Source organism: Herbaspirillum sp. RV1423, from assembly GCF_000577615.1.
In the GTDB taxonomy this organism is placed as follows: domain Bacteria; phylum Pseudomonadota; class Gammaproteobacteria; order Burkholderiales; family Burkholderiaceae_D; genus Herbaspirillum.
Map to the genome: position 1 here is coordinate 112,531 of NZ_CBXX010000010.1, position 41,226 is coordinate 153,756.

Below are 41,226 nucleotides of genomic sequence, written 5' to 3' on the forward strand. Positions count from 1 at the left end.
GGCAGGGCGTCGTCCTGTTTCAACGCTTCGAAATCGGTAGGATCAATGAAATTGGACATGGAAGGGAAATGTTCTGGATGGCAACTATAACGGTCTTTGATTTCTTTTATTCCAGTTCGATTTCGCGATGTTAGCAGCTATCGGATTGCTTCAGCCAGAAGTCTTGCGCAGCGCCGTCGTCAGACCTGCAGCGCACGCGCATCGCGGCGGCGATGCAGCGATGCACACCACAGCACGCCGCTCACCAGGCAGACGATCGCCAGCACTTCAAGCCGGCTCGGCCAGCGCCGGTCCCACAAGAAACCGTAGAGCAGCGCAAACAGGGTTTCGAAGATGATCATCTGCCCCGTCAGCGTCAGCGGCAACAGGCGGCTGGCACGGTTCCAGAACGCATTGCCGACCACCGACGCAAAAATCGCCACCGTCGCCGCGACCGCCCAGAAGCGCAGCCAGTCGGCGCCGTCATGTCCTGCCATGCCATGCGAGAACGCCGGAATCACCAGCAGCAGCGCCAGCGCGCCGGTGACGATGCCGGTCAGCAATGACCAATCGTGCGACGAGATATCGGGACGGCGCGCCAGCCAGCGGCTGTTGCGCACCGAATAGACCGACCATGACGCCAGCGCGCCGAAGGCGCACAGCAAGCCTGCCGCGCGCGTGGCCAGGTCGCTTGCGCCGGTCTCGGTCGACAAGGCATGCACGCCGACCAGGCCGACGCCGAACAGACACAAGGCCAGCGGCGGCATCAATGCCGACAGCTTCATCGCCCCCTCGTCGCGCGCGCCGACCAGCGTCACCACCACGGGCAGGAGGCCGATGATCAGCGATGTCGATGCACCGCCCGCCCATTGCACGGCGCTGGCGAGAAAAACGTAATACAGGATGTTGCCGAGCAGGCTCAGATACACCAATGCGCCCCATTCGGCGCGCCCCAGACGCGGCGCCACCGCACGCCAGCGCGCCGCCAGCAGCAACGCCGCCACGGCGCCGTACGCCAGGTAGCGCGCCGCCGACAATTGCAGCGCGCTGAAATTGCCCAGCACCTGCGGCGCCAGGAACACCAGTCCCCAGAACGCTCCCGCCGTCACGCCGTTGCCCACGCCCACCAGAATATTGCTTTTCATGTGCCACCTCGTTTCACCATGCCTGGGAGGATAGTGAAACGTCCGGCGCGCGTCTTGACTGCGTCTCGCAAAAAATGGGCCGAGGCTATTGATGTAAAACCAGGGCGCTATTACCGATGCTGGCGACGATAGGCTGCCGGCGTCATGCCGGTGGTGCGGCGCATCGCGCGCGTGAGAGCGCTCTGATCGGAATAACCGGCGCGCAAGGCCAGTTCGGCCAACGGCAGATCCGAACCGGCCAGCGCATCCTGCACGAAGCGCACGCGCAAGTCGGACAGCCACTCCTGCGGCGTGCGACCGAGTTCGGCCTTGAACAAGGCATGCAAGCGGCTGACGCTGAGATTGGCGACGCGCGCCATGCGGGCTGCGGTCCACGCCTGTCCCGGCGCCGCTTCGATACGCAGGAGCAAGGGCTGCAAACGCGACTGCCGCTGCGGCGACGCGGTCAATGCCGCAAGCAGCAGCGGCGAGCAGTGGCGGATGACGGATTCCGGCAAGGCATGTCCGGCCGCGCCGTCAACGCGGCTCAGGTCGATGAATTCGACCAGCCGCCGCACCGCAGCCGGAATCGGCAAGAAAGTCTGGATGCGCAGGCGTTCAGCGGCGTCGTCGCCGATGTCGGCAAGCTTACAGTCGAGAATCAGGAAACGATTGGGACCTTGCGCCGATTGCGCATGGCCTATGTCGGGCGCGACGAATGCGGCACGCGTGAGATCGAGCCTACTGCCGCGTCCGCCGACCTCGATCTCCATCTCGCCTTGCATGGGCAAGACGATCTGCACATGGTCATGATGATGCAGCGGGCCATCGGCGCCATAAGTGCGCAATGTCAGAAGTTGCGGTGTATCCATAGCATTATTTTACGCCGCCCGCACAGCCTCTTCCGGTTTGCGCAGGGCATGCGATGCGAGACGCTGTGACAATTTGCCGCACCTGTCGCAGCGAGGATTTTTTTATAATTCGGCTTCGCTCTTCCATCGCCCCCTCATGCAAAACCAAGCCAACAACCCGCGCCGACCGGCGTCCGGACTATCCAATCTGCAAGTCGCTGCAATCCTGCTCGTCGTCGGCGCGTGCCTGATCAGTGCGGCCTGGGTCTTTGCAAAAGACATCGGCCGCATCCCTCTTCCCGTTTCGCTCTGGGACATCTGCACAACGCCGGCGCCGACGCCGGACAAACCTGCATCTCAGCCACTGCCAACCGGCGATGGCCTAGGAAAGTAGCCATTTCTTTGCGACAACGCTTTGTCGCCATCGCGTTTTCCGGACATCCGATTGATTCCTTAACGACTGCCTATCCGGGATTCATCCGATTGGATGACAAATATCTCATCCAATTGAGCGAAATCCTTGTCAGCAGCAGCTACTGTCACCATGATGAGAGCAACAGATCAAGTACCTCACTTGATCGAGGATAAGAACTTGGCGTTTTTAAAGAGAGGTGTGATCAGCTCCGACATCATAGACCCCATCTAAGGCTTCAAAATTTCTGGAAGCATCCAAATACCTATCTTCCAGATCACCGCTCACAGCAATGCCCTTGCGCCCAAGGATTTTCTTCCAGGCCTTGAAGGCGCCTCGCGCCGGAATGGTTTCTGAAACAACGCTACTGAACAAAGCGGGTCCATCGGTCTCGGAGCGAATTTTCATATACCTATAAAACCTGTCGCTCTGCTTATCCTTGCTCTTGCTATGATCAAAATATGGTCTGTTCTTAATCTCATTCCGATTTCCTTGAAATTTTTTATAGGACTCATTCGATAGCTTATCAAGCGTAGGATTTTTCTTTGATGAACCAAAAAAGCTATTATTGTATTCAAAACCCAAGCCCTCAAATGGCGGAAATACCACTACATCACCATTTTTTATCTTTCCAATATCAAGAGGCCCCATTAAAACATCATCCATATCCGAATAGATTCCACCTTCGTGGTAAATCATTCGATAGCGCAACACATTTGTTGCCCCTGCATAGTTCAGATTATCCCTCTCAAGATAAAATTTATACTGGTCAAAATATTTTTCTGATTGGAATTTATTGAAAAAATTCTCTGACTTCAACTCAACTACTTTTAAACCATCATCAATAAGAGGTTTTAATATCGCCATTGTCTTTTCGTGTGCCACAGGATCAGAAATATCGAGATGCAGCCGCAGCTCAAACTTCGAAGATCCTGCCTGTACCAGGGTGCGCCGCAGCTTTTGAATATTGGCTTCACTTATCGCCCTATCTCCAATCCATATTTTATGAATCACTCTAGGCGGTTCTTGGGAATTGTAGAATCTAGGTACGGGATATTTGGGAATAGGAGGAACTTCTCTGCCAAGGCCAAATTGCTCAAGCGCGTCGGCGCGCATTTGTGTAGTGGCAGGCTTGAGAAGGCTATCCCCAGCCGTGTATTCTTTCCATATCTCAGGCGTTGAATCAATTGCTGGAGAAAACACGAACTCTTTCCCCCCAGACTTAATTCCGCCAAGCCCGTCGGCTTCAACCCATCGACATATTGTCAAATCAAATACCACATCAATAGGCTTGGATGCATCAGGCAATTTCAGTCGATAAAAATTTTCACCGTTGACATGAAGTGATGACAACTGCGATGAGCCTAAACCAATATCATGCCTGGGCGGCGCCCCACCCAGTAATTTTGGCTCCACCATCCTCCATTTCCCATTGACCCTCTGTATGGTCAGCGTGCTGGAACCACCTGGTGGAAGTATGGCAAAAGTCCGACCATCCACATTTTTAATTGTATTTATCCGAACAGCCATGTCATCGATGAAAACATACTGCTTCCCATTGATGGTGTAAACATCATCGATACTCTTGACCTGAGCATTGCCGGGAAAAATATTTGGATCATGAAATCCTTTTAGAGAATTTTCCCGGTCGCCAACGAACATTTCAGGATATCTAAGATCATCTGAAAGTTCCTGGATATCCTGCTGCGTAAGCTTCTTTGCCTCCAGTAATTTATCGTTATTGCTCTCTTGTTTTGAGAATGCCAAGAGATTGGTTTCTCCGTCATCTCGTGCCTCATTGAGTAATTTCTTTAACAAGTCATCTGCATCTCCTACGACATCTTCTGGAAGATCGATTTTGGCAAACATTTCATATAATTTATCTTCCGCTTCCTTATTCTGCGCTTTTAAAATAGTCAGAATTTTTGCACGCTTGCCAGCCTCATTCAATTCCGGGGAATTGTTAATTAATTTTATCTTCGTGCGAAGGTCGCCGACTAACTCGTCCACTACATGAGAACCTTGGCGTGCAGCCTCCTGAAGAGGTTCTGGAATCTCCAGCAAACGCTCTACAGGATCAGACATGATCCGGGTCATTCCTTGCTGCTTAACGAGATCCGGGTCAAGATGAATTACTTTCATCAGTACGTTGGTTTTATCTGCACCATGTTTAGCGACTAAATCATCATAGTCTTTCTTGGAGGCGACAAGTTTCCTGTTATCTTTATGTTTATTCATAGGAAAGCCACCCAACAGCAGTTCCAATCCCGACTCGATCGCAAGCACCAGGCCCTTCGTCCTATCTGCCGGCCTATCTTGCATCAGATATTGCCGCACCCCACCCCCAAGCCCGGGGGTAGCTGTAGAAACCCCAATACCCACCGATAGCCAAGGAGGGATTACCTTAAACAAAAGCAGAGTCAATATTCCAGCATACTGTGTTACGTCAGACACAATACGGGTTCTCACGTTGGATTCATACTCATCGTGAGAGAACATGGATACTTTTACGGCCGACTCGACGTAACGCTGAAACATATCAGCCATTCTCAAAAACGGATTATTCTTGATATCGCGGCTGCGAGCGCTTTTTTGATTTATTTCGTATATGTCAGACCGGACAAGCTTGGTCTCATACGTCCAGCCATCCTCGCTAACGTCACGCCAATGCATAGCGCCGGGCAATCTCTTTAAGTGATAGTCGGCGCCTCTTTTATGAGTGTAGAACCCGTCTCTGGTGAAGAAGAAGTACGAGTCATCTATCCGGTCTTCCGCTTTAAATCGCGCCAGAAAATTGTTCCTGGGTTCGGTATGTATTGTTATTGAATGGATATATTCCTTGAAGGACTGCATATTCTTGAATATATAAAATGCGCGATTTTTGTAATTTTTTTGCGGCATCATATATAGGACAACAACACTATCCGTTTTTCGATAGACAATAAGAGCATCTAAAACGTCATACTCGTAGACATCGAGCGTTTCTATGTGAAGCGATTTGTCATTTTTTGACTCAGGATCAAGAACGGCAGAAGCAAGATCGTAAGCTTCCGAACCCATGTTCTTGGCTTCGCGGAGCAGTCTGAGTGCATAGATCTCTTTCAATCTATGCGCATGCTCCTCTTTTTTACCTGCAAAAAAGAAATCCTCTATCGCTTTAAGAGCTTTCTTTTGAACATCCACTTTTCTAAATTCACGATAAAAATCAATGAACTTAATTCGCTTTCCCCTGGAATCCTGAATGCGATTTTTGGAGTCAAATATCGCTGGTGAATCGGCCCCCGTCCAGGTATATATGCCTACATTGAAATACGGGGCCAGGATACTAAAGTTGTTAAGCCTGTAAATGGTTTCGGCAATGCCGTTATCTCCTGATGGGAAATTCCCAATAGCCAGACGATCCATTCTGATCACGCTATAGACTTCTGATTTCTCATATAAATTATCTCCGTCGGCTTGACGTCGTTCCCCCTCTACTATTGAAAAAGGTGCTCCTAATTTTGAATCCGCCTTCGTATGCACATATCTTTCAAAAAATACGATGTATGTTTCACTTGCATTACCGCGGAAACCAAACTTTTGAAGAAGCAGATCCTCCATCGCTGTACTCGCAATCTCATTCACATCTGGAAGTGAAACCAGAAATTTCAGTGAAGCATCTGCTGCATTTCTCCACATTCCTGCCAAGGAAAGCTGCAGAGAATCCCCCACAAGATCGTTAATCCGTGAAAGAGTAAAATCGTCGTCCGGTTTTTGTTTTACTCCTATCTGTTCGAATAATTCTTGGTCCTCTTTCGTCAGCGAATCTGGAAGAACACCGAGCGTCGGCGGTTCCCAGGCACGCGCATCGTTGGTCTCCTGCCACCGGCCATACCCGGCCATTTGTGTTTTAATTCCGCCCTCAATCATTTCTACCAAGGCGGCATCGCCAGCGTAAAAAAGCGACACCTTGGACGATTTTCCTTTAAAACGAATAGCACCTACCGTTTGGTCTTTCAAACTTCCTTTATCGTCAATATTCGATTCATTTATTTTCGATTTTGCGTCAGCAATCAATTCAATTTCAGTCCCTGCCATTAATGGCAAAGTAATGTCCATCACCTCATAATTCCTGGGATTCTCTCCTTCCCATTTAGGAAAGATCAACGCGGCATCTTTTGGAGGAGATTTGACAATAACTGCTCCGGCATAATCGTTATCAGGTATCTTATAAGTCGCGCTATCGATGGATTCATTGATTTCTCCGCCCAGTGTTTCAAGGGCCCAGCATGCAGGAGAATCCACGCAAGCCGCAACCTCGGAAAAGCCAAAGCGCCCCCCTATCGCATACCGCTCAAACAACGGATCGGATGCCTCGTACTTTTTCACTTCTTCCGTCGTATCTTCCTCCGTTGCCGTGCCCGCAGCCAAAGGCGTCTTCGTAATCTGACGCTCCGCCGGAACCGGTTGCTCTTCCGGGCCAGTTGTGCCGGCAACGTCAAATTTCGGAAGTAAGTCTCTCAGAGTGAGTAGTGGCAGCGAAAGCACCAGTCATTCGCGATTTAGAGACACCACTCAATGGCGCTTGAATACACCAACCTATTGCTAGATGCTCACCTCGTTCGACGAAATTAGTAGTTCTTCATTTGTTAGCGCCACCAAGTGGAGATTTTGAAGCACCGCCTAGTGGCGAACTGCGCCATTTGGCCTGCGTATTGGGCCGATTTGAACGCGGATAGATAGTCGATACGCTGACCGTTTAACGATGTCTCGTGCCAGGAAGAACCTGAAGCTACCCCATCCGCTTTACTGACTCTAGGTTAAGGTATGACTCAATTCGACGTATCAACGCCTGAAGGCCAATAAGAGAACGCCACCAGCGACCATCGCAATACCCGACCAATCGCGCAGTGATGGCCGCTCTCCCAAGAATGTGAACGCGAAAACGGCTACCAAAACAAGGCTGAGTTTGTCCACCGGCGCCACCTTGGATGCGTCACCTATCTTGAGTGCCCGGAAATAACATACCCAAGACGCGCCAGTGGCCAGGCCGGACAAGCCAAGGAACAACCAGGTCTTAGACGAAAGCTCGAGAGGATTGGACCACTTGCCCGTATAAGCCACAAACACTGAGAGTACGATAATGATGATTGCCGTTCGGATCAAGGTGGCCAGATCGGAGTCGACGCCCTGAATACCAATTTTTGCAAAAATGGCCGTCAGCGCCGCAAAAATGGCAGACAGAACTGCCCAATAGAACCAGCCGTTTGGTATCGCCATACATATTCCTTAAAATGGTTTTGCGAGCGGGACGAGCACACATACACAAAGGCCGGAATGCATCACTTCGTTTGAGAACCCTAGTTGAATCTCAGCGCCGATCCTATCTGCGATTGTCTTGACGATGGAAAGGCCCAGACCTGATCCGACTTGATCACTCCCAATGGTGCGATAGAACGGATCAAATACTCTGTCACGTTCGATGACTTGAATACCCGGCCCTGAGTCTTGGATTTTTAGTATTGCGCGACCATCTTCCGTGGTCACCGATAGATCTACCTTGCCGCCATCCGGCGTGTAGCGAATCGCGTTGTCAACTAAATTTTTGACTACAGCAATTATGTCCAACTCGTTGCACCAGATTGAGGAGTCTTGCTCTCCTTCGATACCAATGTCGATATGCTTGGCATTTGCCAATGGTAGGAGGTCCTCCAAGACTTGGCGATAGATTTGTAGTATCGAAACCGACGACTTGGGCCGGTCGAGCGGAGCCTGAGCCGTGGCCAAAGTCAAAAGTTGTTCCTGTAGATTCCGGCCGCGCTCGATGCCTCGGCGTAGTGTTCTGAGACGTTCCCTTGCAAGGTCGGACATATCCGCTTGGGCCAGTCGCTCCGCTTGCAACGACAAGGCTGTCAACGGGGATCGGAGTTCATGAGCTGCATCCGCGACAAACCTGCGCTGTGCTTCCATCGATTGATCAACTCGGGAAAGCAGACGGTTAATCGCCACTACAAACGGGCGTACTTCAGTAGGAAGATAACTTTCCTCGATTGGATGCAATTCCTGTTCGGCGCGCTGGTCAATTTCGGCCGACAACGAAGCGATAGGCTTGAACATCTTACGCACCATGTCAGCCACGATTAAAAGCAGGATGGGCATCAAGATAAGAAATGGTAACAAGGTGCGCAATGCACTGTCGCGTGCAATTTCATCGCGAACGCCGGTTTCTTGCGCCACTGCAATTCGCTCGCCACTGAGCGTTGTTTTGACCAACACGCGGAACGGTTCGCCGGTGACTTCAAGTGTATGTAGGCCATCGGCTAATGTGATTGGTAGTGGCAGCGGTGCTCCCGTATCCGCATTCTTCGCCATTTTGCGGCCATCTACTAGATACTGAACGATGACACGTGATTCTTCGTCGCTGTCTTTGTCGCGGCCATCATCCCCAGGATGAGCAGGCGGGACGGATTGCCGATCAAACAGTACGGCAACTTGGCGTAGCGTGTCGTCTTGCAACTCGTGAGCTTCATCGAATGCGAATACGAAGGAGAAGATACCCGCGACCACTGCAATGACCAAAATGGTCAGCGATAGCGAAAATGACAGTTTGAGCTGTACTGATTCGTTCAATCGTCTTTTGAAACCATCCATCCAGCGCCCCTAACGTTCTTGATGACTTGGCTGCCTAGCTTGCGACGCAGTGCATGAATCAGGAATTCAACAGCGTTGCTCTCGACTTCTTCGCCCCATCCGTAGATACGGTCTTCCAAAGCACTGCGAGAAAGAATAGCGCCTGGGCGTACTAACAAGGCTTGCAACAAGGCGAACTCTCGATTGGAGAGTTGCAGAGGTTCACTGTTGTTGACCTCTACCTCTCGCGTTGCCTGATCGAGTGACACAACGCCATTGGTGAGTATAGGCGTTGCATTTCCTCCTTTGCGTCGCAGCACGGCCCGCATACGTGCCAGTAGTTCGGCCATCTCAAAGGGTTTTAGTAAATAATCATCGGCCCCGCCATCTAGGCCGCGCAGTCGATCATCTAGGCCATCGCGGGCAGTGATGATGAGCAGCGGGACCGGATTATCTTTGGCGCGAATGCTGGTCAGCACCTCCAGTCCATCCTTACCGGGAAGGCCTAGATCAAGCAGTACCAAATCATAGTGCTGACAACTTAGCGTTGTGAGCGCGGTTTGGCCGTTTTTTACCCAGTCCGCAGCGTAAGAAGCGTCTTTTAACGCCCCTTGAATAGCTTCACCGATCATAGCGTCATCTTCGACCAGCAATACTCGCATTCTTCCTCCTGCCGTTATTGCCGCATCCCCGGCTCTATATGCATTCGAACTGTCAAGGTAGCATTGAAGTAAGGATGCCATCTTTCAGTTTGATGTGATGATATATAGCAGCTAAAGCATGAATTCCCGCTAACCATATGATGAGATCGCCAAGAAACTTGTGTACGTCGCCCCAATCGGCAAGGCCGGAAAAATAAGAGTTTGCGATGAAAGACATGTCGTTAATCCGAAAACCTCCTAGCAACGTCAAAGGATGAGCCTCCGTTCCCAGAGCCAGTAGAGCAGAAAGCGGTAACGCAAAAAGTAAACACCACAACACAAAATGCATTAGTCGGGATAGAAGACGCATCCATGTCGCCATTTGAAACCTGGGGGCATCTGGACGTACTGCAACCCAAACCAAGCGTAGGGATGTTAGTGTAAAGACGGTGAGGCCTAAGGTCTCATGCCAAACGATGTCATTTCGTGTACCTGGGTCGATACCGTTATGCAGTAATCGACCAAAGTCACCAGGTCCCAAAACGAACGCTATGACAACAGTGATTGCCGTAATCCAATGAAAAGCTTTGCTTAATTTGTCGTATTGATCAGCATTATTTTTCTTCAAGTTGTCACTCCATTTAAAAGTTTCTAGCCGCTAAATATGCGCGACATTATCAATGCGCAGTTCTAGCTGCACGCTGCTTAAAGAGTAAGATAGCTGTGAGCATGAAAGCCAAAAGCGCCGCCGATGCTGAATAACGACTCAGCGCGAGCCCGCCAGCGCTCAGGGGCTTGTCTAGAAAGTCACCTACCACTGCACCGAGAGGACGGGTCAAAATGAATGCAGCCCAAAAAAGCAGGGTCCGCGACACATTTGTCCAATAGTAGGCCGCAACGACCAAAGCCAACAACGCGCCGAACACAATGGCGGCACCTGTGTAACCCAACCCGGCCGTATCCGCTGTCCAATCTCCAAGTGCTGTTCCCAAAGTCTGAGAAAACATGATTGTTACCCAATAGAACATCTCGGCTTTCGGTGAATTGACAGTATTTATCGAAATTGATCCAAGCGATCGATACCAAATAAACAGAGATCCGAACAACAAAACTGTAAGTAAGGTCGTACCTCCAGTGTATCCAATGCCAAGGGATCGGTCTGCAAAATCGGCCAGCGTTGTACCGACCGTGGTGGTTGCAATGATCGTCATCCAGTAAAGAAAGGGATGAAATGCCTTAGCCTTGATTTGTGCCAATACTGCTGCCAAAAAGATGATCGCGAAAATGGCTGTGCCAATCAAGTAGCCTAGATTCATGGACATCGAGACGGCATCGCCCCCAGTTTCGCCAAGTGTGGTGGCTGCAATTTTAATGACCCAAAAAACGAGGGTCACTTCAGGGACTTTGCTCAAGACTTTTTCTGCTGAATTATTCATATTGTTTCGTGTCCGCTAGTTAGAGGGTCGGCTGGAGAGCTTCGAAAGTACTAAATAGTTCGGTCATTGCCTTCTTGCAGTCAGTTTGGTTGGGTTCGCTTGCACGCAGTGCACTGAGGGCATGGTCAATGGACTTGTCGAGCACGTGCCAATCGTCTGCTGCTCGTGGTTTCAAGCCTGCCTCCGCCGAATCCCAGGCGACCTCCAAATCTTTAATCCGTGTTCTAGCGGCTGGCAGATCGCCCTTATCCACTATGGCGGCGACGCTTGCGGCGATATTCCGAAATGCGGACAAGTCTCCCAATTTGGACGTGGTCTTTGCCTCTGGCGCGGAAGTGCTCTGACTTGTTGGTAATGATGTCGAGTTTGCCATATTGGTGTCGGTGGATTTGGAGCAGCCAGCCGCAAGAGCCAAGAGGAAAATGGCTGATAGAGCGGCAACGGGGCGAGTCAGGAAATACAGATCACGCATAATTTATCCTTGAATATTTGGACGTTACTTGACGGCGGGCGCATTCATGCGACTGCCTAGGCTGAACTGCGCGACAGCGACCAGCATCACGATCACAGTCAGAAATAGAGCGCTGGTCCACATGGCGCCTATGCCGAGACCGCCATAGATCTTAGCCTGCGTCAAAAGATCTCCCAGTGAGGCCCCGAAGGGGCGTGTCAGGATGTAGCCGATCCAGAAGGTCAACACTGCGTTGCCGCCCATGCGCCATAGCGTATAGGTGATAGCGATCAGCGCTCCGAACGATACTGCTCCCCATGTAAAACCAAGGCCGAGTGCCTCCGTCGCTAAATCACCAGCCGCTGTGCCCAGTGCAAAGGTGCAGAGGATGGCAGACCAGTAAAACAGCTCCCTGCGTCGCGTAAAAATCTGATGGATAGACAAGGTGCGTTCCACCCAAAACCAAACTGCAAAAATCCCTGCTAGCGCCACAGCGAATGCCGATGTGCTGACATAGAGGCTTACCCCTAGTCCATCGGTTAGCAGGTCAGTAATTAGAGTGCCAACCACGCTGATCAGAACAACCGTGAGCCAGTAAATCCAGGGCGTATAGCGCCGTGTGCGCAACTGCATGAATAAGGCAACAGCCAATAACGTGCCCATCATTGCGCCAGTTACGCCTTGGCCGAAGCCTGCATTGACAGCTAGAAAGTCGGCTCCAGTTTCGCCGACAGTCGTGGATAGGATTTTTATGATCCAGAACGAGAGCGTCACTTCGGGGACTTTGTTGAGCCAGTTTGATGCGGCGGGTGTGGACAACGTATTCATAGAGTTGTCTCCTTCCAATGGATATAGGTTTTGACACAAGTATGATCAGTCAAACTTAGCTCAGTCATAGTTGTGGTCATTTGCGCACCCATCCTCTCTGAATAAAATTTCCAAATAGCTTTCGATGAACGCGGAGGGCCACGTTGTAAGTGGCGGGTAAATATAAATGCACCTCACGAAACGCAAGCCAGGCACTCAGCATGGAGACCAAGCCCGCACCAACCATGTCTAGAGGAAAGTGAACGCCAAGGTAGATTCGTGCCCATGCAATAGGTAGCCCCAGCAATGCAAGCGCTATTCCCGCTAGGCGCGGGCTACGATGCATCAAGAAACTAAACGCGACAGCCCACAGGAGCGTCAGGTGGTCGCTCGGGAAAGAGGAATCGGCAGCGTGGGGAATCAGCGTATGTCCAAGCCCGATCATGAAAGGGCGAGGATGTTGCCAGACCAGGCCGATGATCTGGTTGATAAGTAAGCCCGCTAGGCCGGAAGCAGTGGCTTCGAGTAAAACTTTCCGTGTACGCTCGCTGCCTCGCAGCCAACCGATCGCTATGATGACCGGTACCACCCAAATGGCGTACTGCGCGAAGACAGTGGCGATGGCCAGCAGGAGCGTACCCGGATGCTCGGGGGCATTAAGCCAAAGAAATAGTGTGTGATTGAAGTTTTCCATGGAGTCTCCGTGTCCTGATCACTCATCAGGAATGACCCGGACACACTGGTATATAGTCAGTCTTTCTTGTCGTGGTCGTCATCGCGATCCGCTTTGTCTTCAGAGGACGAAATAACAGTCCCCTTGTCGGGATCGACTTTGACATCGAAGACCTTGGGCCCGCTAACTACTTCCACGTCATAGACCCAGCCGTGCTTCGTGCTCTCGTACTCAGCGCGTGCAGCCTTACCGTTGGCATGCTGCTCGGCTATAGTGACAGCTTGAGAAAGCGGGATTTTTGCCTTGGTTATGGACAGCGCATCGTTTTCCATGCCGCCTTGGGTGGCATAGGCGGCAGTACCCGAAGCGGCGATGATGGCAGTTAGAATGGAAATTTTAATGTAACGATTCATTGTGCTTCTCCAAAAAGAACGCAGGAATTTGCGTAAAGGAGAGACTACGGAAACTTACTTAGCTGGTACTGAGCCGCTCCCAAATCGCTTAACGTGCCTTATTTTCCGTTTCCTGAGAGCCTCTGATACCGGCTGGCTATGGTCTGACGCCCGTTTGGCAGACGAGGCAGCTTGGCCTTGAGTTTCGTCAATGCACCTCTGCTGAGTCGTTAGGCCGCTGATGCTCATTGGTATGACCACAAATATTCCTAGCCCCCTGGAACACACGTGGCCATCAGAATGCTACTTTTGGAAAATTCGTTGGCGCTGGTCAAGCCACGCACCCAGGACAGGAAAAGACCACTGATTCCAAGACGGAGCCCCCTGTAAGCAACCGATACCAACGGACACCATTGAGAGTCCGTTGGCCTGCGACAATCGATCGTTAATCGTCGGAGCTGGCTTTCTTGCTCCTCGGCTTAGTCCTTGGCGCTCGCGCGCTTCGCATTGACTCGCCTTTGAGTTTAATCTCGTAAGATGTGTTGATCACTCGATCCATGACAGCGTCAGCAATTGTTTTGTTATCGAACGTTCCGTGCCACTCTTCCAGAGGCAATTGGCTGGTGAACAAGAGGGATCGCGCCCCCATACGGTTCTCGATAAGTTCGAGCAGATCGCTTTGTGCCCGCTTACTGAAGGTATCAATGCCCCAGTCGTCCAGAATCAAAAGGTCAAACTTCTTGAGCTGCTGGAGTCGGTTTGCAAATGTTCCTAATGCACGGGCCGCTGTCATGCTCTCAATCAGAATAGGCACGCGGACAAAGTGTGCAGATAAACCATCTCGGCATGCCTGGTTGGCCAACGCGCAGGCAAGCCAAGACTTCCCGGTTCCTGTGGGGCCTGTGATGACTAGGTTATGCCGCTGGCGTACCCAGTCGAGACTGGTCAAACTGATGAACTGCGATTTATCCAAGCCTCGTTGTGCTCGATAGTCGATGTCCTCAATCGCCGCGCTTACCGGCAACGCCGCACGCTTAAGCATCACTTGTTGCCGACGATTGTCTCGCACTGTCATTTCGTGATCAACCAGGCTTCTGACACGATGCTCGAACGGTAGGTCACCGGTATTTGGCGTAGATATTTGTCTTTCGAATTCCGCTGCCATGCCCGACAGCTTGAGATGATGCATTTTTTCAATTGTGAGGTTGTTCATCATTTGGATGGTTCTCCTTCGTTATGACTCAGTACTTGTTCGTAATAGCTTGCACCACGGATATTTTTGTGTTCGAGAAGTGTCGTCGCCGGGGATGAAGAGTTTTCCCGCTCCAGCAGGTCCAACCCTTTGTTCAAGATGTCACGCAGCCGTGCGGTGCCAAGGACATGGTTCTCCCCGGCGTAACTGCATACAGACTCCATCCGTTGCTCCCCGCAGCTCTTCGCAATTGCCTGAAGCGCACATGTGGTACGGTAGCCAGAGTACGGCCCCCGCACCCGGTCAAGGAGTGCGGCTAATTGCCCTGCGGTTGCAGGGCCAATTTTGGAAGCCCATTCGAGCGCCTTCTCACTGGTCCACCCCGCAACAGCAGCATGAGCAGGCGGACGATGGTGTGGAAGGATCGTCATTTTCTCCCGTTTTCGACTGCGCTCATGCGTAACGATGGATTTTCCCAGTTGGAGTAGCTCAACAAATCTCTGCGTAAGTCGATAGTCGAACTCTTGGTTACGCTTCTCGCTGGGGACGCTATACCTATGTTCATCTATAAGAACCAAGTAGTCCGGCCCTGCGCGCACCTTGCCCCATTCCGCGAGTTCGTACGGTTGATCCGGCAACGGCATCAACAATGGTTTCTCTTCTGCAAGCCAACATGAAAACCGCGTTCCATTGCGCTTCTGAAATTTTCGATGATTGAACTCTTCCAAAAGCTCCCGAATGGCACGATTCAACTCTGCCATGGTGAAGAACTTTCTGTTTCGCAGCCTGAAGAGAATCCAGCGCTGAACCAGTAATACACTCATCTCAACATGCGGCTTGTCTTTCGGCTTACCGGCCCTTGCAGGCCACGGTGTGGTGCCGTAATACCTGCATAGCTGGAGATATGATTCGTTCATCGTCGGGTCATGGCGGTAGGCTTTGATCACTGCGGACTTGAGGTTGTCCGGGACAATTGACTGAGGAACGCCCCCGAAGTATTCGAACATATTCACGTGAGATCCCAAGAAATCCACGATACGCTGCGACCAGGACGCTTCCGCATAGACGTATTGCGAACCTCCCAGCACTCCCACGAAAATCTCCGCAGTCAAAATCTCGCCGGAATCCTGGTCATGAATTACGACCTTTTTCCCCGAATAATCGACATAGGCAGCTTCACCGTAGCGAGCCTCTGAGCGCATCGAGAGCTTTTGTGACTTCTTCCATTTGCGATATTTCCTGCAAAAAGTCGAATAGTCGAGTCGATGCTCCTCTGGGTCAACGGACTGCCACTCGACGTGAAGCTCTGCCAGCGTAGCCCCGGGCTTTTTCATCTCCTCATCAATATAGTTCAAGTCGAGCAGATTGCTTTTCTCATCAACCAAGCGTTTATGCGGGTTGAACTTGTGGTCTAGGAGTTCGTCGTCCAGCTCGGCCGGAAGTGGCCAAGGCAGTCCTAATTCCTTATAAGTTTGGATGATCCGATTGATGGTTTTTCGACTGATGCCGGTCACCAGTTCTATTCGTCGCTGAGAGTATCCCTTGTCGAGGTGATACTTCAGGACATCACGTACGATGCGCACGTTTGCTCTCCTTTGAATTCCCATGGTCGTAAGTTGTGCTGCGCACATTGGATACACCTCGCGAGCCAGAATGAACAGACGTAGACCGTCCTCTTCAGCCAAGCGAAGTATTGACATAGGTAGGGGGAAGCGGGATACTCCAGCGCGGAGGGTCAACTTCCAACGCTGTATCTAAAGGTCTGTAGGCTGCCACCTGCAGGCCTTTTTTGTATCCGCCTTCGCTTTTAGCGAATTAGGTCATTCCTCTTCTCCTTTCTTTCCTGTTTGCACGGCTTTGGTGCGCTCCGCCACCAACCAACGTGCAACGTCTAGCGTGAGCGCAAATTTCCCGCGTCTGTTTTCGAGTTCAAAAACTGGTACTGGAATGGACTTGCGGACCAAGGCCATTCGGTAGGCCTCTTTGCTGGGATACCCTAGCGCTATCCTCAAATTATCACCGGACAGCAGCGGTCCATATTGCCGCGTGAGTTCACGAGCCATCAAGACATCCAGATCCATATCGTTCTCATTGGCTTCGAATTCGTTTGTCACGGCTAGTTACCATTCAGGCAGGGTTAATGTTCGTTTTGCCAGCATAACGGTCTCAATAGGCGAAATCCACCCGATGAAATAATCGCAATTGACGATCATTTAGAATCCTGACACTTGCCTTTATCTCTTTGATTTTCAAATAAAAAAGCCGTGACTACTTTAAGACTGTACTAGTTAAAATATCGGGTAGGTATATGAAGATTCTTTATCTCAATGTTGATTAAAAATTAATCAACACACTTACATCCACCGCTAAAACACGAGAATGTTGGACGAAAAGCAGCCACGCAAAGACGAGGAAGTTGACCGTATACGCTCTATTTTCTGGTTCTATTTAATAGCCGCATCCATCGGATCAAGCAAAGCTACAGATGTGCGAAAGGCTCTGGAGCCGCATAAAAGCAGCGTGAACAAGCACGGGCAATCCGACAAAAACGAGAAATTTGCTCACTACCGTAGCGGCGAGCGAATGCCAAATTCCACCCTCGTGGATCTGGCGAATCGCAAGGTTCCAGGGAGCCGAGCATGCATTGATCACCCGCTTTGGAGGGTTCTGCGCTTTCGGGGCTCGATTCAATTGCAGGCAAGTTCTTGGATAGGTCGACTCAGCAGCCGCGTCCAAAACCTGATGTTCACCAATCAGCGAACATTGATCGAGCCTGCCTCCCAACTTCAGTTAGAGAATTTGGTTAGGGACAAGAGCCTAGATAGCTTAGCCGCGCTGACCGTCATTTACCGGTTGAGCCAAGAGAGAGAAGACGCAGATGCCATGTGGACCTGCGCGACGGCGATATTCCAGCTGTTAGTTATGATGAATGGGATGCTAAGTACGTTTCATATTGGGCAATTACTTTACGACCTCTACGCAGACCGTTTGTTACGTTCAGCCTCATGTGGAGGAAATATTCGCGCATGGGATGTTTTTCAATACGATGTAGGTGCCGAAGTAATTCACTTATATGCGCACTTATCGCAAAAGAAGATTAATGGCCGGCGACGCCATCCAGATTATTACGTCATGCAGGCGATGACTGAAAGTCATCCTCGCCAGGTTGACGAGTTCCTTCCAATACTCCTACCCAATCTTGGGCTTGGTCCGCCGACGTCCGAGGGCGCAGAGCTACTCCGAAAGTATCTCGCTTTACAACCACATTTGGCGTCAAAGGTTTCTCAAGCAGACTCAGCCGTGGATTAAAGATTGGTCGTTGTGGCGTTATCTGCCATTCGCTGGCGCACAGGAATGCCAACAGGTGGTTCCTTTATCGCACCATTCCATGGCGCTCTGTAGCGGCATCTTGATGGTGCCGTCGGCCATTGAGTGGCGCTTTACGCGCCATTACTCACAGAGAATTCAGCAATTCTTCGCGCACAGGCGCTTGCTCCAATCGCCCCAACTCCATCGCTTTATTAAACTTGGTGAAGATTCTCTTTGAGCGATCAATCGCAAACTGAGGATCGGTACCATCAGGAAAATCGGTGTTCAGGAAGTCCAATAAATAAAGAATCTTCCTCGCATCTTCATAATAATCGTCCTTTATTTCGCCGATCAGTTTCTTGTAATAACTCGAAATAATCTTTCGTGCCGAAGCACGCCCATCCACGAGATCTGTCCAATTTTCTATTGCATATTCAACGCTGGATTCATTAATAGATATGGCATCCCAAGTCCTGGCGTGCCAATTCCAATCCGTAGGAATGGCTCCGTCCTTTGTTTTGGGAACAAATCTGCTGCGATATAAATTGTCTGGGTTATGCTTTGATTCTTTTGGTATGGGAGTTGATTCCCAATCAATCAGTCCGCCCCATCCCGGACTGCCGGCGTTGCGAAATACAATCAGCGCACTGCGCGCGATATCGAACCGGACGTGCTGTACACCATGAGTATTCCCCCATGCAACGAATTTGCTCTCTTCCCCCGCCTTATCTTTATAAAAAGAAATCGCTTTGTTATAGGCCCAACCAGGTATTCCGTTCACCATACTATTGAACTCAACTATCGACTTTGCATCCTGAAATGCAGAGCCTCCAATCGATAAGCGAACCATCCATGCTTTAAATTCCTCCTCCTTTTCCTTCATGCATGACTCGACGTTATCGGCAAAATTGTCCACTGCATCTTTCGCGGACGAATCCTTAGCACTGATAATGAAATCCGCTCCACTGTCGCGTTCTTTAAAGTGCCTCGCGTAATTCGTGGTTTCGGCTTCAGCGTTAGTCGCGTCTTCTCGCAACCATGGCCCGTCAAACATGAGAGGCTTTTTTGCATGGCGAATAATGCACTGTCGATTTGGCCGCGGCCGAACAAACGGGGGAATTGACTGCGTTGGCACATACTCACCCACTACCAAGTTCACATCGTGTTCAATTGCATTTAGTCTAAAGACATCGTTTGCATTGTCCGTGTGAATTTTTAGCGGCCTTTTGCTGCTATCAATGTCATAAGTTCCGTTTGTGCTTGGATTCGGTTCAAACTCCGCGTCCATAAACGGACCGGCATAGGATGTATATGCTTCAAACCTTAACTTATTCTGTTCGCGGATTTTATTTTCGATGGACAGTAGTGTCTCTGTATTCCCTTCGTTTTTATTGGTCAGAGTAATCGAGAAGAATTTTCCGCGCTGGTTATCGTTGGTGTAGGTGACGGAACCAAGTCCTTTTTCGTCTATTTGTTTAGAAATCAGCCTCAGAGAACCACTGTCCGGGATATCTATTTTTGGAGTTTTTTTAGTATCGTCGATTGTTTTTTCCAATATTATTTCAAAATTCCCAAGAGGATCGTCTGGAAAATTGACAGTGTTATGACGGATATGAAGCTCAATTTTTCCGCTCGGAGCGGACGAGTATTTTTGAATTTGAATATCGCATTCATCGGTAGGCGGAGTGCGGACAACGGTAATTTCATTTTTCAGCAATTTCTCTTCCAACAGCCTGTCGTTCATTAGATGGCACTGGTTAACGACATCCTCAACATCCGGTTCATCTCGATCCTCATCTCGGTTCTGCGGAGGAGGACCGTATTTGCTATTTTCAATGCCTATATATTTGATGATCTGATCGACGTCTCCTTTTTCACCACGTATCTCGATAATGAAATATCCCATCTGTTTGCTGTACATCGTCACTGTTCGTACATAGACGCCCTTGTCGTAATGAAAATCGGAGAGGATTTCAACGCTGAACCCGGCCATCAGCAATTCGAACAATATGATCCGCCGCGTATCGCCGTGCTGCCACTTGGTACCGCTTACGTTACCCAAGTTGATAGTGAGCACTCGAAAGTTCGGTTTCAACAGTATAGCGATAGCGTGGTCGTGAGCGCTCAGAGAAATATTGTCCTCCGACATGGCTTCTACCGGCTCTCTCCCTTCGTTCAAGGTGCCATACGCCATTGTCTGCCGAGCTTCTGCGCCCAAGCTAGACGCATATTTGGAAACCATTCGTACCCATGTTATTTGACGCGCCACGGCACCTTCGTCGCCACGCAGCAAAAATGTCACATCCGCTTCTCCAGCCTTCGAGATGGTAAAGCGTTGCTCCATGCGGGAATTTTCCCTAAAAACAGGTCCGCTGATATCAATGGTGTAGCCGCCGTCCACCAACATTTGCAGTAACTCGATGTTCCGCAAATCGATTTCACCATCGACCAGGGGAGGAGAATCAACAATGATCAGCGAAAAGCCTGGCATCTCATCAACAACAAGTAGGTCGTCGGGTTGATCCATCAAAATGTAACTCGTCGTCACCTGAAGTCTACGGCCCGTCTCTGCATAGACTCTTATACCCGGCTTCGCTGCTGAATCTTTCTCCGGGTGCGTACCATCCGATTGATTTGAACGATCATCAAGGGGCTGGTCCCCTTGCTGCATCTCGTCCGGATCAAATCCGTCATATCTTCGTGTGCTGCTTTCGGCTACACGATTAATGCCTTCCGTGCCAAGCGTATGCGATGTGCCGCCACCAGTGGAATTTGCAATATCGCTTGCAAAAGACATTCCGGGCTTTGGAGTTTCCGGCTCGGAATTTACATCCTGCTCGAATTCATCAAGCTCATTGTCGTGAGCCATTGACTGTTTTTTCGTTGACTCCCGGCTACCGAAATATCCGAATGGCCATACCACCGTACCAAAGAAGATAGTCGACAATGCTGCAATTGAAAAAACGATATACGGAGTCGAGTTGATTTCAGGGTTAACGGCTCTTGCCGCTGCGACCCCGCCTCCCAGCATAGTAAGACGCATATAGTCTGCATCCTGATGCCGGTTTCTGCCTCGGGATGAGATCTGATTAAGTTCTTTAATGAGATCGAATTGACTGCCTGGTTTTGATGATTTATTTTTACGGCTTTCGTTTATCTCGAGAATCGCGTCAGATCCATTTTCCAACGCCGGATCGCCATTTTCATCGATGACATGCAAGGTGGTCTCGGCATCACTAAAAAGATCGAACGCCGGCGCCAGCAATTCTCTTGCAGGCTCAGACAAAACAATCGACTTCTGCGAGTCGCGTGCAGATGATTGAACCGCGGCGAGCAATTCTTCTTTTTGCTCTTCCGAGCATGGCATTTCCCATTGCCGCTCATGATCAACGCGAGATTCATTTCGGCTTGCCTGGTAGGCATGGAATATAACCAGATAAGGCTGCTTCCCCGCAACAGCTTGAAATTCAGCGTGAATTCCACGTATTGTATTTGTCTTACCGCCCCAATTAGCCAAAGCTCTTTCGACAAATGCAGGCCGGATCTGAGCCTGACGAGGCCGGACAAATGCGGGCCGAGCCCGACAAAGATGATCGACAGGTTCAATCGCAGGACGATGAACAACAACTGCTGTCGGCGGTTTTAAAAACGGAGCGACCTTTGACTCGAAGGCGCACACTGTCGATTTTTCGATAGGCTGTTGTCCGTCGACAGCGCACTGAAGGTAGCCGCCAGGCCCGATGAGCTCTTTCGAGCGTGTGACTTCTATTGTGCTGCTGTCTGCGGCAGAAGTCGGATACGAAGCTTCGGCACTTTGAAAAATAATGTCGCCTGATGTTGCTTCTTCATGCCCTACCGAAAACTGTACAGTGGCTGATTCTGCATCAGGAGCTGACGCAGTACTATTGATTGTGGCGTTGTGTGCAGCAGAGGCCGGGAGCCCGGCTTGAGCGCCTGGAGAAACCATATCGCCTGATGCGGCTTCTTCGGGCTTTGCCGAAGACTTTGCGGTAATTGATATCGCGTCAGGAACCACTGCGTTGTTTGCGAACGTCAGAAATGGCCTGCCCCACCGATACCATCCCCATATGCGAGGCATGTATTTCGCGAAGCCTGCAACCGCCCGCGCTGGCCATGACTTAGGTTCTTCGCGCGTCGGCGCGCCTATGTACATCGAATAGAGCACCCATACTCCCATGCATCCTAAGACGATGGGTGTCGATAGCAGCTCGTTCGCTTCTTCACCGTAGCTGTCAATTTTTCGCAGAACCTCCTGAACCCTCTCGGGCGTGAGATCGCGAAATGATTCAAGCAACATCGTATGCCAGGTTGAGCCAATCAACAGGGGAGCTGCCACATTGATGGCAGAGATGACCCTGTTTTGCCAATTCTGATTGCCACGAAAAAGATCAATGAATTGCGCGAGTGTTAAAAACGCCGCTGCGGAGCGGGGACGGGTCACTCCAAGTCTCGATGCAACGCCCCTCAGGAAGAACTGAGTGATGGATGGCGTCAATTCTCTCACAATGCTTTGCCACACTCTGCTCAGCTCCAGCCGCAAGCCTTTGTCGTTTTGAGTCGCTTGTGGAGTACCCGCTCGCGCTGATGTGCCCGACCGCTGATCACCTGAATCAACATTGCCCTGGCGCGCCCTTCGCGATGAAGACATGTCGCCATCAAATTTGAGCTCTTGCGCATCCCGATACTGCGAATCCCATCGCCAGCCATTACCGGCAATTTCTCTCGCCGCTCTGTCGGCTCTCGCACGGGCGCGCGATCTTTCCTCGATGATTGCAAACAACTGCTCTATGTCGGGCAACGCTTCATCGACATTTCCTTCCTCATCGTTCTCGTCGGAGGACGACTCGCCAGTCTCAACCCCATTGATGATAAGGACGGTTTCCGCTTGCGACTTCTTTTTATTTTTTGATTTTCCCCCTTCGTTTTCCTCTTTTGAATCCGAAATTTTTTCTACCATTGGCCAGCATTTTTTCAGTTAACGAATAAAACCTGGTGCTTCAAAAAAAGCCGTATAACCCCATCCAGGCCGCCAAGCAACACGTAACGGCAGCAAAGCGATGCGCCCGCTTTTCCGATTGTTGCCATTAATCAATATTACATTGATTCGCGCGTCTTAAACGGTTCCCTTCCTGCAATTGCCGGAATCAGAACGTTGCGAACGAGATGCTCATTGATGCGCTCAACACTACGATGCAAATGTTCTTGTCAATGCGTGACATGATCTCGACGCTGTCCGTCGTCCAACGTGAAATCAATTCTTGGAAACCGGTTGGCCTTGCTGCCGATCTTGCGGCCCGTCTCGCATTCTTGCAGTGCGTGCCTGAAAATTCCATTGCCCTGTACGCGTGCCGACGCACGCTCAAGCGTTATCTGCCCAAGCCGGTACAGTGAATGAAGGTGGAAAGCCGGACGTGTTACAACAGTGCGTACAGCGTCACGGCCGCGACTGCCGCGTCGATTGCGAGCACCGCCACGCCGGAAATGCGCCGTTGCAGGAAGGCGCCCAGCGCCCAGAAGGCGGCAAGCAAGGCCGAGCAGACAATCAGCAGTCGCGCGTACGACACGTCGTCGGCAATCCAGAGACAACCGGCCGTGGCGGCCAGCAACAGGGCGAACTGCAATACGGCGAACAGGCTTGCGCCACGCGGCAGGTCGGTATCGTAGCGGCGCCGCGCTGCCTCAAGGTCGAACTGCGGACCGCTCGCGACAAAGCCGGCGGGATACCAGCCCGGCGCCTTGAACCATACGCGCAGCTTGTCCTGCCAGCGCGGTAGTTGCGACGCGGTGCGCGCCAGTTGCCAATAACCGCTGACCACGGCCCAGAGCGGATCCCAGCTTTGCAACGGCGTGCGGGTGCCGTAGACGCAAGGCTCTTTCTCTTCCGCAAAGGTGCCGAACATCCGGTCCCAGATCACCAGCATGCCGCCATAGTTCTTGTCCAGGTACTGGTCGTTGACGGCGTGATGCACGCGATGATTGGATGGCGACGAAAATATCCTGTCGAACCAGCCGAGCTTGCCGACATGTTCGGTATGTATCCAGAACTGATAGACCAGCACGACCAGCCCGGCAATGGCGAATTGCTCCGGCGGCACGCCCAGCAGCGCCATCGGCAGGTAAAAAATCCAGCCGATGAAGATCACCGTGCTTTCCTGGCGCAATGCTGTGGAAAAATTGAAATCCTGACTTTGATGATGCACGGCATGCGCCGCCCACATGATCGCGCTTTCGTGCCCCATCCGGTGCAGCCAGTAATCACAGAAGTCGAATAATACGATGGCGACAATCCATCCCGGCACGCCTTGCCAGAAGCGGGCATGCGGAAAGATCGCCACGGCGTGGTACGCCAGTGCATACAGGCCGATCTGGAACAACTGGGTCACCAGCCCTACCAACTGGCTGATCAGTCCCTGGCTCAGGCTGCTGATCGCGTCGTTCAGGCGATAAGTATTGCGTCGGCGGTAATAGCCGTACGCCAATTCCGCGCAGATCAGCAGCAGAAACAGCGGAATGATGTAAACAATGATTTGTTCCATGGAATATCTTGAAAATGCGGGAAAGCGAGATCGCACCGCCGGGTCGGCCCGTAGCGGGTAACAGCAGTGCGCTATCCGATGGTGCATCGCACAACGGAATTGTACGGCAATTGGGAAATTTTGCGTTTTGTGTCTGTCGACCCAACACGGAATCTTCCGTCAATACCGTCTAACGCACGGCTTCCAGCGCAAAATCGATGAAGGCGCGCACCTTTGCCGGTGGTCGATGACGTGAAGGATGGAGCGCATAAAGCGGAAAACGTTCATCCGGCCAATCGGGAAAAATCTCCACAAGCTGCCCCTGCTTCAGCACGTTCTGCGCACCGAGCGCCAGTATCTGCGCGATGCCCGCACCGGCGCTGCACGCCAGCAGCATGGTGCCGGAATCGTTGAGTATCAGGCGGCCCGGCGGCTCCACTTCGATGACTTTGCGGCCCTTGTGGAACACCCATTCATACGGCCGGCCGGTGGTGGGATCGCGGAAGTGGATGCAGGTGTGATTGACCAGTTCGGAGGGATGGGAAGGACGACCGTGCCTGGCCAGGTAGCCCGGTGAAGCGACGGTCAGGATACGCGTCTCCAGCAGCTTGCGCGCCACCGTCGTCGAACTCGGCGGCTTGCCGAAGCGGATAGCGACGTCGATGCCGTCGACAACCAGGTCGCCGGCATGCTCGCGCGTGGTCAATTCCAGCGTGAGATCGGGATATTTTTCAAGGAAGGCGCCGAGATGCTCGGCCAGCAACAGGCGCGAAAAAAACGGATCGAGGTCGACGCGCAGCCGTCCGCGCACGGCGCTGGCAGAACCGGAAGCGTCGATGGCGGCTTCCTCGATGCCCGCCAGCAGCGGCGCCACCTGTTCATAGAAGCGCCTGCCTTCATCGGTCAGATTCATCGAACGCGTGGTGCGGTCCAGCAGCCGCACGCCCACGCGCGCTTCAAGACGGGCGACCGCACGGCTCACACCGGAGTCCGACATGTTCAACGCTTCCGCCGCGCGCGCAAAAGTGCCGCGCTCGATCACCGCCGCCAGCACGCTGACTCCCGCCAGCAAACGTCCATCGAACGACATGATTACCTCCCGCCAGACGGATGATTTCATGGCATGAATCACCCGGTAAAAGCGCTCTTGCGTCAAAGTTGGAGCGATCCGATCCTGTCTCCGCCACACTGCCGATCGTCAAAAAAATCGCCGGTCGTGCACCGACCGGCGATTTTTATGGAACGTATTGCCGACGACTGCTTAGCCGCGCGCAGGAATCGCCAATCCTTTGACGACGGCCGGGCGCGCCACAAAAACATCGAGCACGCGTTTGACGTTCTTGAAATCCTGAAAACCGACCAGGTCGCCCGCCTCATAGAAGCCGACCAAGTTGCGCACCCACGGAAAGATCGCAATGTCGGCAATGCTGTACTCGCCCATCACCCATTCGCGGCCAGCCAGGCGTTGGTCGAGCACGCCCAGCAGGCGGCGCGATTCGGCGACGTAACGGTCGCGTGGACGCTTGTCTTCATATTCCTTGCCGGCGAAGCGATGGAAGAAACCGAGCTGGCCGAACATCGGGCCGATGCCGCCCATCTGGAACATCAACCACTGGATGGTCTGATAGCGCTCGGCCGGATCCTGCGACAGGAACTTGCCGCTTTTTTCCGCCAGGTAAATCAGGATCGCACCCGATTCGAACAGCGGCAACGGCTTGCCGCCGGGGCCGTCGGGATCGAGGATCGCCGGAATCTTGTTATTGGGGTTCAGCGACAGAAACTCCGGCGACATCTGGTCGTTGGTCTCGAAGCCGACCAGATGCGGCTCATAGGCCAGGCCGGCTTCTTCCAGCATGATCGACACCTTGACGCCGTTGGGCGTCGGCAGCGAGTACAACTGGATGCGTTCGGGATGTTGCGCGGGCCATTTTCCGGTGATCGGAAAAGCGGAAATATCGGACATGCTTACTCCTCTAAAAATCAATTGTAGACAGGCCCTGGTATCGGATCAAATGCCTGGGCGAACTTTTCAAAATCCTCCAGGGGCACCGGCCGGCAGAAGAAATAGCCCTGATAGGCATGGCATCCTGCATCGGCCAGAAAATTGCGTTGCGCATCCGTCTCGACGCCTTCGGCAATGACTCCCAGGCCAAGGCTTTGCGCCAGCGCGACAATCGTCTTGGCAATGGAGGCATCGTTAGGATCGATCAGGACATCGCGCACAAACGACTGGTCGATTTTAAGCTGGTTTAGCGGCAGGCGCTTGAGGTAGGACAAAGACGAATAACCGATGCCGAAATCGTCCAGCGAGAACTCGACGCCCTTGGCCTTGAGTATGTACATTTTCTGGATGATGTCTTCGACGTTATCCACCAGCAGGCTTTCGGTCAGCTCCAGCTTGAGCCTTCTGGGATTGGCGCCAGTGCGTTCCAGGATGGCCGAGACCGTCTCGACGAAATCGGCTTCGCGGAACTGCTGCGCACTGACGTTGACCGCGATGCTCAGGTGCGCGGTCTCGAAGCGCTCCGACCAGCACGCAAGTTGGTTGCAGGCGGTTTCCATGACCCAGTTGCCGAGCGACAGGATCAGGCCGGTTTCTTCGGCCAGCGGGATGAACTCGGCCGGCGGCACCATGCCGCGCTGCGGATGCTGCCAGCGCACCAGCACTTCGGCGCCGGTGACGCGGCCGCCTTCCACCACTTGCGCCTGGTAGTGCAGGATCAACTGGCCGCCGTCGATGGCCTTGCGCAGGCCGGCTTCGAGCGCGGCCCGTTCCAGCACCACGGTCTGCATTGCCGGGTCGAAGAAGCTCATTGCATTGCGGCCGGTTTCCTTGGATTTGTACATCGCCAGGTCGGCCTGCTTCAGCAACTCGTCGATCGGGACCTGGCGGCCGCGGAACACGGTGGCGCCGACGCTGGCGGTGGCTCGGTATTCGACTTCGTCGAGCTGGTATGGCGTATCCAGCACGCTGAGGATTTTTTCGCCGATGGCCTTGGTCTGGTTGGCGGCTTCCTGCGGATCGCGATGCAGGCTTTCCAGCACCACCACGAACTCGTCGCCACCCACGCGTGCGACCGTGTCGTTGGCGCGCACGCTGATCGCCAGCCGCTGCGCCACCTGCTTGAGCAAAAGATCACCCTTGTCGTGGCCGAGCGTGTCGTTGAGTGTCTTGAAGTGATCGAGGTCGATGAACAGCAAAGCGCTGCACGTCTTGTTGCGCGTGCTGACGGCGATAGCCTGCTTGAGGCGGTCCAACAGCAGCGTACGATTGGGCAGGCGCGTCAGCGCGTCGAAGAAGGCAAGTTCCTTGATGCGCTCTTCGGCGATCTTGCGCTCGGTGATGTCGTGATGCGTTCCGACATAATGCGTGACCACGCCGTCGTCGCCCCTCACCGCCGAGATGGTCAGCCATTCCGGATAGACCTGGCCGTTCTTGCGACGATTCCATATCTCGCCCTGCCAGCCGCCGGAATGGCGCACGCTCTCCCAGATGGCGCGATGGAACGCCGGGCTGTGGCGGTCGGAGCGTAACAAGCGCGGCGTCTTGCCGATGACTTCCGCGGCAGAGTAGCCGGTGATTTCGGCGAAGGCCTGGTTGACGCGCAGGATTCTGTTGTCAGCGTCGGTGATCATCATCCCTTCGAGCGAATCGAAGGCCACCGCGGCGATGCGCAGTTCCGCCTCGGCCTGCTTGCGTTCGGTGATGTCGCGCCCGCTGGTGCGGAAACCCGTGAACGCACCGTTGGCGTCGGTGATCGGAATCCACGACACCGACAGCCAGACCAATGTGCCGTCCTTGCGCACGCAACGGAACTCCAGATCGTCGCCGCGCTCGCCCTGCAGCCCCTTGTCGAACCCCGTCGTCACGCGCGACAGGTCTTCGAGATAGATCAACTGCCTCTTGAAGTCCTGCATCGCCATGCATTCCTCGACGGTATAACCGGTGTAATGGAGCACCGACGGGTTGATCCAGCGCGGCTTGCCGTCCAGGCCCCACCAGACTTCCCAGTTGACGGTGCAGTCCGCGATGGCGCGGAATTGCTCTTCGCTGGCGCGCAGTTCCGTCGTCATCTTGCCGGCCAGGCGAATCGCGCGGCGGCGGCTCGACATCAGCAGCCAGGCCAGCAGCGCCAGCAAGAGGCTCAGGCCGACGCCGGTCAACGCGGTCTGCACTTCCGCGTTGCGACCGAAACGGCTGTTGAAGTCGTCCTGGGTATTCATCGTCAGCGTCCAGTTATGACCTGCCACCACCAGATATTCGGTCGCGGAAATCACCCCCGCCTTCTGTCCCGGACCAGGGTCGGCGCCGGCCGAGTGATACAGCATCGCATCCGGCGACAGCTCGACGCCGTCATAGATCGCAAACGCCACCCCCATCGGCTGCTCGCCGTACAGGCTGGCAATCATGTCGCTCATGCGGAACGAAGCATGCACCCAGCCGATCAGGTTGGCGCGGCGCTCGGCGATGGTCGATTGCGGCTTGCCGCGCGCATAGATCGGCAGATACATGATGAAGCTTGGTTGCGCCTCGATTTCGCTGTCGAGGTCCAACCGCACCTTGCCGGAAATCGCCGCCATGCCGGAATCGCGCGCCTTTTCCATGGCGCGGCGGCGATGCGGTTCCGACCAGGGATCGAAACCGAAGGGAGTCCGGTTGCGGCCGACGTAGGGCTCGCGCATGACGATGGGCGCGTACTCGCTGCGTTCGCCTTCCGGCCGGATGGCGTAGTCAGTAAAGCCCATACGCTGCATGTCCGCGATATGCCTGGTCTTGCCGGAAGCGGGAATCAATTCCTCCGCGCCGATGGCCTGGATGCCGGAAAAATTGGCGTCCAGGTTCAACGCCGCGACATAGTCGCGAAACGCCGCGCGATCGAAGGTACCGGTGGCTGCGAACAATCCCTGCACGCCATGCAGCATCTGCTCATAGCTGGCAACGCGCTGCTCGACCCGGCTGACCGCCTCGCGCAGCGAAAAATCGAATTGCGCGCGCAGTTCTTTGTGCGATGCTTCGCGTTCGTGATCCCAGGCTAGCCAGGTCACGCACAAGCCGGCAAACAGGATCGCCAACGGCAGCAGGAGTTGCCGCAACCAGTTCACGGCGCCGCCTGGAAGTTGACCATCGACGCCGCCAGCGACGAAGAAAAATACTTCTCGAAGATGCGACGGATGGTGCCGTCGGCGCGCATCTCGTCGACCAGCGAGCGCCATTTGTCGCGCTCGGCGCTCGGTAAAGCCTTGTTGGACATGATCAGCCCGTGCGGAACCGGCGGATCGTTGAATTCGATGATCGCGGTGACATCGCGGATGTGCTTCTCTTCCACCGCAGGATAATCGAACGGTTCCATGATCATGCCCTGGATGCGATTGGCCAGCAGCGCCTGGTAGAGCGGATCGAGACCGCCGGCCTGGGTCACGCGATTGGCGGCGGAGAGCTTGTCGACCAGACGGTTGGCCGATTCGCTGTAGCGGAAACTGCGGATCACGCCCAGCCGGAAAGTCTCGCTGCGCTCGAACTCGCCGAGCTGGCGCATACCGGCATCCTTGCGCACCAGCAGATAGTATTTGTTGCTGAAGTACCAGGCGAAGGAAGCGAAGCGGCGACGCTCCGGATCGGCGATGCCGGACAGGCTGAAATCGAGCGCGCCCGATTCGATCAGTTGCCAGATGCGCGCGCGCGACATCAGGCTGACGCCGACTTTGCAGCCACTGCGACGAATCAATTCATCGGCAAAGTCCTTGTCGATACCGGTGTCGGTATCGGCGGAATAGAGCAAGCCGTGATCGTGCAGGGCGAGGGTGTAAGGACGGGAACAATCGGGACCGGACGCCTGAGCAATACCGGCAATGCAACTCATGAACAACAGGCTGCAGACACAAGCGATGCGGACAAAGCGGCGGCGGATCACCGTCCCCCCGGCGGTAAGAATGACTGAAATACGGCCCCCTTCGTGTGCAACCGTTTTATGACTTGCTGACAACACTGCCTGGCTTGTCACTCATCTGCCTGGACGCAATATTTCCATTGCTGCAAACAAACATCATGACATCATGCGAATGGCATATCGCCGCCAATAATTTTCGCTAATAGTTTTATATACAGCGTCGGATATAGCGGACGGCTGATGTTACCCGACGACCATCGAAACTGCAACCAAGGAAATACCCTATTGACGGCTGTCCGGGCGATGTGCGGGCGAGCTGCCGGTGCGGTGGAAAACGGAGCGGCAGGTCAGCGAAACGTCAGCCTCGCCATGTTGCCGAATCGCATAATCGAGCGCCTCGCAAGCGCCTTGTTTGACAAACCCGGCGGCACTGCAAAACAATAAGGGCTGCCGCGAACTTGCATCGACAGCGGCGTCTTTGCATCCCCACACTCCCGAAGAGAGAACACCATGCACTACATTCTGTTCTACCGTTTCGTCAAAGACAGCAAGACCGTCAAACTGCCGTTTCGCAACGACCATCTCAAATTCGCCTGGAACGCCAACGCGCGCGGCGAACTGATCCTCGGCGGCGCACTCGGCAACCCGGAAGACGAAGCCATGTTGCTGTTCAAGGCGGACTCGCCCGACATCGTCGCCGATTTCGCCAGGAACGATCCTTACGTCATCAACGGCGTCGTTGCCGAATGGCGGGTGCGGCCCTGGACCACAGTTGTCGGCGAAGACGCCTGCACGATCATCCGCCCGACCTGACACACGAAGACCGTGCAGCAGACCGTGAACGGTCTTCAGTTTCATAATTGCACGGACTTCAAATCCTCCAGAAACGCCGCCACGATGGGTTCATTGGCGCTGGCGCGATTGGTCACCACGCTGATGCCGACTTCGTACGACAACTCACTGCGGTTGAGCGCTTTCATGGCGCCGCGCGCGACGTGCTCGCGGCCCATTTCTTCCGGCAGGTAACCCAGGTGCTGGCCTGACAGGATCAGGATCGACATCGCCTCCATGTTGCCGGTCACGGCCATGATGTTGCGTCGGTGGATCGGCACATGGCCGGGCGGCACCGGGTAGTCGCGCCAGGCCCAGCTATAGCCGGCGGCTTCCGCCGGTTCGATCTCATCTTCCTTGTAGAACAGCGGATGCGGCGGCGCGCAGTAGGCGACCTGGCGCTCCAACATCAGTTGCGTGTATTGCAAGGCCGTCACGCGCCGCCAGAAATAGCCGATCGCCACCTGGATGCTGCCGTTGATCAGCATCTCTTCCAGTTCGCTGGGCGTGCGCACGACGAGGTCGAGGCGCACCGCTTCGTCGCGCTGGCGAAAGCGCCGGATGACTTCGGACAGGCGCGTGTTCTGATGCGTCGGCGTGTGGCCGATCAGCCCGATGCTGAGCCTGCCGACCAGCTTCTTGTCGAGATTGCGCGCTTCCATGCCGAATTCGGACAAGGCCTCGATCATGCGCCGCGCCGAATCGGCGAACTTCTCGCCCTTGGCGGTCAGGCGGAAACCGGCGCGGCCACGCTCGCACAGGCGGTAGCCGAGTCGCGTCTCCAGCGCGCTGAGCTGCGCGCTGATGGTGGACTGGCCGACATTGAGCTTGGACTGCGCGGCCGACACGCCGTGCGCATCGACTACCGTCAGAAACACCCGGATCAGGCGAATATCCAGATCGAATACATTGTTGAGCATGAAACAATTCCGAGTGTGTAAAACCTTGAGTTTATACATCGATGCCAATCGATGCAAACGTCGCCAGATACGCATATTTGTTTCTTTAATCCGCCGCTACAATCGGAAAAACGGACTAAATTTACAAGGACTCTCATCGATGGAACATGCACTGTATCAGCCCATGGGGGGCAATGTGATGCCCCGTTTTGGGGGGATTGCCACCATGATGCGCCTGCCGTATGTCGAAGATCCGGCCGGCCTGGACGTGGGTTTCGTCGGCGTGCCGCTGGATATCGGCACGTCCAACCGTTCCGGGACGCGCTTCGGCCCGCGCCAGATACGCACCGAATCGGTGCTGCTGCGCCCATACAACATGGCGACCCGCGCCGCGCCTTTCGATTCGCTCAAAGTGGCGGACATCGGCGACATCGCCCTCAACCCCTACAGCCTGCTGGATTCGGTGCGCATGATCGAAGCCGGCTACGACCGCATTTACGCCACCGGCTGCAAGACCATCAGCATGGGCGGCGACCACACCATGACGCTGCCCATCCTGCGTTCGCTATACAAAACCTACGGCAAGGTCGGCCTGATCCACGTCGACGCGCACGCCGACGTCAACGACACCATGAACGGCGAAAAGATCGCCCACGGCACGCCGTTCCGGCGCGCCTTCGAGGAAGGTTTGCTGGACCCGCGACGCGTGGTCCAGATCGGTCTGCGCGGCACCGGCTATCACGCCGACGATTTCGACTGGTGCCGCACCCAGGGTTTTCGCGTGGTGCAGGCGGAAGAATGCTGGAACAAGTCGCTGGCGCCGCTGATGGAAGAAGTGCGAGCGCAGATGGGCGACGGCCCGGTCTACCTGACCTTCGACATCGACGGCCTCGACCCGGCATTTGCGCCCGGCACCGGCACGCCGGAGATCGGCGGCCTGACGGTGCAGCAAGGCATGGAGATCATCCGCGGCGCCAAAGGCCTGAATATTGCTTCCGCCGATATCGTCGAAGTGTCGCCGCCGTATGACCAGGCCGGCACGACGGCGCTGGTGGCGGCCAATCTGGCGTATGAAATGTTGTGCGTATTTCCCGGCGTGAAGTATCGGGCCTGATGCCGGCGTCACGTCCGATCAATATTGTTTAACCGAATTCCAAGGATGGCATTCCATGAATGAAACCCGGCTGTGGGGCGCACGTTTTCGCTCCGCCCCTGACGAAGCCCTGATGAACCTGTCGCGCGGCGGCATGGCGCATTTCCGGCTGACGCATTTCGACATCGTGTCGTCGCAGGCGCATGCGAGGGAACTGCTGCGCGCCAACCTGCTCAGCGAGGACGAATGCAGCGCCATCGTCGCCAAACTCGGCGAACTCGACATCGCCGTCGAACGCGGCGACATCGTGCCCTCGCCCGCCGATGAAGACGTGCACACCTTCATGGAGCGCATCCTGGTGGATGCGCTGGGCGACGTCGGCGCCAAGTTGCGCGCGGGCCGTTCGCGCAACGACCAGGCCGCCAACAATCTGAAGCTATATCTGCGTGCCGAGAGCCGCGCCATCGGCGCCTTGCTGCTCGACTTGCAGGACGCGTTGATGGAGCAGGCCGGCCGGCATATGCAAACGCTGGCGCCGGGCTTCACCCATTTGCAGGCGGCGCAGCCCATCGTATTCGCGCACCAGTTGCTGGCCCATGCGCAAACCTACAGCCGCGACATGTCGCGCTTCATGGACTGGGATCGCCGCAGCGCGCGCTCGCCGCTGGGCGCCGCCGCCATGGCCGGATCGGCAATTGCCTTGCAAGCAGAACTGTCCGCCGCCGACCTCGGTTACGAGGCCCCTTGCGAAAACTCCATCGACGCCGTCGGCAGCCGCGATCACGTCGCCGAATTCCTGTTCGTCGCCGCGATGCTGGGCGTGCATCTGTCGCGCCTGTCCGAAGAAGTCACGCTGTGGGCCTCGCGCCAGTTCCGGTGGATCGAATTGGACGACAGTTTTTCGACCGGCAGCTCGATCATGCCGCAAAAGAAAAATCCCGACATCGCCGAACTCACTCGCGGTCGCGCAGCGCGGCTGATCGGGATGCTGACGACGATGCTGGTGGCTTTGAAGGGCTTGCCGTTTTCCTACAACCGCGATCTGGCGGAAGACAAATTCGCCGCCTTCGAAGCGGTCGACGTCTTGCACAAGGTGCTGCCCGCCATGGCCGGTATGATCCGCACGATGCGCGTCAACATCGCCACACTGCGCCGCGACGCCACCCAGGGGTTCACGCTGGCGACTGAAGTGGCCGACTGGCTGGCACGGCGCAACGTGCCGTTTTCTTCCGCGCATGAAATCGCCGGCGCCATGGTCAAGCTGTGCGAAGACAAGCATGTCGAATTGCATGAACTGAGCGATGCCGAGATGGCGGCGATCAGCCCGCATCTGCTGCCGGAAGTGCGCAGCATGCTGACGCCGGAAGCCGCCGTCCAGGCCCGCAGCGGTTATGGCGGCACCGCGCCGGCGCAAGTCGCCGCGCAATTGCAGCGGCTGCAAAAAACCGTCGCTGCACAACGCGACTGGTGCGGCAACCCGGCGGCGTCTTCCCTCGCGAGTGCCGCATGATGACGTCGCCGTCCCCTTTCGCCGTCGATCACCTGAAGATCGTGCCGCGCCGCTTCTACGGACGCTGGTTCTCGGCTGCGCTGATCCTGCTGATCTTTGCCTTCATCATCAACGCCTTCGCCCACGGCCAGATCGAATGGAAGGTCGTCGCGCAATTCATGACCGCCAAGGTCATCATGCACGGCCTGCTCAACACGATACTGATGACCATCTATGCGATGACGATCGGCATCGTGCTTGGCGTGATCTTTGCGGTCATGGTGATGTCGCCCAATCCGATGCTGCGGGCGATCGCCGGGTTCTATATCTGGTTCTTCCGCGGCACGCCGCTGCTGTTGCAGATGCTGCTGTGGTTCAACCTGGCGCTGGTGTTCCCGATGATGGGCATTCCCGGCGTGTTCGAGGCGCGCACGGTTGATCTGATCACGCCGTTCGTCGCCAGCCTGCTCGGCCTGGGCATCGGCCAGGGCGCATACACCGCCGAGGTGGTGCGCAGCGGTATCCTGTCGGTCGACAACGGCCAGACCGAAGCCGCCAAGGCCATCGGCATGACGCGCCTGACGGCGCTGCGCCGGATCATCCTGCCGCAGTCGATGCGCGTCATCATCCCGCCGGTCGGCAATGAAGTCATCAGCATGATCAAGCTGACTTCGGTGGCCAGCGTGATCCAGTTTTCCGAAATCCTGCACAACGCCCAGACCATCTATTTCGCCAATGCGCGCGTGATCGAGTTGCTGATCGTGGCGACGGTATGGTATCTGGCTGTGGTGACGGTGTTTTCGATCGGCCAGCATTTTCTGGAAAAGGCTTTTGCGCGCAACGAGCGTCGCAACGTCAAGCCGAACAAGCCGCCTGCCGCAGCGATCCGGGCCATCACTGGCGAAGGAGCGCAGCCATGAGTGGATCGGGACCGACACCGATGGTGGTCGCGCACGACGTGCACAAATATTACGGCGCCTACCACGCCCTCAAGGGCATTTCGATGCAAGTCGCCGGCGGCGAAGTGATGTGCATCGTCGGACCTTCCGGTTCCGGCAAGAGCACCTTCCTGCGCTGCATCAACCAGCTCGAACACATCGACAACGGCGCCATCTGGCTGGGCGGCGAGCTGTGCGGCTACCGTCGCAAGGGCGACGAACTGCGCGAGCTCAGCGACAGCGAGATCGCCCGTCAGCGGCTGGCCAGCGGCATGGTGTTTCAACGCTTCAACCTGTTCGGCCACATGACCGCCTTGCAGAACATCATGGAAGGTCCGGTCGTGGTGCAACGGCGCAAGCGCGCCGAAGTGCGCGACGAAGCCGAAGCCCTGCTTGAGCGCGTCGGCCTGGCCGGCAAGGCGGGCGCCTATCCGGGCGAACTGTCGGGCGGCCAGCAGCAGCGCGTGGCGATTGCGCGCGCGCTGGCGATGCGGCCGAAACTGATGCTGTTCGACGAACCGACTTCGGCGCTCGACCCGGAACTGGTCGGAGAAGTGCTCAGCGTGATGAAGGATCTCGCGTTGTCCGGCATGACCATGATCGTGGTCACGCACGAACTGGGATTTGCACGGGAGGTATCGAATCGCGTGGTGTTCATGGATCAGGGGCAAGTGCTGGAATGCGGCACCCCGGCCGAAGTACTGACGCGTCCGCAGCATGCGCGCACCAAGGAATTTATTGCGGCAATTCTGGCCTAGTCGGCTTTTTACCAAGGGGAATCAAGTGAAACTGTTCAATCGACTTTCGACGCACAAGACATTGCCGGCCTTACGCGGCATGGCGCTGGCTACTGCCGCCATCGCCATCATGAGCGCCATGTCGGCGCATGCCGCCGATCTGCCGGAGCGCATCAAGAAGGCCGGCAAGCTGGTCATCGCCACCCAGGCCAACTACCCGCCGATCGCCTACAAGAACCCCGAGACCGGCCAGTTGATGGGGCTCGACATCGAACTCGGCGAAGCCATCGCCAAGGAACTCGGCCTCAAGGTCGAATACCAGGAAACCGCTTTCGCCCAGGTATTCAGCTCGCTGGCCACCAGCCGCGTCGATATCGCCATGGTCGCCATCAGCGACACCGCCGAACGGCAGAAAGTCGCCGACTTCATCGACTACATGAAGACCGGCCCGCAATTCTTCACGCTGCAGGCCAATGCCGCCAAGATCAAGGGCATTGCCGATGTCTGCGGCACCAAGGTCGGCGCCAGCCGCAACACCAACTGGCCGACGCAGATCGCGGCATGGAGCAATGACAATTGCGTCGCCAAGGGCAAGGCCGCCATTACCGTGATCGGCACCGAAGGCTCGGTCGACGCGCGCACCCAGCTCAAGACCGGCCGCATCGACGTCGCCGTGCAGGGCAGCGAAACGCTGCCCTACTTCCAGACCATGGAGGCCAACACCTACGTCCTGCTCGGTCAGCCGCTGTTCCAGCAGGAGACCGGCATCCCCGTCTCCAAGACCGAACCGGTGCTGCGCGCCGCCGTCATGACCGCGCTGCAAAACCTGCAACGCAACGGCACCTACGACAAGCTGCTGGCCAAGTACAAGCTGCAATCGTCGAGCATGCCGGTCGCGCTGAACCAGGGGAAATAAGCCATGCGCAACGTTGCCGGCGGTCCGACTATCGACGATGCGGAATGGAACACGCGCTGCGAGCTGGCCGCGCTGTACCGGCTGGCAGCGTATTTCCGCATGACCGACATGATCGACACGCACATCTCGGCGCGCCTGCCCGGGCATGAGGATCAGTTCCTGATCAACCGCTACGGCGTGCTGTTCCATGAAATGCGCGCGTCCGACCTGGTCAGGGTCGACCATGCCGGCCGCGAGCTGAAGACCGGCAACGGCGCTCCCGCCGGGCAGCGCGTCAACGCCGCCGGTTTCACGATCCATTCGGCCGTTCACCATGCCCGGCCTGACCTGCATTTCGTCATCCACACGCACACCACGGCCGGCATTGCCGTCGCCGCGCAGGAACATGGACTGCTGCCGATCAGCCAGCATGCGATGAAGTTCTACGGCAAGCTCGGCTATCACGACTACGAAGGCATCGCGCTCGATCTGTCCGAGCGAGAACGGCTGGTTGCCAACCTCGGCCCCCACAAGGCCATGATCCTGCGCAATCACGGCTTGCTGGCTGCCGGAGGAACCGCCGCGGAAGCCTTCCATGAAATCTATTTCCTGGAGCGCGCCTGCCAGGCGCAGGTGGCAGCCCTCTCTGGCGGACAGGGCGTACGCCTGCCGCCTGAGTCGGTCCGGCAACGCACCGCGCAGCAATTCGCGGGCGACAATGCAAGCGGCATCATGGACTTGGCGTGGCAGGCGGCGTTGCGGCTGATCGAGAACGACCTGCCGGACTATCGTCAATAATTCAGGCAAAAAATATTGCAGCCAGACATGACCAAAGTCGTCTTCCTCGGCGTCAGTTCCGACGTCCCCAAAATCGCGGAACTGGCGCGCACGCGTGCACGCGCGATCGAAGTGCTGCTGCCCGGCGACAGCGACGCAGCGCAGGCCGAAGTCGCCGTCTGCTGGTCGCCTCCGCCCGGCGCGCTGGCGCGCTACCCGCGCTTGCGCCTGATCCATGCGATCGCCGCCGGCGTCGACAACATCCTGTGCGATCCCGAGCTGCCGACGCTGCCGCTATGCCGCGTGGTGGCGCCCGACCTGACCGTCGCCATGACGGAATTCATTACCTGGGGCGTGCTCTACTATCACCGCGATCTGGACCGCGCCGTCGCCAATCAGCGCAACCGGATATGGCGCCGCACCGCGCCGGCCGCGGCGTCTTCATGCCGGGTCGGCATCATGGGCGTCGGCCGGCTTGGCGCGCACGTTGCCGCGGAATTGCTGCGCATGGGCTTCAACGTCCGCGGCTGGTCGCGCCAGCCCAAGACAGTCGACGGCATGGAGAGTTTCCACGGCGAAGCGCAGTTCGATGATTTCCTCGGCGGCACGGATATCCTGGTGTGCCTGCTGCCGCTCACCGAACAGACCCGGGGTATCCTCAATCGCACCACGCTGTCCGCGCTGCCGCCCGGCGCGGCGCTCATTCATGTCGGCCGGGGCGGCCATCTGGTCTCGGCCGATGTGCAGGCCATGCTGGACGAAGGACATCTGCGCGGCGCCATCCTCGACGTTTTTGAAAAGGAACCGCTACCGGCCGACAGCCCGTTCTGGTCGTCGCCCAACGTCATCGTCACGCCGCACATCGCTGCCGCCGCCAGTTACGACAGCGTGCTTGAGCAGATCGAAGAAAACATCCGCCGCTTGCAACAGGGTGAGCCGTTACTGAATCTGGTCGATCGCGGCAACGGGTACTGAGTCGGATATGCCGATGGATGATGGCTCGCGGAGAATAGCTGCGTTGCGTTTTTACTGAAGCCGCTCTGGCATATTTCCGCTCCGCGATCCCGGAAAATTAGCGAGTCGAAAAGCCTTATTGGGCCGATTCGACGATGATTTGGGGAGCCGGCTGCGATAGCCTCCTGCCGCCTTACTCGCTCTCCAGCAACAGCCCGTTGATCGCATCCCGCATCATGATCGACGCCAGCGAGGTGTGATCGTTCCTGACCATGTCCAGGTCGTGCAAACCATAGCCCGGAAGCATCAACTGTTTGATGTAGGCGCAATCGCTGTCGCAGGTGTAGCGGAGCTTGCTGGTTTTTTTCCTCACTTCCAGCGTGTATTCTCCATGCAGCTTGCCGCGATAGCGAACGAGGACTTCCGGTCTGGCGTCGAGCGAGGTGGCTTCGTTTGGATCTTCGTACACATATTCACCATCGACCACGCGCACATAGTGCGCTTGCAGCGGCACGGCGCGCGCCGGTTGCGGTGCGTCGTCAACCAGAAACAGATGGTTGCCGCGGTCCGGTTCGACGATCAACTTCTGCACCTGCGCCAATGCTGCCCGGACCTGCTCGGGCGTGACCGCTTGGACGCTGTCTGGCGCCGTCGATGCCTGCGCAGGCAAGGACTGCAATGCTGTAGGCGCAGCATTGATCCCGGATAGTTCTGCTTCCAATGCCAGTTGGCGCTGCCGGTACCAGTCAAGCAAGCACTCGCGGGTCTGACAATTCTTTTCGCGCCAGCGCCAGAAACCGTCCGAGCGCGCAGCGAACTCCCGACGGTCGGCGGCTTTTGCCTTGGCCTGTCGGTACGTCTTTCCCAGTTGATCATCAAGACGTGAAAGCTCGGCATCGCCGCAGATGATCTTCTCCGTCGCCGAACCGGCATTACTGCAATGAAAACTGGCGCCGAAGGCAGGCGTTGCAGCGCTGCCGGCGAGCAGGGACGCCAGCAATACCGCTCTTTTCCAGAACGGAACGCCTGTCGCAACAGCAGGCAAGCTGCTCCGTCCGCCGCGGTCGGTAAGATAAAAAAAGAAAGCGTTACGAGGGCGGGCGGCAACCGACAGAAACGGCGCCGCTGCCGATGCGAAGATACGTTGAATCTGGCTCATGATCTCGGGTGCTTGTCTGAGATGGTGGAAGCCGAAGGATGGCATTGAGGCAATGACGGCAAAATCGAAATGAAGCAGGCTTTCCCGGTAAAATCTTTACAAATACCGGCTAGCATTAACACCTGTTACAAGCCGTTTCAAATTGCTGTCATTCCTTTACCGATTCCTGCAGGCGCGGCGAATCCGCATCGGACAGGGGCGTAACATCAAAAGCACGACAGGCTTGCGCACTATTTATGCACGGACGTCGGACCTGAAGACGGAAATCGAAGTGGCTCTCGCTTTGTGGTCAAAGAAAGCCGACCAACTGTTCTGTACCAGCAAGGGAACAAGCTACTACAACGAAGACGAAGCGCATCTAGCGCCTCAAACCGGAGCCTTGTGCAGCTACTAAAAGAACGAGTAAATAACACAAGGGGCGCTAGGTGCTTGATTTCACTAGATCGGGTTTCGTCCGATAACCCACAAATAGCCAGGTGCCGCAGCCGGTTGAACCCGCCGCCAAAATCGGTCGCTTAGCCTCAGTTCGTCTTAGAAGGGCTCATTGCAAAAACGGGAATGAATGCAGAGTTGGGTAAGAGTGGCGACGTCGGCGCAGATATTTTTAGCGAGCCCACGTGTTTACCCGGCGGTTCAGGTTGGAGACGTACCCAATCCATCTCAAGAGCAATGAATTAATAGCAGCGCTGAAGAAACTACCGCCATTGAACATAGTTGAGTGAATTAGATGTAGTAGTCGCGATCTGATCTGACAGTCACCCGGTTTGACGTATGCAGTTGTCAGGTCAAATTCAGTTGTTCAGTGTGGTGATTTTATCTCGCCAGGCCTCCTTTCCGTCAATTAGCGTTTGCATCGGTGTCCGGCCGCAACACATCTTTCCTTGATGTGTGCGGTCGTTGTTGTAATACGCCAGCCAATCATCCAGATCGCGTTGCAGCTCTTCAAGTGAGTGGTAAATCTTGCGCCGGAAGGTGACCTGATAAAACTCCTGCAGAATGGTTTTATGAAAGCGCTCACAGATTCCATTGGTCTGCGGATGCCGGACCTTTGTCTTGGTGTGCTCAATGTCCTTGAGGGCCAAATAGAGCTGGTAATCATGTGCTTCCGGCCGGCCGCAATACTCGGTGCCGCGGTCGGTCAGGACACGGATCAG

At 55.2% G+C, this 41,226-nt stretch carries 36 protein-coding genes (1 of these 36 only partly in view); 11 read left to right on the forward strand and 25 right to left on the reverse strand.

Going from position 1 to position 41,226, the window contains the following annotated elements; translation table 11 throughout:
* The 3 genes from RV1423_RS12385 to RV1423_RS12395 form a co-directional block, all read right to left on the reverse strand.
* Positions 1–59 carry the 5' end (the start) of an HDOD domain-containing protein gene (locus tag RV1423_RS12385; protein ID WP_034296912.1) on the reverse strand. The gene continues 877 nt to the left of window position 1, outside the view, so the window shows 59 of its 936 coding nt (coding positions 1–59); it begins with the start codon at positions 57–59; the stop codon falls past the left edge of the window.
* Positions 60–179: 120 nt separating this feature from the next.
* Positions 180–1,124 carry a DMT family transporter gene (locus tag RV1423_RS12390; RefSeq protein WP_034296913.1) on the reverse strand — a complete coding sequence of 315 codons (945 nt, stop codon included), beginning with the start codon at positions 1,122–1,124 and terminating at the stop codon, positions 180–182.
* A 110-nt stretch (positions 1,125–1,234) separates the two neighbouring features.
* The gene (locus RV1423_RS12395; RefSeq protein ID WP_034296915.1) at positions 1,235–1,975 is read right to left on the reverse strand and encodes an AraC family transcriptional regulator; all 741 of its coding nucleotides are present in this window, start codon (positions 1,973–1,975) and stop codon (positions 1,235–1,237) included.
* 136 nt (positions 1,976–2,111) lie between these two features.
* Here RV1423_RS12395 and RV1423_RS12400 point away from each other — a divergent pair, with 136 nt between their 5' ends.
* The gene (locus RV1423_RS12400) at positions 2,112–2,348 is read left to right on the forward strand and encodes a hypothetical protein (RefSeq protein WP_034296917.1); all 237 of its coding nucleotides are present in this window, start codon (positions 2,112–2,114) and stop codon (positions 2,346–2,348) included.
* A 207-nt stretch (positions 2,349–2,555) separates the two neighbouring features.
* On the opposite strand, the gene RV1423_RS12405 is transcribed toward RV1423_RS12400, so the two are convergent.
* From RV1423_RS12405 to RV1423_RS12465, 13 genes are all read right to left on the reverse strand, one after another.
* Positions 2,556–6,893, reverse strand: a complete 4,338-nt coding sequence (locus RV1423_RS12405; protein WP_034296919.1) for a dermonecrotic toxin domain-containing protein — start codon at positions 6,891–6,893, stop codon at positions 2,556–2,558.
* A 297-nt stretch (positions 6,894–7,190) separates the two neighbouring features.
* On the reverse strand, positions 7,191–7,625 hold the full coding sequence (locus tag RV1423_RS12410) for an EamA family transporter (RefSeq protein WP_034296921.1): 435 nt from the start codon (positions 7,623–7,625) through the stop codon (positions 7,191–7,193).
* Positions 7,626–7,634: 9 nt separating this feature from the next.
* Positions 7,635–8,996, reverse strand: coding sequence for an ATP-binding protein (locus RV1423_RS12415; protein WP_034296923.1), 1,362 nt, complete (start codon positions 8,994–8,996; stop codon positions 7,635–7,637).
* Complete coding sequence (locus tag RV1423_RS12420; RefSeq protein ID WP_034296925.1) at positions 8,972–9,637, reverse strand: response regulator transcription factor; 666 nt, start codon at positions 9,635–9,637, stop codon at positions 8,972–8,974. Before RV1423_RS12420 ends, RV1423_RS12415 begins: the two co-directional genes overlap by 25 nt.
* Before the next feature lie 52 nt (positions 9,638–9,689).
* A complete protein-coding gene (locus tag RV1423_RS12425; protein WP_034296928.1) occupies positions 9,690–10,244 on the reverse strand; it encodes a cytochrome b in 555 nt (184 codons plus the stop codon).
* 49 nt (positions 10,245–10,293) lie between these two features.
* A complete protein-coding gene (locus RV1423_RS12430) occupies positions 10,294–11,052 on the reverse strand; it encodes a membrane protein (protein ID WP_034296930.1) in 759 nt (252 codons plus the stop codon).
* 19 nt (positions 11,053–11,071) lie between these two features.
* Positions 11,072–11,524 (reverse strand): hypothetical protein, encoded by a 453-nt coding sequence (locus tag RV1423_RS12435; RefSeq protein WP_034296931.1) that lies wholly within the window; start codon positions 11,522–11,524, stop codon positions 11,072–11,074.
* Positions 11,525–11,548: 24 nt separating this feature from the next.
* Positions 11,549–12,331, reverse strand: a complete 783-nt coding sequence (locus tag RV1423_RS12440; protein ID WP_034296934.1) for a membrane protein — start codon at positions 12,329–12,331, stop codon at positions 11,549–11,551.
* Between the two features lie 76 nt (positions 12,332–12,407).
* On the reverse strand, positions 12,408–13,004 hold the full coding sequence (locus RV1423_RS12445) for an undecaprenyl-diphosphatase (protein WP_034296935.1): 597 nt from the start codon (positions 13,002–13,004) through the stop codon (positions 12,408–12,410).
* Between the two features lie 56 nt (positions 13,005–13,060).
* Positions 13,061–13,396, reverse strand: a complete 336-nt coding sequence (locus RV1423_RS12450; protein ID WP_034296937.1) for a PepSY domain-containing protein — start codon at positions 13,394–13,396, stop codon at positions 13,061–13,063.
* A gap of 424 nt (positions 13,397–13,820) precedes the next feature.
* Positions 13,821–14,591 carry an IS21-like element helper ATPase IstB gene (gene istB, locus RV1423_RS12455; RefSeq protein ID WP_034296939.1) on the reverse strand — a complete coding sequence of 257 codons (771 nt, stop codon included), beginning with the start codon at positions 14,589–14,591 and terminating at the stop codon, positions 13,821–13,823.
* Positions 14,588–16,150, reverse strand: coding sequence for an IS21 family transposase (gene istA, locus RV1423_RS12460; protein ID WP_197034932.1), 1,563 nt, complete (start codon positions 16,148–16,150; stop codon positions 14,588–14,590). Before istA ends, istB begins: the two co-directional genes overlap by 4 nt.
* Positions 16,151–16,387: 237 nt before the next feature.
* Entirely contained in the window at positions 16,388–16,681 is a 294-nt protein-coding gene (locus RV1423_RS12465) for a hypothetical protein (RefSeq protein WP_197034933.1), read from the reverse strand.
* Positions 16,682–16,946: 265 nt separating this feature from the next.
* Here RV1423_RS12465 and RV1423_RS12470 point away from each other — a divergent pair, with 265 nt between their 5' ends.
* Positions 16,947–17,876 carry a hypothetical protein gene (locus RV1423_RS12470; RefSeq protein ID WP_034296942.1) on the forward strand — a complete coding sequence of 310 codons (930 nt, stop codon included), beginning with the start codon at positions 16,947–16,949 and terminating at the stop codon, positions 17,874–17,876.
* A 145-nt stretch (positions 17,877–18,021) separates the two neighbouring features.
* Here the strand turns inward: RV1423_RS12470 and RV1423_RS12475 are convergent, their stop codons facing one another.
* On the reverse strand, positions 18,022–22,854 hold the full coding sequence (locus RV1423_RS12475) for a hypothetical protein (protein ID WP_034296944.1): 4,833 nt from the start codon (positions 22,852–22,854) through the stop codon (positions 18,022–18,024).
* Between the two features lie 206 nt (positions 22,855–23,060).
* Between RV1423_RS12475 and RV1423_RS12480 the strand changes: the two genes are divergently transcribed.
* Positions 23,061–23,288, forward strand: coding sequence for a hypothetical protein (locus RV1423_RS12480; protein ID WP_034296945.1), 228 nt, complete (start codon positions 23,061–23,063; stop codon positions 23,286–23,288).
* A gap of 23 nt (positions 23,289–23,311) precedes the next feature.
* Here the strand turns inward: RV1423_RS12480 and RV1423_RS12485 are convergent, their stop codons facing one another.
* From RV1423_RS12485 to RV1423_RS12505, 5 genes are all read right to left on the reverse strand, one after another.
* Entirely contained in the window at positions 23,312–24,433 is a 1,122-nt protein-coding gene (locus RV1423_RS12485) for a sterol desaturase family protein (RefSeq protein WP_034296946.1), read from the reverse strand.
* A 169-nt stretch (positions 24,434–24,602) separates the two neighbouring features.
* A complete protein-coding gene (locus RV1423_RS12490) occupies positions 24,603–25,502 on the reverse strand; it encodes a LysR family transcriptional regulator (RefSeq protein ID WP_034296947.1) in 900 nt (299 codons plus the stop codon).
* 171 nt (positions 25,503–25,673) lie between these two features.
* Complete coding sequence (locus RV1423_RS12495) at positions 25,674–26,375, reverse strand: glutathione S-transferase N-terminal domain-containing protein (RefSeq protein ID WP_034296948.1); 702 nt, start codon at positions 26,373–26,375, stop codon at positions 25,674–25,676.
* A 17-nt stretch (positions 26,376–26,392) separates the two neighbouring features.
* A complete protein-coding gene (locus RV1423_RS12500) occupies positions 26,393–29,515 on the reverse strand; it encodes an EAL domain-containing protein (protein WP_034296949.1) in 3,123 nt (1,040 codons plus the stop codon).
* On the reverse strand, positions 29,512–30,273 hold the full coding sequence (locus RV1423_RS12505; protein ID WP_051516657.1) for an ABC transporter substrate-binding protein: 762 nt from the start codon (positions 30,271–30,273) through the stop codon (positions 29,512–29,514). The genes RV1423_RS12500 and RV1423_RS12505 overlap by 4 nt, the downstream gene beginning before the upstream one ends.
* A 537-nt stretch (positions 30,274–30,810) precedes the next feature.
* On the opposite strand from RV1423_RS12505, the gene RV1423_RS12510 reads away from it, so the two are divergent.
* Complete coding sequence (locus tag RV1423_RS12510) at positions 30,811–31,113, forward strand: YciI-like protein (protein WP_034296950.1); 303 nt, start codon at positions 30,811–30,813, stop codon at positions 31,111–31,113.
* A 41-nt stretch (positions 31,114–31,154) separates the two neighbouring features.
* Here the strand turns inward: RV1423_RS12510 and RV1423_RS12515 are convergent, their stop codons facing one another.
* Complete coding sequence (locus RV1423_RS12515; RefSeq protein ID WP_034296951.1) at positions 31,155–32,051, reverse strand: LysR family transcriptional regulator; 897 nt, start codon at positions 32,049–32,051, stop codon at positions 31,155–31,157.
* A 139-nt stretch (positions 32,052–32,190) separates the two neighbouring features.
* On the opposite strand from RV1423_RS12515, the gene speB reads away from it, so the two are divergent.
* From speB to RV1423_RS12550, 7 genes are read left to right on the forward strand one after another with little or no spacing between them, the layout of a single operon-like run.
* Positions 32,191–33,144 (forward strand): agmatinase, encoded by a 954-nt coding sequence (gene speB, locus RV1423_RS12520; RefSeq protein ID WP_034296952.1) that lies wholly within the window; start codon positions 32,191–32,193, stop codon positions 33,142–33,144.
* A gap of 55 nt (positions 33,145–33,199) precedes the next feature.
* Entirely contained in the window at positions 33,200–34,633 is a 1,434-nt protein-coding gene (gene argH, locus RV1423_RS12525; protein WP_034296953.1) for an argininosuccinate lyase, read from the forward strand.
* Entirely contained in the window at positions 34,633–35,532 is a 900-nt protein-coding gene (locus tag RV1423_RS12530; protein ID WP_081768806.1) for an amino acid ABC transporter permease, read from the forward strand. The genes argH and RV1423_RS12530 overlap by 1 nt, the downstream gene beginning before the upstream one ends.
* Positions 35,529–36,308 carry an amino acid ABC transporter ATP-binding protein gene (locus RV1423_RS12535; RefSeq protein WP_034296955.1) on the forward strand — a complete coding sequence of 260 codons (780 nt, stop codon included), beginning with the start codon at positions 35,529–35,531 and terminating at the stop codon, positions 36,306–36,308. The genes RV1423_RS12530 and RV1423_RS12535 overlap by 4 nt, the downstream gene beginning before the upstream one ends.
* 25 nt (positions 36,309–36,333) lie before the next feature.
* On the forward strand, positions 36,334–37,203 hold the full coding sequence (locus RV1423_RS12540; protein WP_081768802.1) for an ABC transporter substrate-binding protein: 870 nt from the start codon (positions 36,334–36,336) through the stop codon (positions 37,201–37,203).
* Between the two features lie 3 nt (positions 37,204–37,206).
* Positions 37,207–37,980 carry a class II aldolase/adducin family protein gene (locus tag RV1423_RS12545; protein ID WP_034296956.1) on the forward strand — a complete coding sequence of 258 codons (774 nt, stop codon included), beginning with the start codon at positions 37,207–37,209 and terminating at the stop codon, positions 37,978–37,980.
* A gap of 27 nt (positions 37,981–38,007) precedes the next feature.
* A complete protein-coding gene (locus RV1423_RS12550; protein WP_034296957.1) occupies positions 38,008–38,934 on the forward strand; it encodes a glyoxylate/hydroxypyruvate reductase A in 927 nt (308 codons plus the stop codon).
* A 172-nt stretch (positions 38,935–39,106) separates the two neighbouring features.
* Here the strand turns inward: RV1423_RS12550 and RV1423_RS12555 are convergent, their stop codons facing one another.
* A complete protein-coding gene (locus tag RV1423_RS12555) occupies positions 39,107–40,072 on the reverse strand; it encodes a lysozyme inhibitor LprI family protein (protein ID WP_155835096.1) in 966 nt (321 codons plus the stop codon).
* Positions 40,073–40,863: 791 nt separating this feature from the next.
* Positions 40,864–41,226 (reverse strand): integrase core domain-containing protein (locus RV1423_RS12565; protein WP_034296960.1); only part of this gene is annotated, 363 nt, incomplete at its 5' end.

Coding starts and splice junctions, on each gene's coding strand:
- RV1423_RS12390 (WP_034296913.1), bottom strand. CDS start 1,124: ATGAAAAGCAATATTCTGGTGGGCGTGGGCAACGGCGTGACGGCGGGA.
- RV1423_RS12395 (WP_034296915.1), bottom strand. CDS start 1,975: ATGGATACACCGCAACTTCTGACATTGCGCACTTATGGCGCCGATGGC.
- RV1423_RS12400 (WP_034296917.1), top strand. CDS start 2,112: ATGCAAAACCAAGCCAACAACCCGCGCCGACCGGCGTCCGGACTATCC.
- RV1423_RS12410 (WP_034296921.1), bottom strand. CDS start 7,625: ATGGCGATACCAAACGGCTGGTTCTATTGGGCAGTTCTGTCTGCCATT.
- RV1423_RS12415 (WP_034296923.1), bottom strand. CDS start 8,996: ATGGATGGTTTCAAAAGACGATTGAACGAATCAGTACAGCTCAAACTG.
- RV1423_RS12420 (WP_034296925.1), bottom strand. CDS start 9,637: ATGCGAGTATTGCTGGTCGAAGATGACGCTATGATCGGTGAAGCTATT.
- RV1423_RS12430 (WP_034296930.1), bottom strand. CDS start 11,052: ATGAATAATTCAGCAGAAAAAGTCTTGAGCAAAGTCCCTGAAGTGACC.
- RV1423_RS12435 (WP_034296931.1), bottom strand. CDS start 11,524: ATGCGTGATCTGTATTTCCTGACTCGCCCCGTTGCCGCTCTATCAGCC.
- RV1423_RS12440 (WP_034296934.1), bottom strand. CDS start 12,331: ATGAATACGTTGTCCACACCCGCCGCATCAAACTGGCTCAACAAAGTC.
- RV1423_RS12445 (WP_034296935.1), bottom strand. CDS start 13,004: ATGGAAAACTTCAATCACACACTATTTCTTTGGCTTAATGCCCCCGAG.
- RV1423_RS12450 (WP_034296937.1), bottom strand. CDS start 13,396: ATGAATCGTTACATTAAAATTTCCATTCTAACTGCCATCATCGCCGCT.
- istB (WP_034296939.1), bottom strand. CDS start 14,591: ATGATGAACAACCTCACAATTGAAAAAATGCATCATCTCAAGCTGTCG.
- RV1423_RS12470 (WP_034296942.1), top strand. CDS start 16,947: ATGTTGGACGAAAAGCAGCCACGCAAAGACGAGGAAGTTGACCGTATA.
- RV1423_RS12475 (WP_034296944.1), bottom strand. CDS start 22,854: ATGGTAGAAAAAATTTCGGATTCAAAAGAGGAAAACGAAGGGGGAAAA.
- RV1423_RS12480 (WP_034296945.1), top strand. CDS start 23,061: ATGCTCATTGATGCGCTCAACACTACGATGCAAATGTTCTTGTCAATG.
- RV1423_RS12485 (WP_034296946.1), bottom strand. CDS start 24,433: ATGGAACAAATCATTGTTTACATCATTCCGCTGTTTCTGCTGCTGATC.
- RV1423_RS12490 (WP_034296947.1), bottom strand. CDS start 25,502: ATGTCGTTCGATGGACGTTTGCTGGCGGGAGTCAGCGTGCTGGCGGCG.
- RV1423_RS12495 (WP_034296948.1), bottom strand. CDS start 26,375: ATGTCCGATATTTCCGCTTTTCCGATCACCGGAAAATGGCCCGCGCAA.
- RV1423_RS12505 (WP_051516657.1), bottom strand. CDS start 30,273: ATGAGTTGCATTGCCGGTATTGCTCAGGCGTCCGGTCCCGATTGTTCC.
- RV1423_RS12510 (WP_034296950.1), top strand. CDS start 30,811: ATGCACTACATTCTGTTCTACCGTTTCGTCAAAGACAGCAAGACCGTC.
- RV1423_RS12515 (WP_034296951.1), bottom strand. CDS start 32,051: ATGCTCAACAATGTATTCGATCTGGATATTCGCCTGATCCGGGTGTTT.
- speB (WP_034296952.1), top strand. CDS start 32,191: ATGGAACATGCACTGTATCAGCCCATGGGGGGCAATGTGATGCCCCGT.
- argH (WP_034296953.1), top strand. CDS start 33,200: ATGAATGAAACCCGGCTGTGGGGCGCACGTTTTCGCTCCGCCCCTGAC.
- RV1423_RS12530 (WP_081768806.1), top strand. CDS start 34,633: ATGACGTCGCCGTCCCCTTTCGCCGTCGATCACCTGAAGATCGTGCCG.
- RV1423_RS12535 (WP_034296955.1), top strand. CDS start 35,529: ATGAGTGGATCGGGACCGACACCGATGGTGGTCGCGCACGACGTGCAC.
- RV1423_RS12545 (WP_034296956.1), top strand. CDS start 37,207: ATGCGCAACGTTGCCGGCGGTCCGACTATCGACGATGCGGAATGGAAC.
- RV1423_RS12550 (WP_034296957.1), top strand. CDS start 38,008: ATGACCAAAGTCGTCTTCCTCGGCGTCAGTTCCGACGTCCCCAAAATC.
- RV1423_RS12555 (WP_155835096.1), bottom strand. CDS start 40,072: ATGAGCCAGATTCAACGTATCTTCGCATCGGCAGCGGCGCCGTTTCTG.